Source organism: Nocardia inohanensis NBRC 100128 (assembly GCF_001612945.1).
Taxonomy (GTDB): domain Bacteria; phylum Actinomycetota; class Actinomycetes; order Mycobacteriales; family Mycobacteriaceae; genus Nocardia; species Nocardia inohanensis.
This window is the reverse complement of the sequence record NZ_BDBK01000011.1, coordinates 1-56167: the sequence shown is the minus strand read 5'-3', so window position 1 is coordinate 56167 and position 56167 is coordinate 1. Positions and strand designations below refer to the sequence as shown.

General features: G+C 67.9%; 53 protein-coding genes, 2 tRNA genes and 1 pseudogene (1 of these 56 cut by a window edge). 27 read left to right on the top strand and 29 right to left on the bottom strand.

The window, feature by feature from the left end; genetic code table 11:
- The 5 genes from NI1_RS21955 to NI1_RS21935 all read right to left on the bottom strand — a co-directional run.
- On the bottom strand, positions 1-414 hold the 5' portion of the coding sequence (locus NI1_RS21955; RefSeq protein WP_067824396.1) for an ABC transporter ATP-binding protein. The gene continues 354 nt to the left of window position 1, outside the view; 414 of the gene's 768 nt are visible here — the first part of the coding sequence; it begins with the start codon at positions 412-414; its stop codon lies beyond the left edge, outside the window.
- A gap of 197 nt (positions 415-611) precedes the next feature.
- Positions 612-1715: a FecCD family ABC transporter permease gene (locus NI1_RS21950; RefSeq protein WP_245663355.1), complete on the bottom strand. Its 1104-nt coding sequence runs from the start codon at positions 1713-1715 to the stop codon at positions 612-614.
- Positions 1712-2728, bottom strand: coding sequence for a FecCD family ABC transporter permease (locus NI1_RS21945; protein WP_245663354.1), 1017 nt, complete (start codon positions 2726-2728; stop codon positions 1712-1714). The genes NI1_RS21950 and NI1_RS21945 overlap by 4 nt, the downstream gene beginning before the upstream one ends.
- A gap of 126 nt (positions 2729-2854) precedes the next feature.
- Positions 2855-3163 (bottom strand): hypothetical protein, encoded by a 309-nt coding sequence (locus NI1_RS21940; protein WP_067824094.1) that lies wholly within the window; start codon positions 3161-3163, stop codon positions 2855-2857.
- A gap of 323 nt (positions 3164-3486) precedes the next feature.
- A complete protein-coding gene (locus tag NI1_RS21935; protein WP_169815612.1) occupies positions 3487-5094 on the bottom strand; it encodes a DUF222 domain-containing protein in 1608 nt (535 codons plus the stop codon).
- Between the two features lie 127 nt (positions 5095-5221).
- Between NI1_RS21935 and NI1_RS21930 the strand changes: the two genes are divergently transcribed.
- Positions 5222-5294 (top strand) — tRNA-Ala (locus tag NI1_RS21930).
- A 118-nt stretch (positions 5295-5412) separates the two neighbouring features.
- On the opposite strand, the gene NI1_RS21925 is transcribed toward NI1_RS21930, so the two are convergent.
- Positions 5413-5823 (bottom strand): Dabb family protein, encoded by a 411-nt coding sequence (locus tag NI1_RS21925; protein ID WP_067824088.1) that lies wholly within the window; start codon positions 5821-5823, stop codon positions 5413-5415.
- Between the two features lie 107 nt (positions 5824-5930).
- Here NI1_RS21925 and NI1_RS21920 point away from each other — a divergent pair, with 107 nt between their 5' ends.
- Positions 5931-6578 carry a TetR/AcrR family transcriptional regulator gene (locus NI1_RS21920; protein ID WP_245663353.1) on the top strand — a complete coding sequence of 216 codons (648 nt, stop codon included), beginning with the start codon at positions 5931-5933 and terminating at the stop codon, positions 6576-6578.
- Positions 6579-6761: 183 nt separating this feature from the next.
- Here NI1_RS21920 and NI1_RS21915 read toward each other — a convergent pair whose 3' ends face one another.
- Positions 6762-7031, bottom strand: coding sequence for a hypothetical protein (locus NI1_RS21915; protein WP_067824082.1), 270 nt, complete (start codon positions 7029-7031; stop codon positions 6762-6764).
- A 330-nt stretch (positions 7032-7361) separates the two neighbouring features.
- On the opposite strand from NI1_RS21915, the gene NI1_RS21910 reads away from it, so the two are divergent.
- The 6 genes from NI1_RS21910 to NI1_RS21885 all read left to right on the top strand — a co-directional run bounded on the left by NI1_RS21910 (position 7362) and on the right by NI1_RS21885 (position 13224).
- Positions 7362-8231 carry a DMT family transporter gene (locus tag NI1_RS21910; RefSeq protein ID WP_067824079.1) on the top strand — a complete coding sequence of 290 codons (870 nt, stop codon included), beginning with the start codon at positions 7362-7364 and terminating at the stop codon, positions 8229-8231.
- A 42-nt stretch (positions 8232-8273) separates the two neighbouring features.
- Entirely contained in the window at positions 8274-9452 is a 1179-nt protein-coding gene (locus NI1_RS21905; RefSeq protein ID WP_067824076.1) for a cytochrome P450, read from the top strand.
- Positions 9453-9580: 128 nt separating this feature from the next.
- Positions 9581-10036, top strand: coding sequence for a hypothetical protein (locus NI1_RS21900; protein WP_067824073.1), 456 nt, complete (start codon positions 9581-9583; stop codon positions 10034-10036).
- 45 nt (positions 10037-10081) lie between these two features.
- A complete protein-coding gene (locus tag NI1_RS21895) occupies positions 10082-10597 on the top strand; it encodes an ImmA/IrrE family metallo-endopeptidase (protein WP_157535256.1) in 516 nt (171 codons plus the stop codon).
- 4 nt (positions 10598-10601) lie between these two features.
- Positions 10602-11786 (top strand): MAB_1171c family putative transporter, encoded by a 1185-nt coding sequence (locus tag NI1_RS21890; RefSeq protein WP_067824067.1) that lies wholly within the window; start codon positions 10602-10604, stop codon positions 11784-11786.
- Between the two features lie 208 nt (positions 11787-11994).
- Positions 11995-13224 carry a cytochrome P450 gene (locus NI1_RS21885; RefSeq protein WP_067824064.1) on the top strand — a complete coding sequence of 410 codons (1230 nt, stop codon included), beginning with the start codon at positions 11995-11997 and terminating at the stop codon, positions 13222-13224.
- Positions 13225-13250: 26 nt separating this feature from the next.
- On the opposite strand, the gene NI1_RS21880 is transcribed toward NI1_RS21885, so the two are convergent.
- Positions 13251-14579: a putative glycoside hydrolase gene (locus NI1_RS21880; protein ID WP_245663362.1), complete on the bottom strand. Its 1329-nt coding sequence runs from the start codon at positions 14577-14579 to the stop codon at positions 13251-13253.
- Between the two features lie 121 nt (positions 14580-14700).
- Between NI1_RS21880 and NI1_RS21875 the strand changes: the two genes are divergently transcribed.
- Positions 14701-15708 (top strand): polysaccharide deacetylase family protein, encoded by a 1008-nt coding sequence (locus NI1_RS21875; RefSeq protein ID WP_067824062.1) that lies wholly within the window; start codon positions 14701-14703, stop codon positions 15706-15708.
- Positions 15709-15764: 56 nt separating this feature from the next.
- On the opposite strand, the gene NI1_RS21870 is transcribed toward NI1_RS21875, so the two are convergent.
- Positions 15765-16547 carry a hypothetical protein gene (locus NI1_RS21870; protein WP_067824060.1) on the bottom strand — a complete coding sequence of 261 codons (783 nt, stop codon included), beginning with the start codon at positions 16545-16547 and terminating at the stop codon, positions 15765-15767.
- A gap of 82 nt (positions 16548-16629) precedes the next feature.
- The gene (locus NI1_RS21865; RefSeq protein WP_067824057.1) at positions 16630-17181 is read right to left on the bottom strand and encodes a lipoprotein LpqH; all 552 of its coding nucleotides are present in this window, start codon (positions 17179-17181) and stop codon (positions 16630-16632) included.
- A gap of 148 nt (positions 17182-17329) precedes the next feature.
- On the opposite strand from NI1_RS21865, the gene NI1_RS21860 reads away from it, so the two are divergent.
- From NI1_RS21860 to NI1_RS21845, 4 genes are all read left to right on the top strand, one after another.
- The gene (locus NI1_RS21860) at positions 17330-18712 is read left to right on the top strand and encodes a hypothetical protein (RefSeq protein ID WP_067824054.1); all 1383 of its coding nucleotides are present in this window, start codon (positions 17330-17332) and stop codon (positions 18710-18712) included.
- Positions 18709-19947, top strand: coding sequence for a hypothetical protein (locus NI1_RS21855; protein ID WP_067824053.1), 1239 nt, complete (start codon positions 18709-18711; stop codon positions 19945-19947). The genes NI1_RS21860 and NI1_RS21855 overlap by 4 nt, the downstream gene beginning before the upstream one ends.
- Before the next feature lie 229 nt (positions 19948-20176).
- Complete coding sequence (locus NI1_RS21850) at positions 20177-21712, top strand: tetratricopeptide repeat protein (protein ID WP_245663352.1); 1536 nt, start codon at positions 20177-20179, stop codon at positions 21710-21712.
- A 202-nt stretch (positions 21713-21914) separates the two neighbouring features.
- Positions 21915-23183: a CHAT domain-containing protein gene (locus NI1_RS21845; RefSeq protein WP_067824050.1), complete on the top strand. Its 1269-nt coding sequence runs from the start codon at positions 21915-21917 to the stop codon at positions 23181-23183.
- Here the strand turns inward: NI1_RS21845 and NI1_RS21840 are convergent.
- Positions 23161-24786 (bottom strand): alkaline phosphatase D family protein, encoded by a 1626-nt coding sequence (locus tag NI1_RS21840; RefSeq protein WP_067824048.1) that lies wholly within the window; start codon positions 24784-24786, stop codon positions 23161-23163. The two genes, NI1_RS21845 and NI1_RS21840, sit on opposite strands and share 23 nt — an antisense overlap.
- 55 nt (positions 24787-24841) lie before the next feature.
- On the opposite strand from NI1_RS21840, the gene NI1_RS21835 reads away from it, so the two are divergent.
- Together NI1_RS21835 and NI1_RS21830 are read left to right on the top strand one after the other, a co-directional pair.
- On the top strand, positions 24842-25804 hold the full coding sequence (locus NI1_RS21835) for a DNA polymerase domain-containing protein (protein ID WP_218026807.1): 963 nt from the start codon (positions 24842-24844) through the stop codon (positions 25802-25804).
- Positions 25805-25928: 124 nt separating this feature from the next.
- Positions 25929-26771, top strand: a complete 843-nt coding sequence (locus NI1_RS21830) for a hypothetical protein (protein WP_067824042.1) — start codon at positions 25929-25931, stop codon at positions 26769-26771.
- Here the strand turns inward: NI1_RS21830 and NI1_RS21825 are convergent, their stop codons facing one another.
- Positions 26772-27488, bottom strand: coding sequence for an SDR family NAD(P)-dependent oxidoreductase (locus tag NI1_RS21825; protein ID WP_067824039.1), 717 nt, complete (start codon positions 27486-27488; stop codon positions 26772-26774).
- 107 nt (positions 27489-27595) lie between these two features.
- Between NI1_RS21825 and NI1_RS21820 the strand changes: the two genes are divergently transcribed.
- The gene (locus NI1_RS21820; RefSeq protein ID WP_067824036.1) at positions 27596-28264 is read left to right on the top strand and encodes a TetR/AcrR family transcriptional regulator; all 669 of its coding nucleotides are present in this window, start codon (positions 27596-27598) and stop codon (positions 28262-28264) included.
- Between the two features lie 105 nt (positions 28265-28369).
- Positions 28370-28819 carry a MarR family winged helix-turn-helix transcriptional regulator gene (locus NI1_RS21815; RefSeq protein ID WP_067824033.1) on the top strand — a complete coding sequence of 150 codons (450 nt, stop codon included), beginning with the start codon at positions 28370-28372 and terminating at the stop codon, positions 28817-28819.
- Here the strand turns inward: NI1_RS21815 and NI1_RS21810 are convergent.
- From NI1_RS21810 to NI1_RS21785, 6 genes are all read right to left on the bottom strand, one after another.
- Positions 28808-28999 carry a hypothetical protein gene (locus tag NI1_RS21810; RefSeq protein WP_067824030.1) on the bottom strand — a complete coding sequence of 64 codons (192 nt, stop codon included), beginning with the start codon at positions 28997-28999 and terminating at the stop codon, positions 28808-28810. The genes NI1_RS21815 and NI1_RS21810 overlap by 12 nt on opposite strands.
- Positions 29000-29178: 179 nt before the next feature.
- Complete coding sequence (locus tag NI1_RS21805) at positions 29179-30171, bottom strand: AraC family transcriptional regulator ligand-binding domain-containing protein (protein ID WP_084523534.1); 993 nt, start codon at positions 30169-30171, stop codon at positions 29179-29181.
- Positions 30168-31070, bottom strand: coding sequence for an AraC family transcriptional regulator ligand-binding domain-containing protein (locus NI1_RS21800; protein WP_067824027.1), 903 nt, complete (start codon positions 31068-31070; stop codon positions 30168-30170). Before NI1_RS21800 ends, NI1_RS21805 begins: the two co-directional genes overlap by 4 nt.
- An 87-nt stretch (positions 31071-31157) precedes the next feature.
- On the bottom strand, positions 31158-31349 hold the full coding sequence (locus tag NI1_RS21795; protein ID WP_067824024.1) for a hypothetical protein: 192 nt from the start codon (positions 31347-31349) through the stop codon (positions 31158-31160).
- 39 nt (positions 31350-31388) lie between these two features.
- The gene (locus NI1_RS21790) at positions 31389-33092 is read right to left on the bottom strand and encodes an AMP-binding protein (RefSeq protein ID WP_067824021.1); all 1704 of its coding nucleotides are present in this window, start codon (positions 33090-33092) and stop codon (positions 31389-31391) included.
- Entirely contained in the window at positions 33089-34735 is a 1647-nt protein-coding gene (locus NI1_RS21785) for an AMP-binding protein (RefSeq protein ID WP_067824390.1), read from the bottom strand. The genes NI1_RS21790 and NI1_RS21785 overlap by 4 nt, the downstream gene beginning before the upstream one ends.
- A 68-nt stretch (positions 34736-34803) precedes the next feature.
- On the opposite strand from NI1_RS21785, the gene NI1_RS21780 reads away from it, so the two are divergent.
- The gene (locus tag NI1_RS21780) at positions 34804-35661 is read left to right on the top strand and encodes a helix-turn-helix transcriptional regulator (RefSeq protein WP_067824019.1); all 858 of its coding nucleotides are present in this window, start codon (positions 34804-34806) and stop codon (positions 35659-35661) included.
- Between the two features lie 46 nt (positions 35662-35707).
- Positions 35708-36823 carry an esterase-like activity of phytase family protein gene (locus NI1_RS21775; RefSeq protein ID WP_067824016.1) on the top strand — a complete coding sequence of 372 codons (1116 nt, stop codon included), beginning with the start codon at positions 35708-35710 and terminating at the stop codon, positions 36821-36823.
- A gap of 22 nt (positions 36824-36845) precedes the next feature.
- Here NI1_RS21775 and NI1_RS21770 read toward each other — a convergent pair whose 3' ends face one another.
- Positions 36846-37196: a ribosomal subunit interface protein gene (locus NI1_RS21770; RefSeq protein ID WP_067824013.1), complete on the bottom strand. Its 351-nt coding sequence runs from the start codon at positions 37194-37196 to the stop codon at positions 36846-36848.
- 198 nt (positions 37197-37394) lie between these two features.
- Positions 37395-38603, bottom strand: coding sequence for a UDP-N-acetylglucosamine--N-acetylmuramyl-(pentapeptide) pyrophosphoryl-undecaprenol N-acetylglucosamine transferase (locus NI1_RS21765; protein WP_067824010.1), 1209 nt, complete (start codon positions 38601-38603; stop codon positions 37395-37397).
- A 166-nt stretch (positions 38604-38769) separates the two neighbouring features.
- On the opposite strand from NI1_RS21765, the gene NI1_RS21760 reads away from it, so the two are divergent.
- From NI1_RS21760 to NI1_RS21745, 4 genes are all read left to right on the top strand, one after another.
- Positions 38770-40938: a terpene synthase family protein gene (locus NI1_RS21760; protein ID WP_067824007.1), complete on the top strand. Its 2169-nt coding sequence runs from the start codon at positions 38770-38772 to the stop codon at positions 40936-40938.
- 100 nt (positions 40939-41038) lie between these two features.
- Entirely contained in the window at positions 41039-42001 is a 963-nt protein-coding gene (locus NI1_RS21755) for a polyprenyl synthetase family protein (RefSeq protein ID WP_067824004.1), read from the top strand.
- Positions 42002-42180: 179 nt separating this feature from the next.
- Complete coding sequence (locus NI1_RS21750; RefSeq protein ID WP_067824001.1) at positions 42181-43029, top strand: hypothetical protein; 849 nt, start codon at positions 42181-42183, stop codon at positions 43027-43029.
- Complete coding sequence (locus tag NI1_RS21745; protein WP_067823998.1) at positions 43026-43463, top strand: hypothetical protein; 438 nt, start codon at positions 43026-43028, stop codon at positions 43461-43463. Before NI1_RS21750 ends, NI1_RS21745 begins: the two co-directional genes overlap by 4 nt.
- On the opposite strand, the gene NI1_RS21740 is transcribed toward NI1_RS21745, so the two are convergent.
- Positions 43460-44302: an SAM-dependent methyltransferase gene (locus NI1_RS21740; RefSeq protein WP_067823994.1), complete on the bottom strand. Its 843-nt coding sequence runs from the start codon at positions 44300-44302 to the stop codon at positions 43460-43462. The two genes, NI1_RS21745 and NI1_RS21740, sit on opposite strands and share 4 nt — an antisense overlap.
- 34 nt (positions 44303-44336) lie before the next feature.
- Here NI1_RS21740 and NI1_RS21735 point away from each other — a divergent pair, with 34 nt between their 5' ends.
- Entirely contained in the window at positions 44337-45509 is a 1173-nt protein-coding gene (locus NI1_RS21735; RefSeq protein WP_067823991.1) for a cytochrome P450, read from the top strand.
- Between the two features lie 121 nt (positions 45510-45630).
- On the opposite strand, the gene NI1_RS39910 is transcribed toward NI1_RS21735, so the two are convergent.
- The gene (locus NI1_RS39910) at positions 45631-46296 is read right to left on the bottom strand and encodes a phosphatase PAP2 family protein (RefSeq protein WP_067823988.1); all 666 of its coding nucleotides are present in this window, start codon (positions 46294-46296) and stop codon (positions 45631-45633) included.
- 140 nt (positions 46297-46436) lie between these two features.
- Here NI1_RS39910 and NI1_RS21725 point away from each other — a divergent pair.
- Positions 46437-46512 (top strand) — tRNA-Ala (locus tag NI1_RS21725).
- 577 nt (positions 46513-47089) lie between these two features.
- On the opposite strand, the pseudogene NI1_RS40140 reads toward NI1_RS21725, so the two are convergent.
- The 5 genes and pseudogenes from NI1_RS40140 to NI1_RS21700 form a co-directional block, all read right to left on the bottom strand.
- Positions 47090-48094: pseudogene (locus NI1_RS40140) on the bottom strand (recombinase family protein); the annotation flags it as partial.
- Positions 48095-48257: 163 nt separating this feature from the next.
- Entirely contained in the window at positions 48258-48473 is a 216-nt protein-coding gene (locus NI1_RS21710) for a hypothetical protein (protein WP_067823979.1), read from the bottom strand.
- A 557-nt stretch (positions 48474-49030) separates the two neighbouring features.
- Entirely contained in the window at positions 49031-49837 is an 807-nt protein-coding gene (locus NI1_RS21705) for an SAM-dependent methyltransferase (RefSeq protein ID WP_067823976.1), read from the bottom strand.
- Positions 49834-50100: a helix-turn-helix domain-containing protein gene (locus NI1_RS38085; protein ID WP_157535254.1), complete on the bottom strand. Its 267-nt coding sequence runs from the start codon at positions 50098-50100 to the stop codon at positions 49834-49836. The genes NI1_RS21705 and NI1_RS38085 overlap by 4 nt, the downstream gene beginning before the upstream one ends.
- Before the next feature lie 2 nt (positions 50101-50102).
- Positions 50103-50315 carry a hypothetical protein gene (locus NI1_RS21700; protein ID WP_157535253.1) on the bottom strand — a complete coding sequence of 71 codons (213 nt, stop codon included), beginning with the start codon at positions 50313-50315 and terminating at the stop codon, positions 50103-50105.
- A 282-nt stretch (positions 50316-50597) separates the two neighbouring features.
- Here NI1_RS21700 and NI1_RS21695 point away from each other — a divergent pair, with 282 nt between their 5' ends.
- Together NI1_RS21695 and NI1_RS21690 are read left to right on the top strand one after the other, a co-directional pair.
- Positions 50598-51467 carry a helix-turn-helix domain-containing protein gene (locus NI1_RS21695; RefSeq protein WP_067823970.1) on the top strand — a complete coding sequence of 290 codons (870 nt, stop codon included), beginning with the start codon at positions 50598-50600 and terminating at the stop codon, positions 51465-51467.
- 2 nt (positions 51468-51469) lie between these two features.
- Entirely contained in the window at positions 51470-51679 is a 210-nt protein-coding gene (locus tag NI1_RS21690; protein ID WP_067824386.1) for a DUF397 domain-containing protein, read from the top strand.
- A gap of 10 nt (positions 51680-51689) precedes the next feature.
- Here the strand turns inward: NI1_RS21690 and NI1_RS21685 are convergent, their stop codons facing one another.
- Together NI1_RS21685 and NI1_RS21680 are read right to left on the bottom strand one after the other, a co-directional pair.
- Complete coding sequence (locus NI1_RS21685; protein WP_218026802.1) at positions 51690-52970, bottom strand: Wadjet anti-phage system protein JetD domain-containing protein; 1281 nt, start codon at positions 52968-52970, stop codon at positions 51690-51692.
- On the bottom strand, positions 52967-56167 hold a 3201-nt coding region (locus NI1_RS21680; RefSeq protein WP_067823967.1), incomplete at its 5' end, for an ATP-binding protein. The genes NI1_RS21680 and NI1_RS21685, both read right to left, overlap by 4 nt.

Genomic DNA, 56167 nt, shown 5'->3' with positions numbered 1-56167 from the left:
CGCCAAAGCCAGTGCGATCCAAGCGCGTTGGCGTTGACCGCCCGAGAGCCGATCCACCGACCGGTCACGCAGTACATCGGTTCCGGTGCGGCGCAGGGCATTCTCGACCGCTTCCTGATCAGCCGGTGACCACGGCCGCAACAGCCGCTGATGCGGATAGCGACCCAGCCGCACCAGCGCCTCCACGGTGATCGCCTCCGGCGTGATCGGCTGCTGCGGAAGCAATCCCAGCCGCAATGCCAGCTCCCGCGCCGACATGCGATGAATATCCGCGCCATCCAGCGTGACGCTGCCGCCGGTGGGCCGCAGCAACCGCGAAAGGCCCCGCAGCAGCGTGGATTTCCCGCACGCGTTGGGCCCGACAATGGCGGTGACCGCATTGCCCGGCAACGTCAACTCCAGCCCATCGACGATGGCGCGGTCACCGTAGCGGAGGGTGAGATCGGCTGTGGCGAGAACGTTCTCGGTCGCCGGCTTCTGGCCCGCCGACGTTGGACCAGCCCACGTTGGACTCGCCGACGTTGGACCAGCCGACGTCGGTCCGGTCGACGGTCGGTCCGCCGACGGGGACGGTGCGGTCAGCCCGGGTGCGGTGGGGTTGTTTCTTTCGCTCATGCGGTCCTCCGCGCGGTCGGGCTGCTCTCGCGCAGCATGAGAATCAGCAGCCAGGGCGCGCCGACCGTCGCGGTCACGACACCCACCGGGACGTGGACGGGCAGCACATGCTGCGCCAGTAGATCGCATCCGACCAGCAGCGTCGCGCCCGCGAGCCCGGTCAAGGCCAGCGTGGCGGCCGTGGGCGGACCCACCGCCAGCCGCACCAACTGCGGAACCGCCAAGGCCACGAACGCGATCGGCCCGGACAGGGCCGCGGCCAGCGCCGCCAGCACGATGGCGGTGAACAGCAGCCGCAGCCGCGCCGACCCGACCCGGATGCCGAGCGTGCCCGCCGATTCGTCGCCGAGATCCAGCATCGCCAGCGTCCGGTACTGAGCGAACACCAGCACTACGACCACCACCGCGGCGAGCGCTCCGCCCTGCACTTCGGTCCAGGTGCGACCGTAGAGCGAGCCCGCCGTCCATTGCATCGCCGAGCCCGCGAGCTCCTTCGGAAACCGCACCACGATCAGATTCACCGCGGCCGCCAACCCTGCCTGCACCGCCAGCCCGACCAGCACCAGCCGATTCACCGGCAGCCCGGCTCGCCCGAGCAGGACCAGCAGTACCCCGGCGAACACGCCACCGGCCAACGCGCCGAATGGAATCAACGTCTGCGCGGCGCCTGCCGCGATGATCACCACTGCCCCCAGCGAAGCGCCACCTGTCACGCCCATGACGTCGGGCGAGGCCAATGGATTGCGGAAGAGTCGTTGCAGCACAGCGCCGGACATTGCCAGCCCAGCGCCGGCGATCACACCCGCGACGAGCCGGGGCGCTCGGAATTCCTGCACGATGTAAACGTCCCCGGCATCACCGAACCCCAGTGCGGCGGCCAGCGCCGCCGTCCCGGTCATATCCACCTCACCGGTGGCCAGCGCGATGATCACCAGCAGCGCCAGGGCCAGCCCGCAGCCCATGCTGATGGCAGCGACCCCATACCGCGCGGCGGCCCCGGATCCGCGGAATACGCGCCTCGGACCCGCCGAAAGCCGTTTCCCGCCTCGCTCGTACCCTGCTCTGCGAAGCGGCCGAATCAGACTGGTGCGTACGGTCATCGGCCCTCCTTGCGGCGGGCGAGCACAACCAGTAGGGGTGCGCCGAGGAACGCGGTGACGATGCCGACCTCCACCTCCGACGGCCGGGCGACGAGTCGGCCGAGAACATCGGCCGACAGCAGCAGCAACGGGCCGGCGATCAGGCATCCGGGGATCAGCAGCCGATGGTCGGATCCGGCCACCAGGCGTACCAGATGCGGTGCGGCCAAACCGATGAACGAGATCGGCCCCGCGACCGCCACCGCCGATCCGGCCAGCAGCACCACCGCCGCCATACCCGCGAATCTGATGCGGGCCACCGGAACTCCCCGCGATTGCGCCGCATCGTCGCCGAGCGCAAGGGCATTCAAGGCCGGTCCGAGCACGATGCCCGCCGCCAATCCGAGCCCGAGCGTGGGCAGCATCGGTGTCAGTACCGAAAGATCCCGTTCCGCAATCGAACCCGCGAGCCAGAACCGAGCCTCGTCCAGGGTGCGTTCGCTGAACAACAGCACCGCCGATGTCCAGGAGACGAGCACCAATTGCAGCACGGTCCCGCCGAGTACCAGCCGCACCGGATCCAGATCACCGGCCCGTCGCCCGAGCGCGAGCGTGAATACCGCCGCGGCCGCCGCCCCGGCGAACGCGAACCCCACATACTGCGCGGGATGCGTCAGCCCCAGCGCGTAGATCGCGGTGACGACCGCCAGTCCCGCACCGGCATTGATCCCCAGCGTCGTCGGCGCGGCCAGCGGATTACGTGTAATCCCCTGCACGATCGCTCCGGCCAGCCCCAGTGCCGCCCCGACCGCGACCCCCACCACCGTGCGCGGCAAGCGCATCCCGGTGATCACCATGGCGTCGCGCCCCTGCCCGCCGCCGAGCAGTGCGTCGATCACGGTCCCGACCGGGACCGACCGTGCTCCGAGCGCCAGGCTGAGCACCACGCACAGCAGCAGGGCGGCAAACCCGATGAGCAGCGCCGGTATTCGGTGCCACCCGCGGGCGGTGCGCACGGAGTCTGTCGAAGTCACGAGGCGAGAGCTTAGGTTAGCCAGCCCTAAGTTTGTCAATATCGTCGTCGTCCCACGCGCACCTCGCGCCGCCGCCCCTGACCGTTCAGCTACCGGTCCGGGCTCATTTCGCTGATCGTTCGCCGTTCAGCTGTCGAGTGCGGCCCGGCGGAGCCGAGTGGTGTAGTCGGCGGCCCTGCCCAAGGCGTCGTCGGCGGCATCCAACTCGATAGCGGCTTCATCGAAAACCTCGCCCGCACCGGCCACGCAGTAAGTCGGCGTGGTGAGCGCGCCGATGCCCGGCGTATCGAGCAGCAGCCCGGAGCGCGGGAGCGCGCGATAGTCCGCGGCTAGAGCGGCCAGGTCGGCGCGGAGAGCTTGGAGGCGTTCTCGCAGCAGTGCGCGGCGTTGTTCCAGCAGCAGGGGATCGGTCGCGGCGTCTGAATCCGGTTGCATGCCACCAGCATGCGAGTGTCGCGGCGATATGCAACCCGGCCGCGGGCGCTTGTTTCCAGCGGACAGCAAGAATGTCCGGGTACGGTTGTCAGGCGCGGCCGTCGTGCACGATCGCGAATTTTTTGGGCGGGGTGCGGCCCATCGGGGGCAACCGGGGCGAGCCGCACCCCTCGCAGGGGACCGTGCCGGACACGGTCCCGTGGTTCAGGGCCGGAGCCGCGGCTGACGCGGCTCCGTGAATCTGGATGGCGCGGCCGCGTGACTGCACGGCCTCATAACGGGGCGCCGCACTGGATGCGCGGCGTTCCCGAGGATGAGCTGGATCAGCGAGTACTCGCTCGCGTCGGAGTGTCCGGTAGATCGTTGTCCGGGGTGCAGCGGGAGAGCTGCGGATGCATCAGGACGTGGTCTTCCAGGGGATACGCGAGGTCGATCGGGTAGGCGTGCCGGGCGGCCGGCGGTTCGGGCGGCACGGAGACCGGGCGCGTCAGACAGGCCGAGGGGCGGGCCGGGGCTTCGATATCGGTGTGCGGGAAGAGGTATCGCGCGCCTTCACGAACGGTTTCGTGCGGCTCGCCGGTGGGATCGATCCAGCGCAGATGGTCGGGGTCGGCCAGATAGACCCGCCAGGGCTGTTTTCCCTTGTCCGCCATGCTCTTCAGGCGATAGTGATGCCCGCACAGCGAGGCCCGGGTGGAGTCGGTGGAGCGCAGGACTTGGCGTGCGGAGATCGGAAGTACTTGGGCGAGTACGGTTTCGGCGGCGGGCATGGGGCAGCCGGGGAACCGGCACAGTCCGTCGGTGGCCCGCACTTCGCGGGTGCTGCGTGAAGCGGGATGACGATTCATGGAGGCTTGCAGCGCTCGCTCGTAAGGCGTCGGCGCGGGCGTGCGCGGTCGCAGCACACCGTCCGAACGTGGAGCGCTCCGATTACCGCGCAGCTCGCGGACGCCGGTCTCGGAGGGTTCGGCCGTGGCCGTCCGAGAAGTACTGTCGCCCACGGCTTTCCGTGATTCCTCGGGTTCGGCGGGCTGCTCGGGCACGACGATGAATGCCGAGTGTTCGGCCAGACTCCGCGCCAGCGCCGGGTCGATGGGTCCGTGGCCGGACAGGTAGGCGGGGTCATCGCGCAGCCCGGTGAGGGTTTCGGCGGAGACCCCGATCTGGATGAGCGGCCGGCGGCGCGTGCGCACCGGACTGGACTTGGGGCAGGCGCGCCCGCGACCGCAAGCGCAGGTCAGCCGCCCGGAGCCGTCGGCCAGTGCGACCAGCGCGTCGGCCCGCCGTTGCGGCATGGTGCGCGGATCCTCGGAGCACACCTCGAGGCTCATCTCCCGCAGCCGCATGGCCACGGTCTGAGCGCCGGCCGCCGGCAGCATCCCGTCGAAAACCGCCATCCCCTCCTGGATGGCCCGTATCCGAACGTCCCGATCCTGCTCCCGTTCCTCCCGCCGCCGCTGTTCCCCTTCCGGATCGAACCGGATGACCCACCGCCCCGCGGTCTGCCGCAACCGATCCGGATCCGACCGCATGGCGACCTCGATCAGCCTGGGTTCCAACGTCTCTCGCACTTCCCGCGACAACCCGCGCAGACAATCGGTGATCACCTGCACCCGTGACAGATCGATCCGCCCCGCCGCGAACGCCAGCTTGGTCTGCGGCAGCGAGTCCAACGCCAGCCCGATATCGATCAAAGCCGCCGCCACCCCCTCCGAAACCTGCACCGCCACCGCGACCTCGGCCGCCGCGAACTCCCCGGCCCGCACCCCACCCGGCCCGGGCGCCGCATTCCCGGCCCGATGCCGCCGATACACCTCCCGCACCGCCGTAACCTCCGCCGCCTGCGCAAAGGCCGCCGCCCCATGTGCCCGCCGCAGCGACTCGATCAGCTCTTCATCGCCCATCGCCTCCACCTCTCTGCTGTCGAACATGTGTTCGACCATACCCCGCGAAGATCGCCCCCGCCAGCTCTTGTACAGGCGATTTGGTTTGTCCCACCCCGTTCGTGTAACTTCGTTCAAGCAAGCGGGGCACGCCCCGCGAGCGAAAACTGAACACGGGGCTATGGCGCAGCTGGTAGCGCACCACACTGGCAGTGTGGGGGTCAGGGGTTCGAGTCCCCTTAGCTCCACTTCGAAGATCAGGCCCGGCGATTTCCATCGCCGGGCCTGATCTTTTTCGGCGTTTCCGCGAGAGTCTGCGGTGTACTCGAAAGCCGTACCGGTAGAAGCGATCCGGGGTGATTGTCGTCAGGCCGCGATATTGATGCGCAGGTCGGGGATGGTGGACATCAAGGCGCCCCATTCGGGGTACATATCGATCTTGCGTTGGTTGGCGGCCATGATTTTGGCGGGGAGGTCGGGGTCGGGGTCGTCGGAGAGGTCGGGGCCGACGGCGAGGGCGGCCAGGTGGGGAATGATGCTGGGATCGCCGGCGAGGTGGACCGGGTCGTGCATGTATTTCTCGAGTGCGGTGAGGTCTTCCCATGCCACGCAGAGGGCGTGGGTGTAGTCGTCCGCGGCGGCTCCGATGTGCTGACCGACAGTTGCGAAGGCTACGGAATCCACCGAGGTGGTACGGCGCATGAGCTCGAGTATCTCGGATTTCTGGGCGTCGGTCGTTTCGTCGCGGAAGCGGAATCTGAGCTGGTGAACGATCATGACGATCTCCTGATTTGAACTGATGGGTTCAGTGTTGTGTTCGCAACGGTAAGAGGTCGGGTTTGAACTCGCAAGTTCAAAATTGCTGACCGGCTAGGATGTTCGAGGTGACGGAAGTGACGGCGGGCCGGGGTCGTATCGACAAGCGGCAGGCCATATTGCGGGCGGCCTTCGAGGTGTTCGCGCGCCGCGGGTACGCCCAGTCCTGTGTGCAGGAGATCGCGGATGTGGCGGGCGTCGCCAAGCCGACCGTGTACAACCATCTCGGTGACAAGGAAACGCTCTACCGGCATGCGGTGTTGACAGCGGCGGATCTGGTCGGTGCCGAATGTGTTTCGGCCATAGCGGGATTGCGTGATCAGCCGACCGATTTCGAAGCGCGCCTGCGGGATTCCAGCTACCGGCTGCTCCGGATCTGCAACGGGGATCGGGCGCACTCACTGCGCGCGTTGACCTTCTCGCAACTGGCCACATTCCCCGATCTGGCGGTACTGGTGCAGGATCGCACATCCGGGCAGCTCTCCGACGCCCTCGCCGACCGGCTGGCTCACGTCTCCCTGGCCGGCCGACTGCGTCCGTGCGACCCCACGCGAGCGGCCGAACAACTTCTCGCCCTCCTCACCGGGCCACTCGAGGCGCGTTCCCGTCTGGGGACGCGCACGGTTTCCGCGACCGAGCTGAAGTCCATCGCGGACGCGGCGGTCGAGACCTTCCTCAGGGCATACGGCCAGACCGCGCCGCCACCGCGGGGGTAGCGCCGCGGCGCGGAAAACGCACTATTTGGCCTTGGGCGCCGGGCGGGTCTTGTCCCACTCCGGAACTCGCGTGACAGCGTCGTCGCTTTGCCTGGAGGTCGTCATGAAAGCGATGACTCGGTGCCGTAACGAGATCCGCATGAATCTCGGCAGGTCGGCCGAGGGCGGGTTGCCGTCATCCATTTACGGTGCGGGGCAGAACATCTCGCAGGTTTCGGGTGGACTTGGGGTGGGTGTCGGCGCATCGTCGAAATTCGCGGTGGCAACCATGATCATGATCGCTGTCGCGATGCCGATGATCGCGGCGAGGGCGGCGAGCAGGATTGCCCAGTTCATTCGCGGGAACGTGAAGATCTCGGTGCCGTCTTCCAGGACGAGGAAGGCCACGGCGGCGCTGCCAGGGGAGCGGGCCACCTGGTGCAGGACGGTGCGGAGCCAAAAGTTTCCGATCATGGGAATCGAGCCTCAGGACGTGCGATGCCGCTTTCTCGACCTTGTCAGGCTACGTCTGAACAGGGGTAATAGCTTTCGCGTATGACAGAAGTTGTACTTCTGAAGTCGTATCGGTTCGATTTCGGGATGTTCTTGATGCGGTGATCGCTCCGGGTGTGATGAGAAGCATGTATGCCCTGTTCAGGGTTACCCGCCGGGCTTGTTCGTTGGAGGGCCGTGCGCTTCACTCTTTTCGGCGATCGGCTGCCATCGGCGCGCGCCGCGCTCCGGCGGTGCCGTGGAGGGGACGGCATCGCCGGGAATTTCTGCTGGGTGCGGCAGACTGGGCGGATGCCGAATCATCCGGTGGGAGCGATTGTCTGTGCGTTGATCGCGGCGCTGTTGTTCGCGGTCGCGGCGGTTGCGCAGCAGCGGGCCGCGGCGTCGGTGGCGGAAGATCGGTCGTTGATCGGGGCTTTGGTCCGGGATCCGCGGTGGTGGGCCGGGATGGTGGGGGACGCGGGCGGTTACGGAATGCAGGTGGCGGCGCTGGCGTTGGGGGCGGTGCTGCTGGTGCAGCCGATTCTGGTGAGTGCGTTGGTGTTCGCGTTGCCGTTGGCGGCCCGGTTGAACGGGCGGCGGATCACGGGGCGGGAGTTCGCGATGGCGGTGGCGTTGACGGCCGCGCTGGCTTGTTTCGTGGTGATCGGGGATCCGACGGAGGGTAATTCGACTGCGCCGCTGCGGGATTGGCTGGTGCCGCTGGGGTTGCTGCTCGGGCTGGTGGCCGGGTTCGTGGCGATCGCGTTGCGTAGTGCTCCGGGGCCGCGGGCGCTGCTGCTGGGTGCGGCGGGTGGTGCGCTTTTCGGGTTGGCGGCGGCGCTCACCTCGTATGTCACCGACTTGTTCGAGCACGGCTTGGGGGAGGTGCTCGGTAGTTGGCAGACGTGGGCGCTGGTGGCCTCCGGTGTGCTCGGGCTCTATTTGCAGCAACTGGCCTATCAGGCGGGTCCGCTGGCGGCTTCGTTCCCGGCGGTGACGGTCGCGGAACCTCTCGCGGCGGCTTTCCTGGGCCGCACGGTGCTCGACGAGCGTTTGCGCGCACACGGTTTCGGCCTGGTGGTGACGGGGCTCGCGGTGGTCGTCATGTGCGTGACGGCGGTCGGGTTGTCGCGTTCTCAGGCCCGGTCCGGTGAACCGGCTGTTTCCGCGAATCGGTGAGGTAGTCGAGATCGCCTGGGCCGCACAGGAGATGATGGCCGGATGCTGAGTATCTTCGACGAGGCTTTCGCGCGGGACCCGTGGGATGTCTTGCGGGAGTTGCGCGATGACGGGGGCGTGCATCGGGTGCGCACGCCCGACGGGCCGCCCGCCTGGCTGGTGACCCGGTTTGCGGATGTGCGGGCGGGCCTGCTGGACGACCGGCTGTCGACGAATCTGAAGTACGCGTGTGGTGACGACTATCGCGGGTTCGCGGTGCCGGCACCCTTGGACGTCTTCCAGAGCAGCGAACCCGAACAGCTGGCCCGGCTGCGCGGCGGGGTGGTCGGGCAGCTGCGCCGCGCCGGGGAGTGGGGTGAGCGGGCCGGGGAATTGGTCGAACCCTGGTTGAGCGGGCTGGGTGACAGGCCAGAGTTCGATTTCGTGGAGCGGATCGCGCTGCCGCTGCCCGGTCTGCTGCTGGGCGAGTTGCTCGGCCTGTCCACCGTTCAGCGCGGCGCCCTGGCGGAGTGGGCGGAGCTGACGCTGCGCCCGGATGCCGGGCCGCGCGCCCGCGACACCTTGGAGATCATGCAGCGCGTCATCATGGGCGCGATCGCGCAGGGCCGCACCGACGGCGAGGCCACCATGCTCGGCCGCCTGGTCCACGCCGGAGCTCCCGGTGAGACCGCCGGACTGCTGTTCTACCTGCTGTTCGTCTGGTACGAGGTCTTGATGGATGTGCTGGCCGGCGCGGTACACGCTTTCGCGTCCCGCCCGGATCAGCTGGCCGCCCTGCGCGCCGCCACCGATCGCACCGTGGCGGTGGATGAACTGCTGCGCTTCCTGTCCCCGCAGGTGCTGGCCGGACCGCGTTTCGCGCGCACCGATCTGGAATTGGCCGGTCACCCCGTCGCCGCGGGGGAGACGGTACTGCTGTGCCTGGCGTCGGCGAATCACGACCCCGAAATCTTCGACGCCCCAGCGGAATTGAACGTGCGCCGGAACCCTGACCCGCATCTCGCCCTCGGGCACGGTGCGCACGCCTGTGTCGGCAATGCGCTGGTGCGCCCGGTTATCGGCGCTGTGCTCGAAGCGATCTACGCCCACTGGCCCGAACCGCGCATCACCGTTGACGCGCAGTCGATTCCGTGGCGGTCGGGATTCCGGCACCGAGGACCGCTCACCTTGCCGGTCGCCGTTTCCCGAATGGGGCGAGCCGCGTCGATCGCCCCATCCTGACTTCGGCGGCCGGGCCGATCGTCGGTGTCCTCCCCTTCTGGGACAACGCCTTCGGCGGTTGGTCGCGAAATCGACTGAGTATATGATCGCGCTCACCGCGCCTGTCAACTACAGGAGACAAGATTCGAATGGTTGCCGCGCAACAGCATCCGTTCACCCGTGCTCTCACCACGCTGATCAATGCCATGCACCCGCCGGCGGTCGCGGAGGGCCGGGAGGTGGAGATCACCCATCGTGCGCTGGCCGAAGACATCGCGAACACCACCGGTCTCGCGCTCTCGGCGAACTATCTGTGGAAGCTGCGCACGGGGCAGACGGTGAATCCGTCCTTCGAGACGCTGGACGCGCTACGGGTGTATTTCGGGCTGGACAGTCTGGATCCCTTGACGAATCCGGAGCTGGCGGTCGCGCGCGGCCGGGAGCTGGCATTGATCAGCGCGCTCAAGGGAAAAGCCGACGCCGAGGCGCTGGAACTCGTCCTGCGCGACGGCCTGGCGCACGGTATCGTGCGCGCCGAGGCCATCGTGGCGATGCTCGATGTATTGCGGCGGATCGAGGCCGAGCACGGCGGGGAAGACATGTGAGCCATGCGGATCGCGGTCTGGGAAGGCTCTGGCGGTGAGCATTCGATGATGGACCGTCGCGGATTGCGGCGGGAGTTACGGCAATTGGGGCTGACGAGCCGTTTCACGGTGGCGCAGCTGGCCGCGGCGCTGGCCGCGCGACGGGGGCGGCCGCTGCGGCTGCGCCCGGAACGCTTCCCGGTGGCGGGCCTCTCGGGCGGGCTGCTGGTCACCCGGGACATCGATTTCATTGCCTACCAGAGCGATACGTCGCCGCTGCATCAGGATCACATCGTGTGCCACGAACTGGGGCACCTGCTCGCCGGTCATCGCACCGTCACCGTCACCGGGCAGGACGCGCTGCGGCTGCTCGCCCCCAATATCGATCCGGCGGTGGTGCGGCGCATGCTGGGCCGCTCCTGCTCCTCCGAAGAGCAGGAGCAGGAGGCCGAGCACATCGCGGATCTGCTGATGGCGCACCACATTTCGCGCTGGACGCCGCGCGCGGAGTGGGTGCTGCCGGATGCGGTGCCCGCCGATATCCGCAACCTGCTCGACACGCTCGGCCCCGGGGAAGACTGATCACGTGCAGTTCGCGGTGACCTACGGATGTATCGGCGCGCTCGCGGTGGTGGCCTGCGCCTGGCGGCTGGTGCTGGCGGCGCGCGCCCCGCATGCCCCGGCGCGCTGGGCGGTGGCCATCTCCATCGCCTGTGCGGCAACGGGTTTCGAAGCGGCGGTACCGCCGATCTACGAATGGATCGGCCGCGCGAGCGGCATCCCCAACCTGGCTTCGCTGATCGTGTACTCGGCCATCACCACCGCCGTCCTGTCGCAGCTGGTGTGGACCGCCTACCTGGTGGAACCGGACGCACCGGCGGCCGCCACGCGGTGGGGCCGCGCCCGCACGGTCATGCTGGTGAACGCCGCCGTGGTGGCGGTGATGACGCTGCTGTTCGCCGCCGCCCCCGTGCACGACCGGGTGCACGCCACCGACTTCGACTACCACTACGCCACGGCCGGCCTCGTGGATGCGTTCCTGGCCGTCTATCTGATCGCCTACACCGCGGGCCTGCTGCGCATCGCCCAGCTGTGCCGCGCCTGGCTTCCGCAGACCCGCGAACAGCCCTGGCTGCGCAACGGCCTGGTGCTGCTCGGCATCGGTTCCCTCATCGCGGTCGGCTACAGCGTCGGCAAGGCCGCCGCCATCACCGCCGCCTGGGCGGATATCGACGCCTTCCGCCTGAACACCGAGATCGCCCCGGCCTTCGCGAGTCTCGGCGCGGCCGTCATGCTGATCGGCTACCTGTGCCCCTCCCTGATTCCGCAGGCGGTCGGCGTGGCATACCGCGTCCGTGCCCTGCCCCGCCTGCACCCCCTCTGGTCGGACCTGCGCGCCGCGGCTCCCGAGCTGTCGGACGCCGCCCCGGTGACCCGCCGCCCCACCCGCGACCGCGTCTACCGCCGCGTCATCGAAATCCGCGATACCCTGCTGCTCCTGCAACCACACTTGACACCCGAGATCACCGCGCGCGCAGAACTTCTCGCCGCCGAACTGGATATCCCCGCCGCCGACCGCCCCGCCGCCATCGAAGCGGCCCGCATCGCCGCGGCCCTGCAAGCGCACCGTTCCGGAGCCCCCGCCGTCGATCTCGGCGAAACCTTCCGCCACCCGCCCCAGCCCACCGTGCAGGGCGAACTGACCTGGCTGGTGGCCGTGGCCACCGCCTATCACAGATCGAAATCCGCTGTGCAGAACAGTATTCCGTAGCCGCCACGAGTTGCGCCGCCGCGCCGGAGAGCTATCCTTCTCGATGCGGGTTGGTGTTCGGCATCCCCTTCGCCGAACACCACACCCGTCCAAAATCTCCCGGTCGCGATCGGCAACCGGTGAGCGGATACGCGAAACAGGGTGCGACCGGCCGGTCGGCTGCTTAGGCTCGCGGGGCTCGACCGCTCGAACTCTGGAGTGCCCGCACATGACCACATCCGCGTTCCCACACGGATCACCGCTCGAACACACCGGCGCCCGGGTGCCGATGTACACCCCGGAGTTCGCGGCCGACCCGAAACGGGTCTATCGCGAAATGCGCGAGAAGTACGGGTCTTTGGCGCCCGTGGAACTCGCGCCGGGGGTACCGGCCACCTTGGTGCTGGGCTACTACACCGCGGTCCGGATCATGAACGATCCGGACCGTTTCCCGGCCGACCCGCGCATCTGGCAGCGCGAGGTGCCCGAGGACTGCCCGGTGCTGCCCATGATGCAGTGGCGGCCCAACGCATTACGCAATTCCGGCGCCGAGCACGCCCGCTACCGGCAGATCAACACCGCCGGGCTGGACCGGGTCGATCACTTCGGGCTGCCCGCCACGGTGGCGCGGGTGGCGGCGCCGCTGATCAATGCCTTCTGTGAACGGGGTAGCGCGGATCTGGTGCGCGAGTACGCCTTTCCGCTCGCCTTCGCGGTGCTGAACAACCTCCTGGGTTGTCCGGAGGAGATCGCCCGGCAGGCGGCGGCGGGCATGGCGGCCATCTTCGAGGGCGTCGACGCCGGGCACGGCAACAAGCTGCTGGTCGACGCGCTCGCCAAGCTGACCGCGCACAAACGGTCCGAACCCGGCGACGACGTCACCAGCCGGATGATCGGCCATCCGGCCGGGCTCAGCGATATCGAGATGGTGCATCAGCTGGCCACCCTCTACGGCGCGGGCATCGAACCGCAGCAGAACCTGATCGTGAACTCGCTGCTGCTCACCCTCACCGAGGAACGCTTCGGCGGCAGCCTGGTCGGCGGCAGCCTCTCCACCCGGGACGCACTGGACGAGGTGCTCTTCGACAATCCGCCGATGGCCAACTTCTGCATCAGTTTCCCGCGGCAGCCGACGCTGGTGGACGAGGTGTGGCTGCCCGCGCATCAGCCGGTGGTGATCAGCATCGCCGCCTGCAACGAGGATCCGGCGGTGAGCATCGCCAGTCACGTGGGCAATCGCTCGCATCTGGCGTGGGGTACCGGGCCGCACGTGTGCCCGGCCAGCGCCATGGCGTATCTGATCGCGCAGGAGGCCATCGACCAACTGCTGGACGCGATTCCGGAGATCCGGCTGGCGGTCGGGATCGACAAGCTGACCTGGCGGCCGGGGCCGTTCCATCGGGCGCTGACCGCGCTGCCGGTCGAATTCCCGGTCACGCCACCGCTTCCGCTGCCGTAGCCGGTGCGGTGGCGCTACCGGGCTTCTCAATTGCTCAGTGCGCCACCGTGATAGGTCGATCCCGGATTCCAGAGCACGAACCCGTCGTACCCGGCATCACGCGTCGCGTCGATCTGCGCACGCACCTGGGCATCGCCATAGGAGACGCCCAGACTGAAATCCTGCAACCACGGCACGATGCCCGCGCCGGTGCCCTCCACGCGCGCACGGAAGTCCTGTAGCGACCGGAAGATGATGTCGTAGGGCTGCGAATTCGGGCTGGCCACATCGTATTCGCCGGAATGCCAGTGCGAGGGGTAGAGCATCGGCGCGAGATAATCCACCTGTCGCGCCATGGCCGGAATATCCTGGGCGATCTCGTCGGGGCGGGTGGCGGCGATGCCGAAGACGGCGGCGCTCACCGAGGCCCCGGCCGCGTGCACCCGGTCCTTGCTCTCGCGCAAGAACCCGGCCACGGACTCCGACGGCGTCTCGGCCAGCCCCGGGAAGGCCATCCCGGACAGGCTGCCGTCCGGGCGGCGGATGTAGTCGTACATGACGCTGTCGAAGCCGAGCTGACCCGCCTCCACCGCGAGATCGATGTTGTAGCCGCGGATTTCGGGGTTCGCGAAATTGGTGAAGGCGATCGCCCCGTACCCGCTGGAGTACGGCTGCCCGGACGGATTCTGGATCACCCAGTCCGGCCGGCCGTTGTGCCAGGCCCAGCTCGCCATGGTCGGATCGCGGAAGGCCACGATCCGGCCCACCACCCGCAGGCCCATCTCGTGCAGCTGGGCGATGGCGGCGCGGGCATCGTAGATGGCTGTCGCCGCACCGGATTCGCGGGCGAGCGGTACCTGCGAGTCGTAGCCGATGACGCCGTCCTCGTCCTTGATATCCAATTGCACGGTATCGATGAGGCCGCGCCGGGCGAGATCCAGCACCGGCTCGCGCAGACCCTCGTAAGCCCAGCCGTAGGCCGTCACGTGCACGGCCCGGATGCGCGGCACGGTGACATTCACCGTGAGCGGCCGGGTCGTCTGATTCCCCGCCGTATCCACCGCGACCACGGTGGCGTTCACCGGCCGCTGGGTGAGCCGCAGCTCGAACGCGCCGTCCTTGCCGGGTTGCGTCGACTGCTCGCCCACCGACACCCGGTCCGCGCCCGCCGCGACCCCGCGCAGCACCACCGGATCCCGGTAGGAGGCAACGGGATCGGGTTGGATCAGGTCCAGGCCCGGCGGCTCGGTATCCGCGGCCGCGCGCGAGGGGTCCCCGCGCCCCAGGGTGAGCAGGATCGTGCCGAGTAACAGGACCAGCACCGTGCCGACCGCGTACAGGGCAAGCTGTCGCCGGTTGGATGACCGGAGCCGCATCAGCAACGCACACACCAACTTCCACAGACGTTTTGGGATCACTATCGCCGCCCGCCGCCGGGATGATGCCGGTTTTACCGAGATCATCCCAAAACCGTTGTCGCGGCGTAGCGTTGCGGCGATGAAGCGGGGATCTGCGTTCGCCGCGCGACTGTCGGTCTCGATGCTGGTGTGTGCGGCGGTAGCGGCCTGCGGGTCGCCCGCGGACCCGGCCGCCGCCGTGGTGGCTCCGGCGACCTCCGCGCCCGCGCCCGCGCCGCCGAATCCCGCGTCCGTCGCCGCGAACGAGCTCGGCCTGGTGCCGGTGCTGATGTATCACCAGATCGTGGCGGTGCCGGGCGGTGAATACGACCAGACGCCCGCGGAATTCACCGCCGAACTGGATCGCCTGTACCGGGAAGGCTATCGGCCGGTCACCCTGGCGCGGTATCTGGCCGGTGACCTGAATCTGCCCGCGGGGACGCATCCGGTGGTGCTCACCTTCGACGATTCCACCCGCAGCCAGCTGAGTTTCACCGATACCGGTGCGGTGACACCGGATTGCGCCGTCGGCCTGCTGGAGGATTTCGCCGCCCGGCACCCCGATTTCCCCGCCACCGCCTCGTTCTATGTGAACAACGACCCCTTCGGCAATGACGCGCGCGCCTTGCCGTGGCTGGCCGCGCACGGTTACGAAATCGGTGCGCACACCGCGAATCACGCCAATCTCGCCACCTTGGACGCCACCGGCGTGCAGCGCGAATTCGCCGAGAACATCCGGGCCATCACCGCCGCGGTCCCCGGATACACCGTGCACACCATGGCCCTGCCGCTCGGCATCGCGCCCGCCGATCGCGCCCTGGCGCGGGCGGGCAGCTGGGACGGCACGAGCTATGCCTTCGACGGCGTACTTCTCGTCGGATCGAACCCTGCGCCAACGCCTTTCGGTGATCTGGATCCCGGCGGCATCCCGCGGATCCGCTCGGGGCGCGGCGATGTCCCCTTCGATTCCGGCTACTGGCTCGACGACCTGGCCGCGCACCCCGGCGGGCGCTACACCGCCGACGGCGACCCGGCCCGAGTCTCCTTCCCCTCCGGGCTGGCCGGCGAGTTGGCCCCGCGCTGGTCCACCCAGGCCCAGCCCTACTGACCACAAGCGAAAGCCGCAGGCATGATGCCTGCGGCTCGCGGAGTTCCGGAACGGCTTCAGGTGTTGACCGGCAGCGCCAGCACCACCTCGCGCTCGTTCCCGGGCAGGTAGCGGACCTGCACCACCCGTCCGACCTGCACCAGGGGGACGCTGTTGGGCGGCAGGAACTTCTCGGTCCGGGTTTCGAAGGTGCTGCCGTCGGGGCGGGTGACGACCAGGGTCAGGTCCAGCCGGGAGTGGCCGTCGCGGATCTCGCCCGGCACCGACAGCGCGCTCACCACCGCCTGCGCCGGGATGCCGCGGCGGCCGATATCGAGCTTGGCCTCGGTGGTGAAACCCTTGCGAATCATGCTGGCGTTCATGACTTCCTGCGCGGCGGCGGCATCGCCGGAGAGGTCGACCTCGACGCGGTCGGTGCGGCCGGGCAGGTACCGGACGGGCAGCACCACGCCGGGGCGCAGCAGCGCCAGCTGGGTGAGCGGGACGATCATCTTGGCGTGCGAGGTGAAGGTCTTGCCGTCGGCGGCCTCCACCTGGAGTTCGATGCGGACCTGCGGCTGATCGTTGACCGACACGCCGGTCTGGCCGACTTCGCGCACGGTGCCGATGCCGAGCAGGCCATCGCGGAATTCGGAGCTGTTGAGACCGGTGAGAGCGGACATGATGCCCTCGCCGGTGAAGGCGAACACGATCGGAACCAGGGTGAAGGCGATGATCGGCAGCGCCATCTGCCAGCCGATCCAGCCGAACGCGCTGTCGGAGGTGAGCCCGGTCCACACGTAGTAGGCGATGGCGAGGCCGCCCAGGGCGAGGGCGGCGATGCGAATGTTCTTGGTCATGGTGTCCTCGAAAACGGTTGTGGTGGAACGGGAAAGGGGAATTAACCCGCTCATGCCAATCCGGCATGAGCGGGGTGGGGCACTATCCGCCGACGATCGAGGAGCAGGCGAAGACGATCTCGAACTTCGAGTTCTTCGGCCCGGCCATCGGATTGGTGAGGTCGACCCCGCCGACGCCCTCACCGGTGACGGTGTAGGTATTGCCGCTCTTGGTGACCTTGGCCGAACCGCCGGGCACGCCGTTGCCGTAGCCGACGGCGTACGGGGAGCCGTTGCTGCCGCCCTTGGTGCCGGCGATGCCGACCGCCTGCACGGTGTCGTCACCGCTCAAGGTGGCGCTCACGCTCAGGTTGCCGTAGGTGGCGTTGTTGACGTCGGTGAGCGCGAGGGCCAGGGTGCCGCCCTGCTTGGCGCAGGTGGTGTCGAACTTGGCGTCCAGGGCCTTGCCGTCCACGAGGGCCGAGGAGTGGCCGCCGGACGGGGCCGGGCTGCCCGGGCCGACCGGGGCGACGGAGGTGGTGTGGTCGGTGACCGTGGTGCCGCCCTTGTCATCGGAACAGCCGGTCACCAGGGCGATGGCGGCGGCGGTGGCGACGAGAGCGGTGGCGGTGCGGCGGAAGGACTTGGCGTTCATGGTGTTTCCTCGTTCTGGTGCGTCGGGCTCTCGGGTGGAGCCGTTGCCAGAACAGTAGGAATCGGGGCGTGCCCTACCGATCCCAAGTTTCGGTGCGCGAAGCTCTGCCGCACTCCGCTAACCTGGGCGAATGCGACGACCGCGGGCCATGGTGCTGGACGAGGTCTGGCGGCGTCTCGACGGGGTCGAGGCGTTGAGCGGACCGCACGGGGGACCGTTGCGCCGTACCGTGAAGCTCATCCTGGATCCGCTGGTGATCCGGCCGGTCCAGCACCCCTCGTGCGCCGGATCGGTGCTCACCGAGGACGGGGCGGTGCTGCTGGCCACCCGCGTGAACGCCGCCTCCGACGTGCTCGCGGCCACCGCGGCCTGGTTCACCCTGCTCAAACAGACGCGGCGGGCCTTGCGGATCACCGAGGGGAACGCCCAGGACCAGTATTTCCAGCGCTGCTTCGAACTGGCCACGGTCTCCGGAATGCCGGACGCGGTCCGCGACCGGGCCGCCGCCGAGGCCGCGCTGCGCGAGATCCATGATATGACCGCGGGCCGCACCACCCAGGCCCTGCGCGAATACCTGACCGACCCGGCCCGCGAGGACGAACTCGCCGCCCTCATCGCTACCGCCTGGAGCCGTCGCCCGCACACCCCGGTGCCCCGGCACACCGATCAACTCGCGCTGCTGCTGGACGCCTGCGCGGCCGAGCGGCTGGGTGAGCCGGCCGGTGACGTCGATCTGGAGGACCTCGTCGCCGCGCTCGCCGGGACCCACACCGGAATCGGTCTGTGGCTCGACGAAAACGCCGGTGTCGCACAGGAACTCGGCCTGACGCTGCACCCGGTTCCGGCGCCGCCCGCCGTCGGTGCGTCCGCCTCCACATCCACCCTCGGCCTCCCGTTCGACCGCACCATTCACGAGCGCGTCTTCACCGTCCTCCAGGCTTCCAGCGAACGCGCCGACCTCCCCGAAATCCCGGAACTGGTGGCCGCCGAGATCGCTCGCTCCTGCGCGCCCTGGGCCCTGCTCGACGAAGCCCTGCGGGTAGCCGCGGCGGCCGGTTCGGTCCTGGCGAAGGAACTGCGGCCCATCGGTGGCGGCGGGCCGGAACCGGGATCCGGCCGATTCGACGACGGGTCGCCCCGGGCCGGCACGGCGATGGCGGGGCGGCTCGGCGCGCAGCCGCGCCCGGCGGGCACCGCGGCCGCACGGGTGATCAACAGCCGGTGGCAGCGGGAAGCCTATGTGCTGCAAGCGCGGCGGCTCGCGGTCCGCACCGACCCCGCGGCCACCACCGGCCCGCTCGCGGCCATCGCGGCGGAGTTGCAGGTGCCGTGGCGGCCCTATCTGCGACGATTGTGGGCACGGCTGCACGGCTGGGATGTCCGCGAGTTCCCCGTCTACTCGGCCGGCGAACTCTGGGATGTATTGGACGGCGTCGCCCGGTCGGTGATTCTGGACCACCGGACCCGCGTGAAACGAGCACTGGCGACCGGCGTGCACGAACTCGACGCGATGGAATCGAGGGCGGGATGAGCAACTCGGCCTTGCGGATCAGCCCCTGCGGCGACGGGCTGTACGGCATCGTACCCCCGGGCGCGCCGACCGTCCTGGACCCCGCCGCCGCCATCCACACCATGGTGCTGGAGGTCGTCGGCGGGCACCTGACCTGGAATCTCCTGGACGGCCAACTGCTGCCGGCCGCCGTGATCGACGACGTCGACGCCGCCCAGGAATGGGTCTGGGCGATCTACGGCGAACCGGTCGCCCTGGCCCTGGCCGAGGCCGGCACCGGCGAGCACAGCGCCGCACCCGTCCTGTCACCCTTGGCTGTCAGCGCACGCCGCCTCGCCTACGCGCACTGGGCCGCCCGCTGGTGGCCCGCCTCCACCCTCGACTCGATAGCGCCCTTGGACCCGGCCCTGCTCGACCGCGATATCGCCGCGCTCACCGAGGAATGCGACCCGCTCGTCGACGGCGCCGACGCCGTCGCCCCCGCGGTGGCCGCCATGACCGAATCCTTCCCGCGCGCATCCGATTACGCCCTGGCCGCGGGCCTGGAACCACCCCACCCCGACGGCATCGTCCTCGGTCGCGGCACCAACGGCTGGGACTGGCGGCTCTGCCCACCCGGCCTGATAGACGCCTCCGAACGCGCAGTCTCCTGGCGGGTCACCCGCACCGCCGCCACCACCTCCGTCGAGGTCAGCGTCGCCGCCGCCCCCGGCACACCCTCCGCGGTCCCGGCGCACCTACGGCCGTGGGCGCGCATCATCACCGCCGGCTCAGGCAACGGCAGCGAACGCGCGAACGGCGGCCGCCCCACCCAAGTTGATGGGAGCGGTTCGGTGGACGGCGGCCACCGCGACCTGGCTGGCGGGAGCGGTTCGGTGGACGGCGGCCACCCCGATCTGGCTGGCGGGAGCGGTTCGGTGGACGGCCGCTACCCCACCCCGACTCATGGGAGCGAGGCCGGGGATGGCGGCCACATCCGTGCGGACGCCGACAGCGTCGAGACGGACCTGCGGTTGTCCGGCGATGCCTGGGTCGGTTCGATCCGCATCCCCGCGGCGGGATCGGTTGCACGCGTGGATATTCGAGTCCCCGGCTTCGGTGTCTTCCTCGACCCCGGCACGCCCGAGCTCCGGCGGCGAATCCGCGATTTCGCCGCCGGTCGTCTCCGCTTCGCAGGCTCGGCGACCGTCGATGCGGGGCCGGACGTCCCGCTGCTCGCCGAAATCGCCGCCGCCGCGGACGATTCGGACTTCTGACGTGACGGCCGGCCGCACCGGTGACCCTGACGAACCCGATTCGTCGGAGCCTGGCAATGCCTCGATCTACGGCATCGCCGGGGACGAAGCCGCTTCCGGGAACGCGGACGAGCGCAACCAAGTGGGGGAGTCCGGTGCGTCCGGCGGATCGACAAGTGCGGCCGCGAAGGGTGTTTCGCGCGGCGCGCCATCCGCGAGCTCTCCAGTCGGCGCCGATCCGGTTGAGGCCGTGCTGCCGGCAGCGGACACCGCCGGTTCCGGCCCGGCGGGGTCCGAGGGGGAGTCGGAGTTGTTGCGGGCCGGGGCGGAGTTGGTGGGGCGGGGGGAGTTCGCGGCGGCGCTGTGGGCTTTCGAAGAGGCGGAGCGGGTCGAGACGGGGGATTTGCGGGTGTGCGCCATGGTGGATGTGGCCACGGTGCTGGATCAGTTGGGGGAGCACGCGGGGGCGGTGGCGAAGTACCGGGCGGCGTTGGCGGCGATGAGCGGGCCGGGGCCGCATATGCGGCCGGGGGCCTGGATCGGGTTGTCGCAGGCGTTGCAGCATCTGGGGGATTTGGATGGCGCGCAGGAGGCTTTGGAGCGGGCGCGGGAATTGTTGCAGGGGGAGGGGGCGCCGGGGGAGATGCGGTTCGCGGCGCTGGTGGCGGGGACTGCGCTGGCGCTGCATCGGCAACAGTGGTCGCGGGCAATCGAATTGGCCAACGAGTCGTTAGGGGTGGCGGTGCGGTACGCACCGGACCGGGCGGGTCATTCGCTGATGAATTTGGCGGCAGCGCATTTCGAGACCGGACGCTGGGAGCTGGCGGAGGATTTCGCCGGGCAGGCGCTGGTGGCCTTCGACGCGGCCGGGGCGCGGGACGGGGTGGCGGAGGCGCAGTTGAATCTGGCGCTGATGTACGTGCGCACCGGGCGTTTCGACGATATCGAGCCGGTATTGCTGGCCGCCCAGGAGTATCACGAGGCCGCCGGGCTCACCGTGCGCGCCGGCATCGGCCGCAAGGTGATGGGATTCCTCGCCGAGCAGCGCGGCGACACGGCGACCGCCGACGCGAAATACCGTGCGGCGCTGGCGAGTTTCGAAGCCTCCGGCGCGATCATGGAAGCGGCCGAGGTGCGCACCCGGCTCGCCTCCGTCGCCATGGCCGCCGGACGCTTCGCCGAGGCCGAAGCCGAGCTGCTGGCCGCACGCGCGGTATTCGCCGCCCGCGGTCTCGGATTGCACTGCGCCCAAATGGATTTCTGGCTGGCCGACCTCTTCGGTCAGCTCCTGGAGACCGTGCCGGACCTGCTCCCGCGCGCCCTCGATATCGCCATCCCGGCCGCACTCGCCTTGGACGCGGTCCGCTACGAACTCCCCGACGGCGCACAACGTGAGAACTGGAACCGCCGCATCGCCGACCCCGCCATGCGTGTCGCCTTCCACTACGCCTACCTGGCCGGCGACGGCCGCCTGATCGCCGACCTCATCGAAACCCAGTGTGCGGGAACCAATCTCGACATCGCGCGCATCTCCGCCACCCCGCTCAACTCCTTCGACGCCCGCCAACCCCTGACCCCGCCCCCGGCACCCTCCGGCCCGGCCAGCGACGCCCTCCAATTGGGTACCGCCCTGGCCGCCGTCGCCGCGACAGCAGGCTTACCAGTCACCCCGCCACCCCGCGTCGCGGTCGGCCCCGACGGCCACATCGCCCTCGCGGCCTGGATCACCGCCGCCGAGGAACGCTACGGCCGCCCGATCCGCGACAACCGGCTGGTGCGGTCGTGACCTTCGCTCACCGAGTGGTAAGAACCGGCTGTCACCGAGAACCTGGTGTGCGGTCCGATACGCGACGCTCGACCGTCGAGACCGTGATCGGCCGCGACTGCGAGGTATTTGCTCCGGTGGCCGCACGACAATCGACCGGCGCACTGATGACCGAGATTCTTGGCGCGGACCGCGCTGCGGCGGCGCTTCGGTGGGCTGCGGCATGACGAGTGAGCGGCCGACCGCGTTGATACGCATGGCTGATGCCGGAGATCTCTTCATCACCTGGCGGTGGCTGGACAACCGCGCCGCGCCCGGGATCGGCGTGGTGCCGCGTGAACAGCTCGAGGCGGCGATGCGGCGGTTCACGGCGGCGCTGCCCGCGCCCGGCGGTCCCTTCGGTCTCGAATTCGCGCTCACCGAGGGAGAGTTGGCTTCGTTCGAATCCGAACATGCTTTGGCGCAGGAGCTTTCGGCAGCGTTCTTGCCGTATAACCTCGCGGTGACGATGCACGACTTCTATACCAAGGGTCTGCGGCCGCACCTACGGATTCAGCCCTCGCCGCGGGTGGCCCAGCTGCCGTGGGAACTGCTGGCCCCGGATCCGGGGCTGCGGCTGCTGGATATCGCGGATACCAGCGTGCTCGCCCCGCCCGGGATCGTGCAGGCCCCGGCGCGTATCGCCAAGTCCTGGAGTGAAACTCGTGAGCTGCCGGTGGTGGCGGTTCTGGATCCACGGGTTCCGGGGTTCCGTGCCGATTCGGTGCTCGGTTCGGTGCTCGGCCGGATGACGCCGGAGGCCCCGGTGGCCGAGCTGGTCTCCGAGCTGGCCGCCGATGGGAGGCTCGTACTCGCTGTGGACGACCCGGTCGCCGCGTTCCGGCGCACCGATGTGGACCGGGTGTGGCTCGGGGAAGCCCTGCGGGCGGGCGCTTCTCGCCTGCTGTACGTCGGTCACGTCACCGCCGTCGCGCCCGCCTCCGGGCAGAGCGAGTCCGCCACCATGCACCTGGCGTGCACCGCCGGCACCGTGGGTTTCGCTCCCGCGCAACGCGATCACCGGCCGCTCTCGGCGCGCGATCTGCTGCTCGGCACCCACACCCTCACCCCGGATCCCCGTACCGGCCCTGAGCTCTGGCCGATTCCCAGCCGGGTCGCTCTCATCGCCTGCGAGAGCGGCGGCGACCTGCGTTTCGGCGAGGCGTTCGGCCTGATCTCCGCCATGCTCACCGGCGGCGCGGAGCTCGTGACGGCCGGGCGCTGGCCGTTGCCCACCGATCTGGCCTTCGAACGCCTGGGCGGCGCACCGTCCGGCAGCCGCCCGCTCCAGCACGCCATCCGCGCCGTCGACACCGCTCATGAACAGCCGGATCCGGTTGCCGCCCTGAACGATTGGCAGCGTAAAGAGCTAGCCGCCTGGCAGTCCGGTGCGGGTATCGAACACTCCCCGCTGCTCTGGGCGGCGCTGGCTACCGTGGATGCGCGGGCATGACCGTCGGTGCGGCCGAGGTGGTGTCGGCGGTGACGCCGGGCTCTCCGTCCTGTACGACGAAGCTGGCGCGGGTCTCCACCCCCGCCCCGGGCCGCTCGATGTACGGCACCACCCGAAAGTCGCTGCGCCACAGGTGATGATCGACCTCCACCCGCACATACCCGCGCTGCCCGTTGAAGAATTTCAGATCGGGATTGGCGGCCAGCAGATCGCGCCCGGTGTCGGTCATATCCGACCCGTCCCCACCGGAGGTGATCGAGGTTCCCGTGAATTCGACTCCCACGACCGGTGATTCGGGTTCTGCGTAGTCACGGCGCAGGTCCGCCGCGTAGTTGTGATGCCGATCCCCGGTGATCACCACCAGGTTCCGTACCCCGCGCTCGGCCGCGCCGCCCAGCACCCGATTCCGGTCCGCCACATAGCCATCCCAGGCATCCGAACCGAGATCAACGCCCGGCCCGGGATCGTAATCCGAGCGCGCCATGGCGACCTGATTGCCCACCACCTGCCACCGGGCGGCCGAGCTGCTGAACCCATCCAGCAGCCAATCCCGTTGCCGTGCACCGAGTATGGTCCTGTCCGCAGCCGTCCGATCGGTACACCCACCCCACAGCAACCCCGGCTCACAAGCCGGTCGATTCCGATACTGCCGGGTGTCGATCATCGTGATCTCGGCCAGATCCCCGTACCGATACCGCCGGTGCAGCAGAATATCCGGCCCCGACGGCAGCTGCGCCAGCCGCAGCGGCTGATGCTCGTACATGGCCTGGAATGCCGCCGCCCGCCGCCGCCGGAACATTCCCGGAATCCGGTAGATATCGATCCCGCCCCCGGCGGTATCACCCGCCCAATTGTTGTCGACCTCGTGATCGTCCATGGTCACCAGCCACGGGAACGCCGCATGCGCCGCCCGCAACGGCCCTTCGCTCTTGGCCTGGGCATAACGCAGCCGATAACCGGCCAGATCGAACACCTCGCTCCGGAACCCCGGATCCACCGGCATCCCCGATCGCCCCCAGCGCCAGCCCTTTTCGTAGATGTAATCCCCCAGATGCACCACCAGATCCAGATCCTCGGCGCTCAGATGCTCGTACGCCGTGAAATACCCCGACGGCCACGACTGACAGGAGGCGAAGGCGAACCGCATCCGCGCCACCGCCTGCCCGGCCGCCGGCGCGGTCCGGGTCCGGCCGATCGGAGAGATCGCCGACCCCACCCGGAACCGATAGAAATACCACCGATCCGGTTCCAGCCCACCGACTTCCGGATGCACGCTGTGCGCGAGCCCGCGCGTCGCCACCACCGACCCGCGCGCCACCACCTCCCGGAAGTACTCGTCGTGCGCGACTTCGTAATCGACGCTCACCGGCCCCCAGTGCATGCCCCCGTGCCCGTCGGGCGCGAGCGGATCCGGGGCCAGTCGCGTCCACAGCACCACGCTGTCCGCCGCCGGATCCCCCGAGGCCACCCCCAGCGTGAACGGATCGTCCCCGATCCGTCGCGGCGCCGCGAACCGCCCGCTGCTCACCGCCCCCGCCCCAACGAGCACCGCCGACGCCCCCACCCCGCCGAACCTCAACAACTGCCGCCGCGACAAAGCCATAAGCAACGGTACGCGCGCCCCGGTTGACGCGGTTCCGATCGCGGCGCAGGGTGGGCTGATGGGTGATGACGTCCGGATGGGCATCAAGCTGAGCAGCCTGGACTCTCCGTTGTTCGACGGCGCGGACGCCACCAAGGGCGATCTCGTCGACTATCTGGAGGTGATCGGCGAGCGCCTGGTGCGGCAGTTGCGCGACCGGCCGTTGTCGGTGGTGCGGGTGCGTCCCGGGCAGGAGCCGTTCATGCAGAAGAACCTGCCCAAGTACACCCCGGAGTGGGTGCACCGCATCACCATGTGGGCGGGAAGTTCGAAACGTGAAGTCTCCTATGCCCTTTGCGATGATGTGCGCACGCTGCTCTGGTTCGGCAATCAACGGGCCGTGGAGTACCACACCACCCTGCTGCTCGCCGAGGGCCTGGTCGACTATTCGGGCAGCCAGACCCATCTGGTGCTGGATATCGATCCCGATCCGGCGCAATCGTTCCGGGAGGTGGTGCGCGCCGCCGAGCTGATCCGCCAGGCTCTGGCCGATGACGGTCTGGCGGGCGCGGTCAAGACCAGCGGCTCCAAGGGCGTGCACATTTTCGTCCCGGTCAACCCGGTCTCGCTGGAGGACGCGGCCGCCGCCACCCGGGCCATCGCGGCCCGCGCCGAACGCCTCGATCCGGCCCTGGCCACCACCGCCTTCATCAAGGAGGACCGCCACGGCAAGGTCTTCCTCGACTCCACGCGCGCGGGCGGCGCGACCGTGGTGGCCGCCTACAGCCCGCGCGTGCGCCCGGGCGCGACCGTCTCCTTCCCGCTGCGCTGGTCCGAACTGCCCGATGCCGACCCGCACGATTTCACTGTTCGCAGCGCCGCGAAGCTGCTCGGCGACAGCGATCCGTGGGCCGAGGAGATGCCCGCCCCGCAGGATCTTCCCGCCGACCTGCTCGCCGAGGGCCACACCATTCCGGTGGCCCGGGTGCAGGCCATGCACGAGGGCAAACGACGTGCCAAAGCCCGCCGCGAAGCCTGAGCCCGGCGCGGCGATGCGTCCGGGCCTCGCGCTTCCGGCCGCCCCGGCAGCACGCCGCGCGGTAGCTCGCGCCTGGCCGGGGCAATTGGCTAACTTTCGGCGAATTCGAAGTTAGGGTGCGGGGGTGGACATAACGCTCGAATGGGATACGCATCCGGGTACCGGGCTGCGCCTCGCGAGTGAACTGGCCGGCGTGGCCGGACTGGCCGATCTCGAGAACCTGCAACCGGTCGCCGATCCGGATCGCATCGGTATCGTCGCCGCCCGCCGCAGCGGTGAACTGGTCGGCTGGGCCGAACTGCATCGCGGCGAATTCGGCACGGCCGAAGCCGAAGTCCTCTACGCCGCCCGCTACGTCCGCCGCATTCAGCTCGGCCACTACGACTTCGAGACCGCCACCGGCGAGGAGGAGGCCGTGGTACTGGCCCTGCTCACCGGGGCCGCCGAGCAGGCGCGGGCGGCCGGATTGCCCGCACTGGTCTGGAGCGGCGCGGACACCGGCCCGGAGGGCGTGGCCGCGGGCCTGCTCGGCGCCAAGGTCGAGGAGGAGTACGCGCGACTGTGGACCGCGGAGCCGCGCAGCTGGATTCCGCCGGAGCGGATCGCGCAGGCGGCCCCGCTCGACTGCGTCCTACAGGCGCTGGCCGAATCCTCGGACCCGCCCGGTCATGTGCTCGCGGTGGCCCTGCTGGATCCGGAATCGGCCGGGCCGATCGCCACCATCACCACCTCGATCCTGGGCAGCGAGGCGTACATCAATGGCGGCGAGGGCTTCGCCTACGGCGATATCGAACCGCTGGCGCTGGCCGGCCTGACCGGCGCGCTCATCACCGAACTGCACGACGAGATGCCGCACGTGCTGGTGCTGCGCGTCTTCGAATTCGACGACGACCCGATCCGCAGCGCTCTCGAGCTGGCCGGCCTCGACATCTCGGCCCGTTTCCACCGCTACGAGCTGCCGCTCTGATCAGAACCCGACGCCGACCTCGACCCGGTCGCGTTCGGTGTACATGCGCCAATAGTGTTCGCCCAGTTCGGTATTGGTCATGCGTGCGATCTCGATACCCGCGGGCGCCAGCTCGGGATGCGCGTCCAGCAGCTGCTCGGCCCGGCTGTCGCCGATGAGCACGCCGATATCGAGCACCCCGGCATAGACCCCGGTGCCCTGCAATTCCGCCGCGAGCTGCTGGACGTACCCGCGCTGCGCGGCCAGCGCCACACCGAAGTTCGACAGGTAGGGCATCGGCGTGTCCGGCGACGACCCCGACGAGAACAACAGCGCCCCCTCGCCCCGCGCGATCATGGCCGGCGCCAGCGCCCGGGTCATCAGGATCGGCGAATGCACCTTGAGCGCCATGGGAACTCGCAGCCCCGGCACATCCAGTTCGAGCGTGCTGGGTATCCGGTCGGTCATCTCACCGGCCGCACCGTGCAGCGCCACGTCGATCTCCCCGAGACCCGACCGGATCGCGGCCACGGTCGCGTCGATCTGCGCCGGATCGGTGACATCGGCGGGGAACGCAGCGGCCTCGATGCCCTCGCCGGCCAACTCCCGCACATGCTGTTCGGCCCGGTCGGCCCGCCGCCCGATCACAGCGATCCGGAAGCCCGCGCGCCCGAAGACGCGAGCGACCCCCATGCCCAGACCGGGCCCGAATCCGAAGATGGCGATGGTTTTTGCCATGACTGCCTCATTAAGTTGAGTGGAGGTTCAAGTTGTAGTGCCGACGCTAGCACTAACTTGAACCAATGCTCAACTTAAAGTCGCGCCCGGATTTGTAGGATCGGCGAATGTCCGAGAACAAGCCGCTGCGCCTGGACGCACGCCGCAATCGCGACGCCCTGGTGAGCGCGGCCCGCGAGGTCTTCACCGAACGCGGACTCGACGCCCCGCTCAAGGAGATCGCCGCCCGTGCGGGCGTGGCCATCGGCACGCTCTACAACCGCTTCCCCACCCGCGACGACCTGATCGCGGCCGCCGTCGAAGACCGCATCGAAGCCGGCGAACGCATCGCCGACCGTGCCCTGGAAATCCCGGACCCCTGGGACTCCTTCGTCTACCTCGTCGAGAAGATCTGCGAGCTTCAGGCGAGCGACCGTCTCCTCAACGAACTCGCCGTCCGGGCCGCCCCCGGCCCCGCGGTCGCCCGCGCCCGCGCCGAGGGGCATGCCAAGATGCGCGAAATCATCACCCGCGCACAGCGATCCGGCGTCCTGCGCACCGACTGGGTGCTCGAGGACATCGCCTTCATCACCTGGTCCCACACCCGAATCGTCGAAGCCACCGCCCGCATCGCCCCCGCCGCCTGGCGCCGCCACCTCGCCCTCACGCTCGACGGCCTGCGCGCCGCCGCCGCGCACCCGCTCCCGGTGCCGCCGATCACCGAAGACCAGCTGATGGCCGCGCTCGGCGAGGGCGGCTCGCCGGCGGCCGGGTCATCGAATTCCTCCGATGCGTAACCGCCCCCGCTGACCACCCCGAAATGGGGCACATGTCCGATGCCGGATCCCGTATCCGCGTGATTACCTGAACCGGAGGGCCGACCGCACCACCGAAGGAGCTCGATGAACGACCGTGCTCAGCTCGCCGATGTCCGCGCTCAGCGTCCACTCGGGTACTGGCTGCGCCAGCTCGACGAGTCCATCGAGGCCGCGCTCGACCGACTGCTCGCGGCCGACGATCTGGACCGCCGCACCTGGCAGGTTTTCAACACCATCTCCTACGGCGCGATCACGCTCGGCGAGGTCGACTACACCATGTCCGCGTTCCGCTCCGAGGCCGAACCCACCATGCGGCCGCATGTGGACCGGCTCATCGCGCGGGGCTGGGTGGATCTGACCGCCGTCGAGGTGGTGACCCTCACCCCGGCGGGACGCGCTGCCCACGAACGCATCTCCGCCGCCACGGGTGAACTGCGCCTCCGCATGATGGATTGCGTTTCCCCGGACGAGCACGCGGTGCTGATGGAGCTGTTGCAGCGCATCGCCACCCACCTGGATGGGCTAGACCCGTAGGAAGCTGGACGCGATGTTCCAGAACATGCGGCGGTCGAGGATGTGGAAGTCCCAGGATTGGGTCAGATTGTGGGTTGCGGTGACGATGCCGGGGACGTCGAAATCGTCTCGGGTAGCGGTCCCTTTGGCCTCGAGTGCCGTGATCACGTAGGCGGTGGCGGATTCCGGGGTGTGTGGCATGCCAAGCTCCGATCGTTCGCCGTGGGGTCGAGGGGCGTTTCGTTCAGTGTCGGGGGCGTATAGGGGGTTGGGGAGTTCCGAAAGCGCCAAAGCGCAGGGGGACACGCCAAAATTTTGCCGGGTGGTTGCCGGAAGTCGGGGCGGCAGTGCGGTTTTGGTGCCGGATCGATACCGGCCGATCAGGTGCCGTCGCTGAGGTTCCAGCGCTGGGCGGCCCGGCGCAGCGCGGCGGGGTCGGCATAACCGAGCAGTTCGGCCTGGCGCGCGCGGGACAGGTGGGTGGCTTCCTCCAGTCGCCGGCGCCGGGCCTGATCGAGCTCGCGCCGCCAGCTGGTGCCGGCTTCGGCGAGCCGGCGTTGCAGTGAGCGCGGCGAGGTGTGCAGGCGGCGCGCCACGACTTCCAGCGTGGCGGTGCCGTCGTCGAGCGCGGCGTCCAGGGCCGCGGCCAGGCGTTCGGCCCAGGTGACCATGAAGCGCAACGGTGCGGGCATGGCCGCGGCGTAGCCGGTGAGCACGCCGGTCAGGTCGGGATCGGCGGTCTTCATGGGCAGCGCCAGATCCCGGGTCTGGAAGGTGATGGCATCGGAGGCGGCCCCGAATTCGACTGTGGCGGTGCCGAAGAGCTCGTGGAACGCACTGTGATCGGCGGGCGCCCGCTGCCGCAGCGTGATTCGCACCGGATCGACGTGATTGCGCGTGGCCCAACGACTACGGGTGATCAGCAGCGCGAAGGCGGAGTGCACCAACAGCTCCCGCCCCCGGCACTCCTCGGTCACGGTGAGCAGCTCGAAACTCACCTCGTCGTCGCTGTGCTCACCGATCAGCAGGCTGTAACTGGTGGTCAGGCACCCGCAGTAGCGAATACACGCGATCAGCGCCTGGCCGAGCGTATCCGCGGACAGGAACAGGTATTCCAGCAAGCCCAGTTCCCCGGGCGTGCTGTTGTCGGCCGAGTGCAGGGCGATCTCCGCATTGCCGGTCCGCTCCTCCACCAGCTCCCACAGGCGCACGCACACCTTGTTCGCGACGCGCGTATCTTCGCCGCCCTCCGCCCAATTCGGCACGCCGACCTGGCGAGCCAGCGCATCCGGATCCAGACCCGCCCGGGCGGCCCGGTTCAGTACGAACCGGGCCATGAGAATGCTGTCGGCCCATTCCGAGGAGGTGTTCACGGCGTTTCGGCGGCCGACTCAAGTTGCTCGAGATGGCGTTTGCGGGCGCGCTCCACCTCCAGCCGCCAGGTGGTGCCGGATTCGGTGAGCCGTCGTTGCAGCGTGCGCGCACTGGTGAAGAGCCGCCGCGCCACCTCGTCGAGCGCCGGATCACCTTGGTGCAGCGCCTTTTCCAATACCGATGCGACCCGGTCCGGCCATTCGGTGGCGCGTGGCGGAGGTGGGGGCATGCCGGCGGCATAGCGGCGCAGCACCGCCGCCAGCATCGGATCGGCGGTGACCTGCGGCAGTTCGAAGTCGGTGAGCCGATAGGTCATGCTGTTGACCGGCGCCGCGAAATCCAGTTCCGCGGTGCCGAAATGCTCGCGGAAGGCCGCGGTGGAGCGGGGCGCGCGCTGCTGGAACGTCATCCGCACCGGGTCGATGGGCCGCCCGGTCACCTGCCGGATGCGCGAGACCAGAATGCCGAGCGAGGATTGCACGGACAGATCGCGGCCGTGCCCCTCGGCATTGATCATGTACAGATTGAAGGTGGATTCGGTCTCGGTCTGCTCGCCGGCGTCCATCCGGAAATTGGTGCTCACCGCCCCGACGTAGGGCCCCACCACCCCGAGCCCTTCCCCGAGGGTATTGGCGGTGGAGATCAGGTAGTCGAAGAGCCCGAGCTCGCCGACCCGGTATCCGCCCACCACCCGCAGCGTCGTATCCGGGTCTCCGAGTTCGTGTTCCAGCAGTTCCCACAGTCGCGGGTAGTAGTGGCTCGGGACACGAGCGTTGCTATCGCTCAGTAACCAGTCTGGCATGCCGGCCTGCCGGGCCAGCTTGTTCGGATCGATTCCCGCCGCAGCCGCACGAGACAGGATGAAGCGGGGCATCAAGACCGTGTCGGAGGTGTGCATAGAGCTATGTTGCGGCGAAATCCCGGGCAATCCCCGGGAATTCGCCGAACTGCGGCCACCGTCACCGGCGTGGTGGCGCGCCGGGCGTCACGGCCGCAGGAAGGTGGCCGCGATCCCCCAGAACCTCCGGCGATCCACCAGATGGAAATCCCATGTCTCCGTGATGTTGTGCGTCGCGTCGACGATGGCGCGCACGTCGAAGTCGTCGGCGCGCGCCGTGCCCTTGGCTTCCAGCTCGGCGATGACAAAAGCGGTGGCGGTTTCCAGCGTGTGGGGCACTCGAAGGCTCCAATTCTCGTAGGGATGGTTTGCGGCGGGTTAGGGCTTGTTGTCGGTGAGAACGTCCTCGTAGCGGAACTCGGTGGGGATGGGTTGCCCGGCGGCGTGCGCGTCGTCCTCGCGACGGCGCAGGTCGACCCGGCGGATCTTGCCGGAGATGGTCTTGGGTAGCTCGGTGAATTCGACCCGGCGCACGCGTAGGTAGGGGGCCAGGTGATCGCGCGCGTATTCGAAGATGGCGCGGGCGGTTTCGGCGTCCGGCTGCCATCCGGCGGCCAGCGCCACGTACGCCTTGGGCACCGCCAGCCGGGTGTCGTCGGGCTGCGGCACCACCGCGGCCTCGACCACGGCCGGATGTTCGATGAGCACGCTCTCCAGCTCGAACGGCGAGACCTTGTAGTCGGAGGATTTGAAGACGTCGTCGGTGCGGCCGATGTAGGTGATGTATCCGTCCGCGTCGCGGCTCGCCACATCGCCGGTGTGGTAGTAGCCGCCGGCCATGACCGCGGCATTGCGTTCCGGATCGCCGAGGTACCCGCTCATCAGGTTCACCGGCGCGGCGGACAGGTCCAGGCAGATCTCGCCTTCGTCGGAAAGCTGTCCGGTGATGGGATCCACCAGCACCACCGGTACCCCGGGTGCGGGCCGGCCCATGGAACCGGGCTTGAGTGGCTGTCCGGGCGTATTACCAACCTGGAGTGTGGTTTCCGTCTGTCCGAACCCGTCGCGAATGGTGAGACCCCAGGACTTTTCGACCTGTGCGATCACATCCGGGTTGAGTGGCTCACCCGCGCCGAGGATTTCGCGCAAGCTAGCGGGCCGTTCGCCGAGGTCCGCCTGAATGAGCATGCGCCACACCGTAGGCGGCGCACAGAAGGTATTCACATCGGCGCGCCGTAGTTGGTTCAGCAACGAACTGGCATCGAAACGGCTGTAGTTGTAAACGAAAATCGTTGCCTCGGCCAGCCAGGGGGTGAAGAAGCAGCTCCAGGCGTGTTTGGCCCACCCCGGTGCGCTGATGGCCAGATGGGTGTCGCCGGGGCGAACCCCCAGCCAATACATGGTGGTCAAATGCCCGACCGGGTAACTGATCTGGGAGTGCTGCACCATCTTCGGCTTGCTGGTGGTGCCGGAGGTGAAGTACACCAGCAGCGGATCGTCGACCTCGGTCACCGATTCGAACGGACCTGTCGGTTCGACGTCGGCGGCGTCGGCGTAGTCCCGCCATCCGGATACCGCCTCGCCCACCACGATTCGCGTGTACTCGCCCGGCACCGCGTCGAACTTCGGGGTATCGGCGGCATTGGCGATGACGAAACGCGCTCCGCCACGCTCGATTCGATCGATCAGATCGGCCGGACCCAGCGCCCCGGTGGTCGGCATGATGACCGCACCCAGCTTGGCCACCGCCAGCATGGCCTCCCACAGCTCGACCTGATTGCCGAGCATGAGCATCACCCGATCGCCCTTGCCCACGCCCAGCCCGGCCAGCCAGGCGGCCACGCGGTCGGAGCGAATCGCCATCTCGTCGAAGCTGATTCGCTGCTCGCGCCCGTCCTCCTCGACGATCCACAGCGCCGGGCGGTCATTGCCGCGGGCGATCACGTCGAACCAGTCCAGGGCCCAGTTGAACGATCCGGTCAGCCGCGGCCAGGTGAAGGTGCGCAGCGCGGCGTCGTAATCGGTTGCGGCGGCCAGCAGTTGGTCGCGGGCGCTGCGGTAGGCGGCGGTATTGGCGGTCATGCGCCCTCCTGGCTGGACCGGCCGAGCAGTCGTGCGGCGATCTCGCGCATCTCGATCTTGCGGATCTTGCCGGTCACGGTCATCGGGAATTCATCGACGATGTGCACGTAGCGGGGAATTTTGAAATGCGCGAGCCGCCCGGCGCAATAGGCGCGCAGGGCCTCCACGGTCAGTTCCGGCGCGCCCTCTCGCAACCGGAGCCAAGCCATGAGCTCCTCGCCGTATTTGGCGTCGGGCACGCCGATCACCTGGGCGTCGAGGATGTCGGGGTGAGTGTAGAGGAACTCCTCGATCTCCCGTGGGTAGATGTTCTCACCGCCCCGGATCACCATGTCCTTGATCCGGCCGGTGATCGCGACATACCCGTCCGCGTCCATGGTGGCGAGGTCGCCGGTGTGCATCCAGCGGGCGGAATCGATTGCCTCGGCGGTCTTCTCGGCATCGTTCCAATAGCCGAGCATGACCGAATAGCCGCGAGTGCAGAGTTCGCCGGGTTCCCCGCGCGGCACCGTCAGGCCGGAGACCGGATCCACGATTTTGATCTCGATATGCGGCCCGGCCCGCCCGACGGTGGCGGTGCGCTGGGTCAGGCTGTCGCCGCGGCGGGTCTGGGTGGAGACCGGGGAGGTCTCGGTCATGCCGTAGCAGATGCTCACCTCGCGCATCCCCATTCGCTCGATGACCTGCTTCATCACCTCCACCGGGCACGGCGATCCGGCCATGATGCCGGTGCGCAGGCTGGACAGGTCGTAGGCGTCGAAATCCGGATCGGCGAGTTCGGCGATGAACATGGTCGGCACGCCGTACAGCGACGTACAGCGTTCGGACGCAACGGCTTCCAGTGTCGCGCGCGGATCGAACGACGGGGCGGGGATGACCATCGCCGCCCCGTGGCTGGTGGCGGCCAGATTGCCCATCACCATGCCGAAGCAGTGATAGAACGGCACCGGAATGCAGATGCGGTCCTGCTCGGTGTAGCCGCACAGCTCGCCCACGAAGTATCCGTTGTTGAGGATATTGTGATGGCTGAGCGTCGCGCCCTTGGGGAAACCCGTTGTGCCCGAAGTGTATTGGATATTGATCGGATCGTCCGCCGACAGCTTCGCCTGGGCCGTCGCCAGCGTCCGGGGATCGGCGGCCCGCCCGGTGGTGAACAGTCCGTCCCACTCCGGCGAATCCAGCAGCAGCACCTGCTCCAGCTCCGGGCATTCCGGCCGCACCTGTTCGATCATGGCCGCGTAATCGGAGGTCTTGAAGAACGGTGCGGCCACCAGCGCCCGAATCCCGGCCTGCCGCAGCACATACCGCAATTCGTGCGATCGGTAGGCCGGATTGATGTTCACCAGCACCGCACCGATTTTGGCGGTCGCGTACTGCGTCAAGGTCCACTGCGGGCAGTTGGGCGCCCAGATGCCCACCCGGTCGCCCTTGCCCAGCCCCGCCGCCAGCAGCCCCAGCGCCAGCGCGTCCACCTCGGCCACGAACTCGCGATAGGTCCAGCGCAGGCCGGTGGTGCAGTCGATCAGGGCGTCGCGCTCGGGGTGCGCGGCCGCCGTCCGATCCAGGTCGGCTCCGATGGTGTCGCCCAGTAACGGCACATCCCATGCGCCATGGGTATAGCTCACCGGCCGGAGCCGGTCCATGCTCTCGCTCACTTGGATAGGATCCACATCACATCAGAACCCCGACTACCCCCGGAAGGGTGTACCCGATGACCCCCGGCTCCCACGGCCTGCTGCGTCCCAGCGATGGCGACGCGCTCCGGGCCGAACTGCGAAAATTGGCCGGCGTCTCGAAGATGCCGGTGGTCTTCGGGGGTGCGGTGCAGGACGGGACGCTGGTGCTCAGCGAGTTCGTCGGCACCCGGACCAACGGGATGCGGGGGCTCGCGGTCGCGCCCAGCTCCGGTCTCGGCGGCAGCGTCGTCGCGTCGGGTAAGCCCAGGTCGGTGGCGGATTACCGCTCGGCCTCGACCATCACCCACCACTACGACGGTCCCGTGCTCGGCGAGGGCTTGCGCGCGGTGGTCGCGGTACCGGTGGTGGTGGCGGGGCAGGCGCGTGCGGTCCTGTACGTCGCCAACCGGGAATCCACGCCGATCGGCGATCGCGTCGCGGACGAGATGGTGCAGGCCGGTCGCAGGCTCAGCGTCGAACTGGCCATTCGCGACGAAGTGGACCGGCGCGTACAGCTCCATCTGGCCCGCGAGGCCGCGGGAGCGAACGCCGTGGTCACCGAGGAACTCCGCGACCTGCACGCGGAGCTGCGCGGCATCACCCAGACCATCTCCGATGCCCGCGCCCGCACCCAGCTCCGAGACGTCTCGGCTCGCCTGGCCCGCCTGGTCTCCGGTGTCGCCGCCCCCGACCACGCGGTCACCCTGGCCCCGCGCGAACTCGACGTCCTCGCCCAGATAGCCCTCGGCTGCACCAATGCCGAAGCCGCCCAACGCCTTTCCGTACGCGCGGAAACGGTGAAAAGCTATCTGCGCAGCGCCATGACCAAACTCGGCGCGCACAATCGTCACGAAGCCGTGGTCCGCGCCCGCCGTCTCGGTCTGCTGCCGTAACCCCCGCGGGGGCTCGTGTTCGATTCCCTTTGATATGAACTCAGGCATGAGCGGTATGCGCGCCATGGCTGTGGCACTCGCGGTGGTTCTCGGTACGGCCGGTGCGTCGGGTGTGGCGACGGGTGAGAACGGGGCGGTCGAGGACGCGCTCACCGTGCGCCATCTCGATCAGCTCACCCTCGGCGACGACTATCGGTTCGGCGGATATCGGGTCGGCGGGCTGTCGGGGCTGGACTACTGGGCCGAAGGCGACAGCTACCTGGCCATCAGCGACAACCGGGGTGAGGAAGGTCCGGCGCGGGCCTACACGCTGAGCATGCCGATCACCCCGGACGGCAAGCTGGGTATGCCCGAATTCCGTAGTCTCATCGAGCTTCTCGACAAGGACGGGTCGCCGTACGCGGCCCGCACCATCGATCCCGAGGCGATCCGGTGGACGCCGGATCATCAGGGTTTCGTCTACACCAGCGAGGGCGAGGCCAAGGTCGGTCAGCCCGGATTCGTCCGGCAGGCCGGCCTGGACGGGGCCTTCACCCGTGAGGTGCCGCTGCCGGAAGCCTTCACGCCGCGCACCGACGCTGCCGGGCAACAGATTTCGGGTATCCGCGACAATCTCGGCCTGGAGGGGATGGAGCTGGTCGACGGCGGCTCCACCGTGGTCGCGGTGAGCGAGAACGCTCTGGTCCAGGACGGGCCGGCGGCTTCGTCGGAGGCCGAGAGCCGTTCCCGGCTGGTGCGGTTGGGCCGGGGGAGTGGGCAGGATATCGCCGAATACATCTACCCGGTCGGGCGTGTCGGACTCGGTGAAATCGCCTCCTCCGCAGGTGTTTCCGAGATCCTCTCGCTCGGCGGCGACCGCTATCTCACCCTGGAGCGCGGAGTGCTGCCGGTCCTGGGTTTCACCGGCCGCATCTACGAAACCTTTACCGCCGGAGCCGATCCGGTGACGGGCAAGGCTGCGGCCCCGGCCGACGCCGAGCCGATGAGCAAGCGACTGCTCTTCGATTTCCGCGCCGCCGGCATCGACCCGCAATGCGTCGAGGGCATGACCTGGGGGCCGCGCCTGGCGGACGGCTCCCGATCGCTGATCATCGTGGCGGACAACAACTTCGGGCGCGCGGGCCGCACCACCTTCCACCTGCTGTCGGTCAGCGGCGGATAGGCGGTGCGGCCCGGCGGGCGGCTCAGTCGGCCGTGAGATACCTGATGGATTCGCCGCCCTTGGCGTGATGCAAGCGGCCGAATCGGCTGTCGAGCAGGTGCGCCATGCTGTCGGCGGCGCCGGCGAAGGCGTCCTCGGCGGTTCCCGCGCGGTGGGTGGTGGCGACCGGCGGCTGGCCCTTGGGTCGCGCCTCCAGCGTGCACTGCTTGTCCTCGGATCCACCCTTGTGACCGTTGACGTCGGTGATGTGGGCTTCTACCCGAGTGAGCTGCTCGGCGAAGCGATCGAGCGCGGTGGTGATGGTGTCTTCCGCTTCGCGAATGAGTGCCGGGCCGCCGCCGATGTGCTTGTCGGCGAAAACGTGGATTTGCATGGCATCTCCAATCTCTCGGAATAACCGAGAACTTGCTGACACCATCGACCCTACCTGTTTCCGCGCCGGTCGGTGCAACCTCTCAGTGCCCTCTCAGCACTCGTCGTCCCGGCATGTTCTCAGCCGGGATCCACGCTCATCGAACCGTGTGGATTCCGGCTGAAAGCATGCCGGAATGACGGGAAGGCCGTCGCAGTATCAGGGGGCGGCGAGTCCGAGCACTGTCAACGCGAGCTGCTCGGCCGCGTCGGGATGTCCCACGGACTTGGCCGCTGCCGACACCGCGCGCCGGGCCTCGGGCTGCGAGAGCAGTTCGGTCAGCGCGTTGCTGAGGTTCTCGGCGGTGGCCTCGGGACCGATCAACGCCCGCGCCCCGCCCTGATCGGCGAGGATGCGCGCATTGCGGATCTGCTCGCCGCCCACCGAATGCGGGTAGGGGATGAGGATCGACGGCTTGCCGAGCGTGGTGATCTCGGCGAGAGTGCCCGCGCCGGAACGGGATACGAGCACATCGGCCAGCGCCAGCACGTGTGGGAGCTCCGGGCCGAGGAAGTCGCGCACCAGGTAGCGGCCCCGCAATTCGGCGGGCAGCGTGGCGGCGCGTTCCTTGACCTGTTCGAAGGACAACCGCCCGCACTGGTGAATCACATTGGCGTGGTCCAGCAGGTTCGGCAGCAGGCTGTCGATCAGATCGTTGATCTGCACCGCGCCCTGCGCGCCGCCGGTGATGTACACGGTCGGCAGGCCGGGCGTGTACCCGGTCCAATTCAGCGCGGGCACAGCGGCTTCCGCGTCGCCGGTGGTGAGCACCGGGCGAATCGGATTGCCGGTGACCACGGCGCGCTCGCGGGTGCGACCGGGCAGCAGCTGCCGCGACGCCTCCGAGCTGAGCGCGATGCGGTCGGCCAGCCGGGCCAGCAGCAGGTTCGCCTTGCCGATGCCGGTGGTCTGTTCGTGGATCACCAGGGGCTTGCGCCGCAGCGCCGCCGCGAGCCCGATGGGCGCGCACACGTACCCGCCGGTGCACAGCACCACATCGGGCCGGAAGCCGCGCACCACGCCCTGGGCGATGAGCACGCTGGCCGGAACCCGTGCGGCGTCTTTGGCATTGGCGGCGTTGATCATCTTCAGCGGATTGCGATCGCGGCGCAGCTTGCCCGCTTTGATGCCGGTGAAGGTCACCTCGTTCTCGGCCGCGACGCGCTGCTCCAGGCTGTCGGGGGTGCCGACCCACAGCACCTCGGCGGTGGTGTCGGCCTCGGCGGCGAGATCGCGCAGTGCGCGTACCGCCGCCACCGCGGGATAGGTGTGCCCGCCGGTGCCGCCGCCGGCGACGATGACGCGGACCGGTCCGTGGGCGGCCAGCCGCTTCAAGATGGCGGCGCGGTCCTGGGCGGGCTGTGGCATGGCTGTTCTCCTGCGGGTCGCGGGTCCGGGATGGCGCTCGGACCAGGTTAGTCGCGTCGTTAATACCGGTCGGTTGGAACCCCAGCGAAGTATTGGCGATCCGGCAACCGGGCTTTACCATGATGTGACGCCGATCACGTTGTCGCAGCTAGCGAGAGGGCCCCGTATGCAGCCCTTCAGATTGCCCGAGTTCTATCTTCCGCACCCGCCCCGCCTCAACCCCCATCTCGACCACGCCCGCGAACACGCAGCCGCCTGGGCGCAGCGCCTGGGCATGCACGACGAACCCGGGCCCGGCGGCCAACCCATCTGGGATGTCGAGACTTTGGCGCGGATGGACTACGCGCTGCTGTGCGCCTACACCCATCCCGAATGCGACGCCGACACCCTGGCGCTGGTCACCGAGTGGTACATCTGGGTCTTCTACTTCGACGACTACTTCCTCGCCGAGTTCAAACAACCCCAGCAGCGCGTGGAGGCCGTCCGCTATCTGGAACGGCTACAGGCGTTCATGCCCGAACCCGGCTGTGCCGCACCGGAACCCGCCAATGCCTCCGAGGCCGGACTGCTCGACTGCTGGCTGCGCACCCTGCCCGCCATGACCGCGGACTGGCGGCGGCGGATGCGGCGCAGCACCCACAATCTCATGGTCGAATCCCTGTGGGAGCTGGACAATATCGTGCGCGAGCGGGTCGCCAACCCCATCGAGTATCTCGAGATGCGCAGGCGGGTGGGGGGTGCGCCGTGGTCGGCCAATCTGGTCGAGTTCGCGGCCGAGGCGGAGGTGCCGGACCGGTTCGCCGATACCCGGCCCCTGCACGTGCTGTGCGAAACCTTCTCCGACGCGGTGCATTTGCGCAACGACCTGTTCTCCTACGAGCGCGAGGTGCGGGTCGAGGGGGAGAACGCCAACCTGGTGCTGGTGCTGGAGCGCTTTCTGGGCTTGCCGACCCAGCGCGCGGCGGATCTGGTCAACGATCTGATCACCTCGCGGCTGCGGCAGTTCGAGGACACCGCCGAAGTCGATGTGCCGCAACTGTTCCTGGAACACGGCGCGACGGCCGCCGAACAGCTCGCGGTCGCGCGGTACGTGCGCGGCTTGCAGGATTGGCAGTCCGGTGGCCACGAATGGCATCTGCGCTCCAGCCGGTACATGAACCGCGGTGTGGCGACCGGTCCGGCCGGGCTCGGCAGCGGGGTCGCCCGGCTGCGGCCCGGGCTGCGGATACTGGTGAATCAGCAGGTGCCCCCGCCGCGTACGCCAGGTCAGTTGCCGGTCGGCGCGCTGTCCATGCCGTATCCGGTGACGGTCAATCCGCACCTGGCCACGGCGCGCGCCGATCTGCCGGAATGGTTGTCCGGTAAGGGCATGCTGGATGTGCGTGCGGGCTGGACGCCCGAATCGGTGCGGCGGGACGATTTCGCCGCCCTGGCCGCGCTGACCGACAGTGATGCCACCGTCGGCGAACTCGTGCGCCGGGCGCGCTGGTGCGCCTGGGGGTTCTACGCCGGAGACCTGCTCTCCCAGGTCTTCCGCGCCGAACCGGTGGGCGGACGGGAACAACTGCGCCGCTTGCGGACCCAGCTCACCGACGGCTCCGCCGCACCGGTCACGCCCCTCGAACACGGCTTCCGGGAACTGTGGCACTCGACGGCCTCCGCCTCGGACGCGCACGGCCGCCGCCGGCTGCACACGGCGCTGCTGGAGATGATCACGGCGTGGGAATCGGTGCTGGAGAACGAATCCCGCCGCCGCATTCCGGACCCGGTCGACTACCTGGACAACCGCCGCCGCGCCTTCGGTGGCGCGGTCCTCGCGGCGCTCGGAACCAGCTCGAGCACAGTGCATCCCGATATTGCCGACGCGAGTGTCATTCGGCAACTTGAGCATTCGGCCTACGATCATGCCGCGCTCGTGAACGACCTCTACTCCTATCAGAAGGAGATCGAGTACGACGGCGAGCATCACAACCTCGTCTATCTCACCGAATCCTTCCTGCACTGCTCGCGCGAAGCGGCCCGCGACATCGTCGCCGACCTGGCCGAGGAACGGCTCCGGCAGTTCGAGCACCTGACCCGGGACGAACTCCCCGGCTTCTTCACCGACTACCGACTTCCCGAGGAAACCCGCGCGGCCGTGCTGAACCATGTCCGCCGCCTCCGCGAATATCTCGCGGGCAATCTCGCCTGGCACACCGCCACCGCCCGCTACCCGGAATCCACGCTGCGCCAACGCCGCCGGGCGCCCTCGGGCCGGGTCTCGAGTTCTCCTTTCACCAGCGTGCTCGCCGGCGCGGCAAGCCTGCGTGCGCGCCGCCGAAACGCGTCCATCTGACCTGCTGGCTGCGGCTGTCACCGCCGGTCCGCGGTGACGGGGGAGTTCCGCCCACGCAGGCCGCGGCCATATAGGTGTCATCAAGTCATCGGAGGGTGCCATGAGTTCCTCGACAGCGGCCGACCCGGCCTTCGGGACCGGCGAACCGGTGGGAAGCGGGGGCGGCGGCGCGGCCGCGAACGGCGAAATCGCCGGTGCGCCTTGGGAAAGTTCCGGTTCGCTCTCGAAAGACGAAGGCGCGGGCGGGCTTCGGTGCGGAGATTCGCGGGGCGACGGTTCCCGAGTATTGCGACGTGGCGGGGCGAGGGGTGGCGCGCACGTGCTGCGGCGGGCGCAACGGCTGACCGCGCCGCTGCTGCGGGAGGCGGTAGACAACCTACCGGAGGAGTTGCGCCACATGGTGGGGTATCAGCTCGGGTGGTGGGATGTGAAAGGGGTAGTGACGCAGGGGTATTCGGGCAAGGGGGTGCGGCCCGCGCTGGTGCTCGCCGCGGCCGCCGCCACCGGATGCGGGCCCGGCCGGGCATTACATGCCGCCGCGGCCGTGGAACTGGTGCACAACTTCACGCTGGTGCACGACGATGTGATGAACGGTGACGCCGTGCGCCGGGGTCGCCCCGCGGTGTGGCGGGTATGGGGCGCGGGCGATGCCGTGCTGGTCGGGGATGCCCTGCACAGCCTTGCCATCGGGACCCTCGCGGGCGGCCCCGCCGCCGCACTGGCCGGCATCGTGCGCCTCGAGGAGGCGATCATCGAAGTGTGCCTGGCGCAGCATCACGATTGCGCGTTCGGGCAACCGGCCGAAGTGAGCCCGGCGGAACGTTCGGCGGCGGGGCACAAGCGGGCTGCGCTGTACGGCAGCGCGTGCGCACTGGGGGCGTTGTGTGCGGATGCGGACCCGGAGACGGTCGATGCCGTGGACCGGTTCGGGCGGGAGCTGGGGGTGGCGTCCCAGCCCGCGGAGGATGTGCTCGGGCGGTCCGCCGAGGCTTGCTTATCGGGTATTCAAAATTCCGCGGATCTGCGCGCGTTAGCGGATTACGTCCTCCGGCGTGGCCGCTGAATTCTCCCGCTCGGTAATAGATTTCGACCGGCCGGTACTTGTTACTGCGCAATAACTTTCGCCGCGGTGGAATCCGTCAAGGGGGCCTTACCCCTAATTCGCCGGATTCTGTTGCTCCAAAACTGCTGGACTGCCAGGATATTCAGCTATTCGAGGCTGAACGATCCAGGAGTTCGAGCATGACGACGTGGCCGCTCGCCGAGTCGGGACAGTTGCTCGCACTCGGCCGGGAATCCGCTCGCGAATTGATCGGTGAATTGGGGCAGGCCGCCGCCACCGCCCGCACCGGAATTCTCCGCGTCGCCGGTGAACCCGGTGGTGATCTGCATATCGTGCACGGTCAGGTGATCCTGGTGGAATCGCCCGGAGCGCCCGGATTGCGGCAATTGCTGGCGCGGCCCGGCCGCACCTCCAGCGGGCTGGCGGACCTGCGGGTCGTCGCGCTGATGGCCGCCCTGGACGGCGCTTTCGCCATCACCTCGGGCTGGATCGGCAGCTGCTTCTGGCAGGACCCGCCCAGCGGCCGCCATCGTCCCGCTTCCGAAGTGCTGCCGCCGGTTCCGGGCGTGGATCCCGCCTGGCTGCTGCTGGAGACCGAACGCCGGCTGCGCGCTCTCGCGCACGGGCGCGTCTCCCCGCACCGGAATCGCCTGGTGCTCACCGATTCCGGGCGCGACCTGCTCTCCGGGCCGGGCCCGCGGGAACGCCAGGAGATCCTGCTGTGGGTGAACGGCCGGCGCAGCTGCCGCGATATCGCCATGCTGCTGTGCCGCAGCCTCTACGCGGTCACCGTCGAAGTGGTGCGCATGCTCGACGGCGAACTGCTGTTCATCGCGCCCCCCGATCCCGAACCGGAAGAGCCGGCCCCGCAGCCCGAACCCGCGCGCGGCGGGATGGCCCGCGCCATGTTGCCGCGCCGCCGCCGGGGCGCCAGCGGCATCAACGACACCATTCCGCCACGCGCACCGCAGCCGGTCCGTGGTTTCCAAAGATCCGCCTTCGGGTGGAAATCAGAGAGGACGCAATGAACACGTCGAGCAATAACGGACCGGGCAGCCTGACCGATCGAATCGCCGTTATGGTCAAGGTATTGCGCGCCGAAGTCCCCGAGTGCGTAGCCGCCGGCGCGATCGATATGGCCACCGGAATGCTGCTGGCCGTGGAGACCGTCGACAATCACCCACAGGAAGTGCTCGACCTGCTGGCCGCGGCGACGCTGGATCTTTTCCAGGGCCGCAATGTGGTGATGATCGAGGACATCTGGAAGGAGCGTCGCGGAATTCGCCTGGACCGGCACTATTTCCAGGAAATACTGGTCAACAGCGAGAACCTCACGCACCTTTTCATCCGCACCGAGAGCCGCGACGACGTGGTGATCGTGGTGGTCTGCCGCCGCACCGTGAATGTCGGCATGCTGTTCGCGCAGGCGCGCCGGGTGCTCAAGGACACCGGTCGGCTCTAGGGAATTCGCGCCACCGCGCCCAGCATGGAGACCGCCTCGGCGCGCGGATGCGGCCGGTACACCTCCGGCCGCCAGGTGGTCACCGCGGTGATGCCGGGGCTGATCAGCTCGAGGCCCTCGAAGAACCGCGCGAACTCGGCGCTGGAGCGCAGCTGGAACGGCACCCCGCTGCGCCGATTGGCGGCCGCGTTGCGGGCCACGTCCTCATCCTCCAGATGGTCGTTGGTGGCGTGGCTCATGACCAGGTAGCTGCCGGCGGGCAGCGCCTCGACCAGTTCCTCGACCAATTGATACGGATGCTCGTCGTCGGTGATGAAGTGCAGCACCGCGACGAGCATCAGCGCCACCGGCCGGGTCAGGTCCAAGGTTCGCAGCAGGTCCGGGTGCTTCAGGATCTGCTGCGGTGAGCGCAGATCCGCATCCAGGTAGGCGGTCGCGCCGGCGGGGGAGCTGTCCAGCAGTTCGCGTGCGTGCAGCAGCACGATGGGGTCGTTGTCCACGTAGACGATGTGCGATTCCGGCGCGATGTCCTGGGCGATCTCGTGCACGTTCCCGGTGGTGGGCAGCCCGGTGCCGATATCGAGGAACTGCCGGATACCCGCCTCGGCCGCCAGATAGGCCACCGCGCGGCGCAGGAAATTGCGGTTCTCCACCGCCGCCAATTGCACCGTGGGGAACACCTCGGCCACCGCGTCGGCCGATTCCCGGTCGGCGGCGAAATTGTCCTTGCCGCCCAGCCAGTAGTCGTAGCGGCGGGCGGGATGCGGCTTGGTGGTGTCGATCCGGGCCGTCAGCGGCTCCCCGGCCGCCTCCGGTAGCTGAGCGGAATCCGAGTCCACAACGCCCCCAATCCTTTTCGACTAGTGTCTGATCATGCGTTATAGCCCGTACGACTTCGCCGTCCACGCCGACCCGTATCCGTACTATGCCAGGTTGCGTACCGAGGCCCCGGTTTACCACGACGAGGCCGACGATTTCTGGGCGCTGTCCCGCTACTCGGATGTACGCGACGCGCTGCGGGACTCCGATCGCTTCTCCAGCGCCAATGGGATTCGCATGGAACCGGCGTTCTGGGGGCCGCAGGCCGAGCGCTTCTTCTCCTTCGTGGCGATGGATCCGCCCAAGCACACGCGGCTGCGCGGGCTGGTGCTGCGGGCCTTCACCGCGCATCGGGTGCAGGGGCTGGAGCCGCGGCTGCGGGAGATCGCGCGCGGGCTGATCGAGCCGCTGGTGGAGCGCGGTTCCTTCGATCTGATGGCGGATTTCGCGGGCCCGTTCCCCACCGACGTCATCTCCGAACTGGTCGGTGTGCCGGAGTCGGATCGGGAGATGCTCCGCAAGCTCGGCATGGAGATCATGTACACCGAGGAGGAGTCCACCGATCTGCGCCCGGAAGCCATGCAGGCCATCGGGGCGCTGGTCGGCTACTACACCGAGCTGACCATCGCGCGCGCCGCGGACCGCCGTGACGATCTGCTCTCCGCCCTCCTGGACGCCGCCGACGGCGACGACCGCCTCACCCCCGAGGAGATCGTCGGCGTGCTGATCCTGCTGGTCGGCGCGGGCATCGAAACCAGCATGCTGACCTTCGGCAATGCCTGGAACGCCGGCGCCCTGCACGACGACGCCCGCAAGCAGGCCCTGGACGGCCGCACCGATGCCTGGATCAACGAGGCCATGCGCTGGGATCCCGCCACCCAAACCCAGTTGCGCAGCACCACCACCGGTGTCGAATTGCACGGCGTGACGATCCCGGCGGGCGCGAAGGTGCTGCTGCTCAGCGGTTCCGCCAACCGCGACCCCGAAGTCTTCACCGACCCCGACCGTTTCGACCTCGACCGCGACACCTCCGCCTCCCTGGTGTTCGGCAGCGGCCGCCATCACTGCCTCGGCTCGAACCTGGGCCTGCTGGAACTACGCGTCGGCCTGGAAGAACTGACCGCCCGCATCAGCGACTACACCGTCGACGCCACTGCCGCCACACGCATCCACTCCTCCAACAACCGCGGCTTCGCAAGCCTGCCCACCACGGTCCAGCCCCGCTGAGCCGAGTCATCTCGATCGTGATGGCCGGCGTCGTCCCCTCGACGCCGGCCATCACTGTTCCCTGCCCGTGGAAAGTTGATGCCCCGCGCCGGATGCGGGGCCACCCCGCCCGGCCCGGTCGCTATGCGACGCCGTCCGCCCGCGCACCCCGAATCACCTGTGCCACAGCGGCAATCGCCACCACAGAGCTCCCCAGCAACACCCCGCCCACCACATCCGAAAACCAGTGCACCCCCAAATACAGCCGGGTAGCACACATCACCCCCACCACCACGATCCCCAAAACCCCTGCGCCAACAGCCTTCCCCCGCCCCGGCCGCCGCGTCACATACATCATCACCAACACCCCCACCAGCGCACTGGTAGCAGTCGCATGCCCCGACGGATAAGACAAGCTGGTCTCCGCCACCAACCGTGCCCCCTCCGGCGGCCGCCCCCGCCCCACGATCTCCTTCACCACGGTCCCCACCCCCGCGGCCCCCGCCACCGTCCCCGCGATCACCGCCCCCCTCCACCGATCCCCACTCCACCGAGCCACCCAAACCGCGGCCACCCCCGCAATCACCATGGCCCGCACCGGATTCCCCAAATACGTGTACTCCAACACCGCCGCCGTCCACCCCGCCGACCGATGCCCCACAAACCACTCCCAAACCCCCCGATCCCACCCCGTAACCACCCCACCGCCACCCACCGAAACCGTAACCACCAAAAACGCACCGATCCCCAACAGCGCCAACCCCACCCGCACCACCAACGCCCGCTTCAACTCCAACACAGCCACCATCCAGCCATCCTGAATCGAATCCCCGCCCCCGACCCAACACCCACCCCCTCCCGGCGAGTCGCCCACCACCCGATTTGCATTCCCTAGGTACCCCTGGTGTACCTTTCTCCAGGCGCTCGGGAAACCGACCGCACCCATCCGGGGCTATGGCGCAGCTGGTAGCGCACCTCACTGGCAGTGAGGGGGTCAGGGGTTCGAGTCCCCTTAGCTCCACCAAAGGGGTCATTGCACGAACCGATCCCATCGGGGCCGATACCGCATCTGCGGTACGGGCCCCGTTCTCGTTTCCGGGTTGGGGGATGCGGAAGGTGGGGATGAGTCGGTCGGGTCCGGCGATCTTGACGTGCGCAACCAGGGTTTCGATCAGTGCCTTGGACTGGGTGTGGTTGCCGCTGGTGACGATCTCGACGATGTGGTCGGCGATCCGGTCCAGGGTGGCGGGCGCAGGCGCGCTGGGAACGCTGGCGAGCGATTCGGTGAGTTGATCACGGCGGGCGAGAAGTTGCGTTGTCTTGGAGCGCAGTTCGGTCAGTCGCCCGCCGACGAGTTCGGGTTGCAGGGTGCCGTTCTCGAACGCGGCCAGGTAGCGATCGACGGATTGCTGGGTTTTGGCGAGTTCGGCAGTAACAGTGGCAAGTTCGGCGCGGGTGTCACCGCTGGTGTCGTGATGGCGTTGTTGGGCGGCGGTGATGGCGGCGTCGATGAGGTTGTGGCGGGTGCGGTAGAACTTCGCGAGCGCCTCGAGCAGGGCGGTGTCGACGGCGTCGGCGTCGAGGCGGGTGAAGTTGCACTTGTTCGTGTCGTAGCGAGCGCGGGTGAAGCAGGTGTAGTAGCGGTAGGTGCGGTGGCGGCCGGTGGCGCGGGTGCCGACCATGGCGCGTCCGCAGCGTGGGCAGCGCAGGCGTCCGGTGAGCAGGTAGTCGGAGGAGTTGGCGGCGCGGTGGGCGTGGGATTCGCCGCGTGTGTCGAGGACGGTTTGGGCGTGTTCGAAGGTGGCGACGTCGATGAGGGCGGGGTGGGTGTCGGTGACGGTCACATCTCGGAAGGTCAACTCGCCGAGGTAGGTTCGGTTGGGCAGGATCCGCAGGACGTGGTGTCCGGTCCATTCGCGGCCGGTGCTGGCGCGATGCCCGCGCGCGTTCAGTTCGGCGGCGACCGCGCGGGCGCCGAGTCGCTGGCGGGTGTAGAGGTCGAAGATCATGCGCACGACCACGGCTTCGGTGTCGTCGATGACGAGGGTGTGGGTGGATTTATCGACCCGGTAGCCGTAGGGGCGTTTGCCCCCTTTCCATTTGCCTTGGGCGGCTTTGCGTTCCATTCCGGCGGTGACGCGGTCGATGATGGTGTCGCGTTCGAATTGGGCGAACATCCCCAGCATCTGTACGAGCATGCGACCCATCGGAGTGGAGGTGTCGAACGGCTCTGTGGCGGAGCGGAACACGACCCCGACGCGGTCGAGATCATCCAATAGCGTGACGAGGTCACGCAGGTTGCGGGAGAACCGGTCGACGCGGTAGACGAGCAGCACATCGAACGCCCCGGCCTTGGCGGCGGCCAGCGCGCGCTGAAGGTCGGGGCGTTCAACCGACGCGCCGGAGGCGTCGTCGCTGTAGGAGGAGACGTGTCGCCACCCGGGCTGAGAGTCGATGTAGGACTCGAGTCGGGTGTCTTGGGCGTCGATGGAGTAGGGCTGGTGTTCGTCGTCGGTGGAGCGGCGGGTGTAGGTGCCTACGCGCACGTCCGCGCCGGAGAAGATGTCGGCGGGGATGCGTCCGGTGGTGGCTTTCGAGCGGGTCATGGCGTGGGTCCTCCCGTAGCAGGTTTCCGCAGCAATTTGGAAATGACGAATGTCAGGCTGGCATTCGGCGATGTTCGTCGCGTTTCCGAATGGGCCGGTGCGTCTATTGTCCCTCGGTCGGTGTTCGAATGTGTTGGCGTGTCGGGTATTTCGTCGAATGGATTCACGCTGCTTGTTGGTCGGTGGTATCGGGGTTTCGTGTAGGGCGTTTGGTCCAGGTGGTGATGAGGTCGGCGAGAAGGCTCAGGGCGTGGTCGTGTTGTTGGGGTGTGAGGATTTCGGTGTCGATATGGTCGATGTGCCAGCGCTGTCGGGCGCGGTCGCGGGCGCGGCCGGTGGTGCTGGTGGGGTCGGGTGTTTGGGGTTCGGGTTGGTTCATGGGCGGGCTCCGTGGGTGTGGTCGGCGGCGGTTTTTTTCCTCTCGCCCTGTACTGCATGCCGAACCGGCGTTTTCGACACTTCGACGGAAAATCTTTACGGGAATTTCTGTGCGGCGGTGGATGAGGCGAGGTTTTGGTGTTCGTGTTCGGCGTATGGATGGGCGTGTACTTACGGCATCTGCGTGGGGCACCCAGATTTCGACCCGAGCCGAGGAGTTGATGGGGATGGGTGCGGCGCGCGGGAATATGTGCGGTCTGGGTCGGTCATGCGGGGAGGGTTGTCCGGCTGGGCGTCTGGAGCCTCTATTTATCGACTCCTGGAAAAGGCCCCGATTTCGACACCCTGGTGCGACACGGTTTGATCACGATCCCGGCATCGGGAAGGTGCTGCACGGGATGACCTTGCGCTCGGATGGCGGTGGAAGTCATTGGCTTTGCGAGCTACAGAAGGCGGCATCGGCTGTGACCAGTGCCGAGGGGATGTCCTCAACAGCCGCTGCCCCGGACCTGGTTCGGGCCGGGGCAGCGAGAGGTGATGGGGTGTGGCGGCGTGGGGTCAGGTGTGGGCGATGCCGCCGAATGCACGGTAGTCCGCGTTCGAATCGGCGTGATCGTCGGGAAAGGTGAGGATGAGCGGGTCGGCGAGGTTGCCGAGCAGTTCGTGGAACTGGTCGCAGGTGTGTAGCCGGTAGGGCATGCAAGCCTGGTAGTGGCTTTCGATGAATTCTGCGAGTTGGCGGCGGTGCTCGTCGTATCCGGCGTGAGCGGCGATCAAGCATGATCCTGGGGCGAGCGCGCCCATTACTTGTGAGATGAGCGTGGCGGCATGACCGGGTTCGGGCAGATATTCGAGGACGTCGACCATCGTGACGGCGACCGGACGGTTCCAGTCCAGTACTCCGGCTCTTTGTATCTGGGCTATCAACATGACCGGTTCGGTGGGGTCGCTCAGGACGCATCCGACATGCGGGGTGAGGTCGGAGATCATGGCCAGTCGGTGGGTGTGCACGATCGTCTCATCGGCCACGTACAGCACGCGCACCTCGGCGCGTCGGTTGCTGAGCACGTCGTGGAGGTCTCGGCCCCAGCGGGGATATCCGGTACCGATCTCGAGGAACTGGTCGATGCCGTTGCACGCCAACTCCGACAGACTTTGGTGCTGGAAGGTGTCCAGGGCTTCGGCTTGGGAGCGTGCACCGGGGAAATGGGCGAGCAGTCCGTCGACGAAGTGGCGGTCGGCGTCGTAGTTGTCCTTGCCACCCAGCAGGTGGTTCCGGATTCGACTCTTATGTGGGACAAGCGGTCCGGCATGCAGGCGAGCTCGGGCCGACTGGGTGTCCTCGCGCCAGACGGGCGCGTTCATGGCTGCGTCGTGGCGTAGTCGACGTATTCGCGGTACACCGGCCGCATAACGGCCACCCGGCCCCGATCGGTGAGTCGCCAGCGTGCTGGCCCCTGCGGCACGGTCACCGCCAGCCCGCTCCGTGTCAGCCGCAACAACGCCCGGTGGATCGAGGTCTCGCACAGTCCGGCAGCTCGACAGAGCTGCCGGACGGTGAGCGCATGCGGTGGCGTCAGGTTCGCGAGTGCGCCAAGCACTTTCGCCTCTGGTTCGGTCAATGCCATGGCTACCACCCCCGGTGACTGGTGACACGGCCGGTCATGAACGGAATCTCGAGGTATCCGCCGTCGAGGGTCCGCAACCTCAGTACCTCGCGATCGGACGGAGAGGGTTCCCCGTCGAGTCGGCGGGCTGCGCGCCAGTCCTCGATGAGCGCCCCGCCGATCGTGACCACCCCGATGGTGAGCAGCACTACCAAAAGCCAAGTCTCCCAAGTCATAACGACTCCACATGTGCTTGCTGAAATGGGTCCGTTGACGCATGTCTCTGCTGATGTATCCCGCGGCGACTGTGGGTCGTCGCTGACGTTGGGCCGCGATCCGATGGCCCGGCCCGTCACCAGCACACCCCTGTACGGCGTGGCCGGACAACAGAAATTGGATAATCCACCGGAATTGATCCGAAACCGCAGCGCTGGGTCCGTGGATTCCGGGACAATCATCCGCACCGGGCCACGGTGTCATCCAAAAATCGCGGTTACGTCGTCCATCAGGGGGTCGTCATGGCGGAAACCAGCTCCACAGTCCCACGTCGACAGCTCGGCCGTTATCTACGCGAGCTGCGTCAGCAATCCGGGATGACGATCGCCGAGGTCGCGCGGCGTATCGAGCGGGGAGCCACGACGTTGCAGCGGCTCGAGACCGGGCAGGCCGACCGTATCCGGTTGTGGGATATCGAAGCCCTGTGCCAGGTCCTCGGTGCCAGCGAGACCGAGACGGCTGCGCTCAAAGGTCTTGCTCAGCAAGGCAATACCAAGAGCTGGTGGCACGAGTACGGAGATCTCATCCCCGCCAACTTCGACGTGTACATGGGCCTGGAATCGGCAGCCGAGTCGTTGACCTCGTTCCAAGAGCTGGTACCGGGTCTGGCGCAGACCCCCGAATACGCCCGCGCTCTGATTCGGTCGGGAAAGCCCGGCGAGTCCGATAGCGAGATCAGCCGTCGCGTCGAGATGCGCATGCATCGCCAAGTGCTGATCACACGTCGCGCACGGCCCGTCAGATTGGATGTGATCCTCGACGAGGCAGTGCTGCACCGGGTGATCGGCAACCCGAAAATCATGGCCGCGCAACTGCGCCACCTTGCCGATCTGAGCACTCGGCCCAGCATCACCATCCGCGTCCTGCCGTATTCGGCTGGAATTCCGCTCGGTGATCTGACCGGGCCGTTCACCATCGTGGACTTCGAAACCGACGACGGCCAGTCCGGTGAGCCGTCGGTGGTCTACGTCGAAAGCTACACCGGTGCAATGTACTTCGACGATCGGGACAATGTTGATCGTTATCGGACGGCACACGAGGGGATGCGGCGGGTAGCGTTGGACGCGCGCCAAAGCCGGGACTTGCTGCGGCACATGAGTAAGGGAGCATGAGCATGAATGTTGACCTGTCCACGGCCCGCTGGTTCAAGAGCAGCCACAGCGGAGCAAGTCAGGACTGCGTCGAGATCGCGCATCTGGACGCGGGCATGGTCGGTGTTCGTGACTCCAAAAACGTGACCGGCCCGGTCCTGGTCTTCACTTCGAGCGAGTGGGATGCCTTCAGCGCCGGCGTGGTCGACGGAAAGTTCAACTCTCCTGCCTGACCGCAATCCGTCAAGGAATTCGAGGCGGCATAGGACCTTCAGCTGCGCCCGCAATGGTGTTGTGCGTGATGTCGTCGAGCCTGGCGACTGCCTCCGGTAATGACATAACCTCCTGTTCGATTCTCCGAAACGGCGCGGCTCCTGCTGTAGCCACGAAGTCGTACGCAGATGCTTCGGATCGTGTCAGGTGAGCGAATTTCGTTGCGCACGGCTTGATCGATCTGCCGGACTTGTCGTAGTTCACGCCGTGTTGGGCGTAGCGCTGAAGGTCGGTGATATCCATCAGGATGGAGGGGACAATCTTGGCTGGACCGCCGTGGGCGGTGGGTGTGGCCATTGCAGCACGGAGCCGATCGAGGATGCCGTAGCCGTCGGCGTCGATGTCGCCCCAGTAGACGACGTGCTCGGCATCGCGTATCCAGGGGATTTCCGATAGCAGGCCGGCGGCCGCTTTTCCGTTGCCTTCGACAACGATGGTGCCTGGCACCGGCGGGAACCACAGTCGGGAATCGCGATTCTCGACGATGAGAACAATTCGGGGCGTGTACGCGAGAGCGTGGACGTCGCCAATGGTCCACGCGTCGTGTCGACGCCGGTCTGTGGCGAGGTACTCAGGGTCCACATAGGTCAGGTGAACGACAGCGAGTCGAGGTCGGACTTCGGCCCGCACGTCACGCCCCGACACCAACTGCAGCACCGAGCTGTGGGTTTCGAGCCACTTCGAATGTATTCCAGGGATCGGGAGCTGCCGCGCGGTCCAGCCGCTGAGGTCGGTGTGCCCGGCCAGCCAGGACACCGCCGCGACCAGCGCTGCGGCATCGGAGTCACCGAGACGACACGCTGCCTTCAACGTGGCTGCTGTGAGGATTCCCCCGGCGTCGTGGAGCGATGCCGCGAGCGAATGGGCACGTACGGCGTCGACTGTCGAGGTCGGCCCCTCCGCGCGGCTCGCAAGCTCTACGGCGGCGCCCAGAGTCTCTGCGACCAGGGTTGCAGGGACCTCATCGGTCAAGCCGCGGACCGGCACTGGTTTGCCGATGATGCTCGCGCCGGGTACGTCGGCGACGATCTGTTGGTCGAATGTTCGCCACGCCGTGCGCCATTCGTGCCATCGACCGAATCCCAGCTGTTCGACCGCCTTACCCGTGTGTATGCCCGGGCGCAGCTGGACTTGGAAGCTGACGTGTGCGCCGATGCCGCGCTCCGCGCACACCGCCTCGGCCCACCTCTGTTCGATCCTTCGCTGGATGACTGCAACGGCCTCGTTCGGCATGAGGAGTCGGCTGGTCACTGGCCTTCCCCCTCGGACACGCCGACGATGGGTTTGGCCCAAGATCTGCTCTGTGCGGTCTTGAGGATCAGGTATTGGGCGTCGACGTGCGGTTCGATAGCGCTGTTCTTGTCGTTGGGGGCGCCGATGATCAGCTGGAACCCGAGGCCCCGCCAGGCTTGGATCGCGCGGCCGGTGTAGCGGGCGTCGGCCTTGATGAGTGCTTCGTCGAGGAATACCGGTGCGTACCTTGGCCGTTCCGCGTTGCCGTCGCCCAGCTGGTATCGCAGGGCCGACCCCACTATGAACGCGACGAGTTCCTGAGACTCGCCACCCGATTTCTCCCCGATGTGGTCGTAGAGGGCGACATGCTCGTCGGCCGCGTTGAGCTTCTCTGCACTGATGCGAATGTGGTTGCGGACGTCGACCAGGTCGCCGAAGTCGGGTGCATTACGCCTAATCCGGTTGATCACCTTGCTCATCCGCAAGTAGGCCTGCTCGCGTTCACTGTCGCCGGCTGCCTGATCGATCGTCTGGCGAACCGCGCGCAGCTCATTGCGGAATCCCGCGCGGACAGCTGTGTGGCTGTCTCGAACATCGATGCGGAGTCGGTGGTCGTCGTCGGAGAACGCGAGGACGGCGAGGATCTGGTTGATCGGCTCGATCCGATCTTTGATCTCGCGGATCGCCGCGTTGAGCTCACTGTCGAGGCTGGTGAGGTCGTTGCCGGACAGTTTGAGCAGGCTGTCGCGCCACTGTTCTTGCAGCTCGTGCAGCTGGCTGGCTTCCAGCTCGTCGAGTACGCGCTCGAAGTCGCCGTAGGATGCGTCCGGGTCCGTGCCGAGGTTCGGATTCGGCCAGCGCTCGACGAAGCTGGAGAACGCGATGGCCAACGAGCGCCGAGCACCGGTGATCGCGGCTTCGGCGGTCTGCCGTTGCGCGGTGATCAGCTTCGCTACCTGGCTGATGGTCATATCGAACCAGTCGAGGGCTTTTTCCGGCGGCGCGTCGCCTCCGTCATTCGTGGAGAACAACTCGGTCAAGTAGTCACGGTGCTGCTCGGATACGTCATGCCCGGATTCGACGGCGTCGTCGAGGGCCTGCAAGGTGTCCTCGGTCTCGGTATCACGAAGGGAATAAGCCTTTTGCGTGTCTTGTGCCTTCACCTCGGCCCGCGCCCTGGCGCCATCGAGGTCTTTTACCTTCGCGTCGAGTTTTTTCGCTAGGTCCTGGAGTCGGCTGATCTCGGGATTTCCGGACTGGATGTCGTCGATGATCCCCGCCCACCGGTCCCGTTCCGCGATGACGGAGTCGACATCGACTTGCTCCCAAGCCAGCTCGGCGACCGCGGAGTAGGCCAAGCGGTGGTTCTCGAAGGACTTCAGGGCGGCGTCGGCATGTTCGAGCCGCTTTGCGGCCCCGGAAGTTTCTTCCTCGAGGGCATTAATCTGTTCGTCGAGCAGCTCGAGCAGTCGATTATTGGTGAAGCCGAGAACGTTGCGTCGACCTTGCCCGCCATGTGCGCCTCGACGGCCGTCCGAGGTTTGGCCGGAGATCGTCAGTGCCTTCGAATGATGCCCCAGTGCGCGGGGTGACTCGACGCACACGTAGCTGAACCGTTGGGCGAGTTCATTTTTCAGCCACGCGGTGAAGGGCGAGTTCCGGTACTCCAGCCGTCCCGGGAGCTCGCGGTCGTTCAGGCTGATCTGGTCGCGCAGTCCGGTGGGCACGCCTTCGAATTGGATGCGGTGCGCGGTGCGCACCGAGTTGATCTTCGCTCGGAAGTTGTCCAGGTGGGCGGTGTCAATCAGAATCCTGGTCGCGAAGCCGCCTAGCGCCAGGTTGAACGCGTCGCGCCATGGCTCGAATTCGGTACGTACCTCGATCAACTCGGCGACGAACGGCATCTGTTCCAGCGTGAGGCCGGCGGCCTCCGCAAGCTCCGCCCGTGCTTGCTGTAAATCGTTGGGAATGTTGTTCCGGTGAGCCAGCGCCGTTTTGCGTTCCGCGCCTAGTGCTGTCAGCCGCTTCTCGAGGTCCTTTACGTGCGACCTGGCGTCCGCGAACTCGTCGCGGGCAGACTCACGAGCCTTCTCATCCGCGAGCATGCTGCGGGCCTGCTCGACCAATGCAGCGAACTCGTCCTTGTCTTCTGCCGTTCTGCCGAGGACCTCGAGATGGTTGTCGAGTCGCGCGCGGGCCTGCTGTATCGGGCCGAGCCGCCGTTCAGCGGCTTCGTGCTCTCGGAGTGCATTGGCCAACCTGTCGCCGCCGGACACCCGCAGCGTTTCCTTGACGGCGTCTCGCTCGGCCGCAGCCGCCTCGGCCACAACCGATGCCGATTCGAATTCGGACTTTGCGCTGTTGCGGCGGGTCTCAAGGTCTGCACGGACTGCTTCGAGCAGCTCGACTCGCTTGCCGAGACACCACAGTCCCGCCGGAGAAGACGGGGCGGTGAACGAACCAATATCGTCGATCATCTGGATCTGTTCGTTCGCGTTGCAAATCGCCCGACGGTGTCCGCGTATCGGTGACAGGGCGTTGACCTGCTGTTGCGCCGTCTGCATCTGGATTCGTGTGTTGGACAGTTCATCGAACTGTTTGACCACCTCGTCAGCGGTGGCGAGTGTTGAAGGCTCCTCGAGAACCATCGTCTTGTACAGCGCGTCGACGGTGGTGATCTGCTGTCCGGCCTGGATTCGCCCGAGTAGAGCCACGGCCTTGTTACCGTCGCCGGCGGCGCCAATCCCGAGGGCGGTATGTAGCCGCGCGACGTACTCCTTGTCGGTGTTGTGTGGTTTTAGCCCAAGCGCCTTGACCGCCTGGTCCGCGAGCCGGTTCTTCGAGGCCTGTTCCAGCATGCGGAGATCGAAGGTGTCGTCGCAGGTCGCTCGCAGCTGGACGAGATCCTCGACCGAGCGGGCGGCTGACGGCACGTACCAGGCACGGACCGCGGTGAAGGTCTTACCGGTCTGATCTACCCACGTCATCGCGACCGCCGACCAGGTGTCCTGGCCGTCACCGCGCAGGACTCGGGCTTTTGTCTCGCCGGCGGTTCGGGATTCGTCGACCTTGCCGCGCGCGTAGGAGACGATGTTTCGCTGGTCCTTACCGCGCGGGCGGCCGACGATGCCGCCGTTGGAGGCACCGTTGAACGGCATGGTGTGCGGCATGATCAACGCGATGTAGGAGTCCATCAGCGTGGACTTGCCGGAGCC

What these genes read in the sequence shown, in the direction of transcription:
- NI1_RS21950 (WP_245663355.1), bottom strand. Translation starts at nt 1,715, where the DNA reads ATGACCGTACGCACCAGTCTGATTCGGCCGCTTCGCAGAGCAGGGTAC.
- NI1_RS21755 (WP_067824004.1), top strand. Translation starts at nt 41,039, where the DNA reads ATGAGTTCCTCGACAGCGGCCGACCCGGCCTTCGGGACCGGCGAACCG.
- NI1_RS21815 (WP_067824033.1), top strand. Translation starts at nt 28,370, where the DNA reads ATGAACGACCGTGCTCAGCTCGCCGATGTCCGCGCTCAGCGTCCACTC.
- NI1_RS21705 (WP_067823976.1), bottom strand. Translation starts at nt 49,837, where the DNA reads ATGAACGCGCCCGTCTGGCGCGAGGACACCCAGTCGGCCCGAGCTCGC.
- NI1_RS21790 (WP_067824021.1), bottom strand. Translation starts at nt 33,092, where the DNA reads ATGACCGCCAATACCGCCGCCTACCGCAGCGCCCGCGACCAACTGCTG.
- NI1_RS21710 (WP_067823979.1), bottom strand. Translation starts at nt 48,473, where the DNA reads ATGAACCAACCCGAACCCCAAACACCCGACCCCACCAGCACCACCGGC.
- NI1_RS21700 (WP_157535253.1), bottom strand. Translation starts at nt 50,315, where the DNA reads ATGACTTGGGAGACTTGGCTTTTGGTAGTGCTGCTCACCATCGGGGTG.
- NI1_RS21800 (WP_067824027.1), bottom strand. Translation starts at nt 31,070, where the DNA reads ATGCACACCTCCGACACGGTCTTGATGCCCCGCTTCATCCTGTCTCGT.
- NI1_RS21845 (WP_067824050.1), top strand. Translation starts at nt 21,915, where the DNA reads ATGACGAGTGAGCGGCCGACCGCGTTGATACGCATGGCTGATGCCGGA.
- NI1_RS21690 (WP_067824386.1), top strand. Translation starts at nt 51,470, where the DNA reads ATGAATGTTGACCTGTCCACGGCCCGCTGGTTCAAGAGCAGCCACAGC.
- NI1_RS21875 (WP_067824062.1), top strand. Translation starts at nt 14,701, where the DNA reads ATGAAGCGGGGATCTGCGTTCGCCGCGCGACTGTCGGTCTCGATGCTG.
- NI1_RS21885 (WP_067824064.1), top strand. Translation starts at nt 11,995, where the DNA reads ATGACCACATCCGCGTTCCCACACGGATCACCGCTCGAACACACCGGC.
- NI1_RS21735 (WP_067823991.1), top strand. Translation starts at nt 44,337, where the DNA reads ATGCGTTATAGCCCGTACGACTTCGCCGTCCACGCCGACCCGTATCCG.
- NI1_RS21825 (WP_067824039.1), bottom strand. Translation starts at nt 27,488, where the DNA reads ATGGCAAAAACCATCGCCATCTTCGGATTCGGGCCCGGTCTGGGCATG.
- NI1_RS21915 (WP_067824082.1), bottom strand. Translation starts at nt 7,031, where the DNA reads ATGATCGGAAACTTTTGGCTCCGCACCGTCCTGCACCAGGTGGCCCGC.
- NI1_RS21840 (WP_067824048.1), bottom strand. Translation starts at nt 24,786, where the DNA reads ATGGCTTTGTCGCGGCGGCAGTTGTTGAGGTTCGGCGGGGTGGGGGCG.
- NI1_RS21880 (WP_245663362.1), bottom strand. Translation starts at nt 14,579, where the DNA reads ATGCGGCTCCGGTCATCCAACCGGCGACAGCTTGCCCTGTACGCGGTC.
- NI1_RS21750 (WP_067824001.1), top strand. Translation starts at nt 42,181, where the DNA reads ATGACGACGTGGCCGCTCGCCGAGTCGGGACAGTTGCTCGCACTCGGC.
- NI1_RS21770 (WP_067824013.1), bottom strand. Translation starts at nt 37,196, where the DNA reads ATGCAAATCCACGTTTTCGCCGACAAGCACATCGGCGGCGGCCCGGCA.
- NI1_RS21765 (WP_067824010.1), bottom strand. Translation starts at nt 38,603, where the DNA reads ATGCCACAGCCCGCCCAGGACCGCGCCGCCATCTTGAAGCGGCTGGCC.
- NI1_RS21935 (WP_169815612.1), bottom strand. Translation starts at nt 5,094, where the DNA reads ATGTTCGACAGCAGAGAGGTGGAGGCGATGGGCGATGAAGAGCTGATC.
- NI1_RS21940 (WP_067824094.1), bottom strand. Translation starts at nt 3,163, where the DNA reads ATGCAACCGGATTCAGACGCCGCGACCGATCCCCTGCTGCTGGAACAA.
- NI1_RS21745 (WP_067823998.1), top strand. Translation starts at nt 43,026, where the DNA reads ATGAACACGTCGAGCAATAACGGACCGGGCAGCCTGACCGATCGAATC.
- NI1_RS21775 (WP_067824016.1), top strand. Translation starts at nt 35,708, where the DNA reads ATGAGCGGTATGCGCGCCATGGCTGTGGCACTCGCGGTGGTTCTCGGT.
- NI1_RS21785 (WP_067824390.1), bottom strand. Translation starts at nt 34,735, where the DNA reads ATGGACCGGCTCCGGCCGGTGAGCTATACCCATGGCGCATGGGATGTG.
- NI1_RS38085 (WP_157535254.1), bottom strand. Translation starts at nt 50,100, where the DNA reads ATGGCATTGACCGAACCAGAGGCGAAAGTGCTTGGCGCACTCGCGAAC.
- NI1_RS21695 (WP_067823970.1), top strand. Translation starts at nt 50,598, where the DNA reads ATGGCGGAAACCAGCTCCACAGTCCCACGTCGACAGCTCGGCCGTTAT.
- NI1_RS39910 (WP_067823988.1), bottom strand. Translation starts at nt 46,296, where the DNA reads ATGGTGGCTGTGTTGGAGTTGAAGCGGGCGTTGGTGGTGCGGGTGGGG.
- NI1_RS21860 (WP_067824054.1), top strand. Translation starts at nt 17,330, where the DNA reads ATGGTGCTGGACGAGGTCTGGCGGCGTCTCGACGGGGTCGAGGCGTTG.
- NI1_RS21900 (WP_067824073.1), top strand. Translation starts at nt 9,581, where the DNA reads ATGGTTGCCGCGCAACAGCATCCGTTCACCCGTGCTCTCACCACGCTG.
- NI1_RS21905 (WP_067824076.1), top strand. Translation starts at nt 8,274, where the DNA reads ATGCTGAGTATCTTCGACGAGGCTTTCGCGCGGGACCCGTGGGATGTC.
- NI1_RS21910 (WP_067824079.1), top strand. Translation starts at nt 7,362, where the DNA reads ATGCCGAATCATCCGGTGGGAGCGATTGTCTGTGCGTTGATCGCGGCG.
- NI1_RS21810 (WP_067824030.1), bottom strand. Translation starts at nt 28,999, where the DNA reads ATGCCACACACCCCGGAATCCGCCACCGCCTACGTGATCACGGCACTC.
- NI1_RS21925 (WP_067824088.1), bottom strand. Translation starts at nt 5,823, where the DNA reads ATGATCGTTCACCAGCTCAGATTCCGCTTCCGCGACGAAACGACCGAC.
- NI1_RS21780 (WP_067824019.1), top strand. Translation starts at nt 34,804, where the DNA reads ATGACCCCCGGCTCCCACGGCCTGCTGCGTCCCAGCGATGGCGACGCG.
- NI1_RS21760 (WP_067824007.1), top strand. Translation starts at nt 38,770, where the DNA reads ATGCAGCCCTTCAGATTGCCCGAGTTCTATCTTCCGCACCCGCCCCGC.
- NI1_RS21865 (WP_067824057.1), bottom strand. Translation starts at nt 17,181, where the DNA reads ATGAACGCCAAGTCCTTCCGCCGCACCGCCACCGCTCTCGTCGCCACC.
- NI1_RS21895 (WP_157535256.1), top strand. Translation starts at nt 10,082, where the DNA reads ATGATGGACCGTCGCGGATTGCGGCGGGAGTTACGGCAATTGGGGCTG.
- NI1_RS21820 (WP_067824036.1), top strand. Translation starts at nt 27,596, where the DNA reads ATGTCCGAGAACAAGCCGCTGCGCCTGGACGCACGCCGCAATCGCGAC.
- NI1_RS21870 (WP_067824060.1), bottom strand. Translation starts at nt 16,547, where the DNA reads ATGACCAAGAACATTCGCATCGCCGCCCTCGCCCTGGGCGGCCTCGCC.
- NI1_RS21855 (WP_067824053.1), top strand. Translation starts at nt 18,709, where the DNA reads ATGAGCAACTCGGCCTTGCGGATCAGCCCCTGCGGCGACGGGCTGTAC.